We start from the raw sequence: 57,671 nt of genomic DNA, 5'->3' as shown, positions 1-57,671 counted from the left end.
TCCTTTTCTTAAAAAAATGTATGTTTCTTTAAGTTCTGCTTATTCTGCCAACAGACAATTTGCTAATTCGAAATTTATGGTTGATATTCTGGGTGTGACCTCTTCTTTTGGAAATCTCAAAGGAAGCGTAAGTCGCAGAAGCTCATCAAACAGAAAAAGTTGAATTTCCTGGAGGTGGTTTTGGAGCATAGGCGTAGATTTGCCTTTAGGGGTTTCGATTCATTATGAATAGTGGTTTTGTATTCAGATTTCGTCATTCTATTTCTTTTTTTTGTTGCCTGCTTATAATACAAAAGATGGCTTTAATCTCCTTTAAGGAGATCGTTCCTATCATTTTCTAAACTATCAATTGAATGTTTCGCTAGGATTTATGATAGTAGAATAATCAATAAAAATTATAAAAGGATACCTATTTAAGGTATCCTTTTATAAATAAAAACCTAAATTTATATTTAAGTCTATTGGGGCCCGGTGGGCATCGAACCCACGACCCACCGATTATGAGTCGGTTGCTCTAACCGTCTGAGCTACAGGCCCAATACCTCATTATTATATACTATTTTTTTTATTTTTTCAAGCAAAAAAAGAATTTTTATAATATTTGTCATTTTATTTGAAATTGTGCTATACTATTTAAAAAAAGGAAATAGTAAGATGTCGGAAAAATCTATCGTATTTGTTGTCGAAGGTATGCACTGTACTGCTTGTGCTAGCAGGCTGGAAAAACAACTTTCTCAAGAAAAAGGGATTAATTCTATTAATGTTAATTTTGCTTCTGGAACAGCAGTCGTACAGTTTAATGATCAAATGATTTCTCGGGATACTATTGTCAATCAGGCTAATAGGATGGGATTTCATCTTTTTCCTGATTTCGAATACCAATCATTGGATGCATCGCTTCAGCCGTTGTTATTCAAAGTATTGTTGTCATGGTTTTTTACAGTTCTGTCTGTTTTGCTTATGTATGCTCCTCATTTTTTTAATCTGCACTTTTCTAAAATGATGCATTCTGCTATTGGGTTTACTATTGCTGGGTTTACGATTTTGATTCCTGGTATGGGTATTTTAAAAGCAGCAGTTTCTTCGCTCAAGACAGCCACTTTGGGAATGGATGTGTTGATCAGTTTGGGAGCGCTTACGGCTTGGATTAGTTCGCTGCTGCCGCTATTGGGATTAGATATTGCTGACTATTCGATGACTGCTACGATGTTGATAACTGTTAATATGACGGGACGCTTGCTGGAGACGTTTGCGCGCGGTAAAGCTTCGGGCGCTGTTGCTGCTTTAGCTAATTTTGGTGCTAAAACCGCTTTCAAGCAGATTTCTCCAACGGAAGTTGTTGAAGTTCCAATTTCGCAGCTGAAAGTGGGAGATCTTGTCCAGGTTAAGGCAGGAGAAAAAATTCCTGTCGACGGTATGATTATGTCTGGAAATACAAGCACTGATGAAAGCTTTCTTACTGGGGAATCACTGCCGGTAGAAAAACGTCCTAATGATTTTGTTTTTGGAGCATCTTTAAATCTGGAAGGCTTTATTGTGGTTCGTGTAGAAAAATTAGCAGATCAATCTTTTTTAGCGCAGACTATTAAATTAATTCAAGAGGCTCAGGGAACAAAAATTCCTATTCAAATCCTTGCCGATAAAATTACTGGTATTTTTGTTCCTATTATTTTGATGCTTTCTTTTCTGGCATTTGCTATATGGTTTGCATTTCCAGAAGCGATTCCTGGACTTTTGGAAAATTTAGGTATAGAATATCATTCAAATGGACGTTTAGCAGCAGCAATTTCTGCAGCTATTGCGGTTTTGGTGATTGCATGCCCTTGTGCACTTGGGCTTGCGACTCCAATGGCATTAGTCAATGGTTCTGCTTTGGGAGCGCGGAAAGGTATTTTGATCAGACGAGGAGCGGCAATCCAGCAATTGAATGATATTCAAATCCTAGCTCTTGACAAAACCGGTACGCTCACAGAGGGTAGGCCGAAAGTAATGTCTGTTTTTTCAGCATCGGCAATAGAAAAAGAAATTATCAGTATCTTATCAGGGTTGGAAAAGCAGTCAGAACATCCGTTAGCATATGCTATTAGCGCCTACGCAAAGGAAAACAATATTATGCCTGCCCTATTCGAAACGTCCCGAACATCTCCTGGGCAAGGTATTTTCGGAACATATCAAGACATGGACTGGTTTGCGGGCTCGCTTAAAGCTACCATAGAACAAGGTATCGAAATTCCGGCTATACTTGTTCAGTCCGTAGATCTTGCTCGTGAAAAAGGTGAAACATTAGTTTGCTTGTCCGATATGACCCAAAAAAAATGCGAAGCAATTGTAAGTTTTGCCGATAAATTAAAACAGAGTACTGCTACTGCTATTTCTGAGCTTAAAAATATGAAACTGAAAATTATGATGATTACAGGAGATCATAAAAGTGCAGCTGCCGCTATTGCAGAAGAGTTAGATATTCATTCTGTTATTGATGAGGCCTCTCCTAAATTGAAACTTGAGACAATTCAATCAATGCAAAATCAGGATTATAAAGTATGTTTTGTAGGAGACGGCATTAATGATGCTGCTGCTTTGGAAGCTGCGGATGTTGGTGTTGCTATAGGTACAGGAACTGATATTGCTGCTGAAGCCGGAGATATTATTTTAGTTTCCGGGACTTTGGTATCATTAGTTTCTTGTTTTCGGTTAGCACAAGCTACTTTTACAAAGATCAAGCAGAATCTTTTTTGGGCATTTTTTTATAATGTGATTGCGATACCACTGGCATTTTTAGGATTGCTGCATCCTGTTGTGGCAGAAGTAGCAATGAGTTTCAGCTCCTTAACAGTGATTATAAATTCTGTTTTGCTTTCACGCCAGAAAATTTAAATAAACCTAAAATAAACTTGAAAAAATAAAAAAAATAGTATATAATGACTCTTGAATTAATCCCTTTTGGTGAGTATCCAAAAGAAAAATCAATAAAAGGATGTTAGAATGAAAACTGCAAACTTGCGTACTGAATATACAAAAGCACCAGAAATTTCACGCAAATGGTTTGTTATTGATGCTAAAGGTCAAAGTTTAGGTCGTATTGCCTCAGAAGCTGCATTCATTTTACAGGGTAAGCATAAACCCTCTTATACTCCTCATCTTGATGATGGAGATTTTGTGGTTGTAATAAATGCTTATGATTTTATTTTGACAGGCAGAAAAGCTTCTACTAAAGTTTATAGGCATCATACAGGATTTCCTGGTGGATTAAAAGAGGTAAAACATTCGCTTATGATGCAAAAAAAACCATGGTTTCCTCTGGAAAAAGCTGTAAAAGCGATGCTACCAAAAAATAAGTTAGCACGCCGTATGATTAAAAAACTTATTTTAGTAGAAGGATCTGAATTTAAAAATTCTCATAGCAATATGATTATACAATATAAGATTTAAGAGGGAAATATGCCAATAAGACAAAAAGATAACAAAGTATACGCTACAGGTCGTCGTAAAACTAGCGTTGCTAGAGTTTTCATCACTCCTAATGGAACAGGAAATTTTACCGTTAATAAAAAATCACCTCAAAATTATTTTCCAGTATTTTTTAGAAATCAAATATTTGAGATATTTCAACTTACTAATACTGTAGATCAATTAGATATTTATTGTACTGTTAAAGGTGGTGGCGTTAATGGACAAGCAGAAGCTGTACGTCATGGATTAGCTAGGGCATTAAATTTATTAGATCGTGATAAATTTCGACCTATTCTTAAAGCTCATGGATTTTTAACTCGTGATGATAGAATGGTGGAAAGGAAAAAATATGGATTAAGAAAGTCTCGTAAAAAAGAACAGTATTCGAAACGTTAAAAACTATAAATACATTGTTATTTTTAATGATTTTGGAATTATTGATTGCATATGATATTGTCTTCTTCCGATCTTCTTACCGGCTGTAATTATAGCTGGTAATGATTCTTCTATTGGTCAAATTAATTATAAAAGATTGCCCAAAACATTTGATCCTTTTAGGGTAAATAATTTTTATTTTGAGAAAAATGTTATCTTGACTCTATAGTTGATTATGATTTGATAGGTGTAGAATTGTTACCCCAATAATGTTATAATAAAATGCATCTTCAGCAAAATGACGAATATCAGTTTTTAAATTTCTGTGTCAGAGATGGATGGAATAAATATAAAGAATCAAATTTTAAAGAAGTATTTTCTACAGTAGAATTAATAAACAGTTTATTCTATTTATTTCCTCACATTTTAGAAGTAATACAATATCATCAATATTACTACGGTATACACTGTACTGCTGGATATTTGTTCTTTATGCAGCAGCATATCTTGGTTACAAGAATATTTAGATTACAGGGATAGATTTTTATCAAGATTCTGTTGCTTATCCTTTTTAATTAGGCCAAAATTATTTGACAATAAGGGAACAATATTTTAATATTTCTAAAGAAAAATCTTTAAAATGCAATACTGATACATATTCTATAAAATTAGAGCCTAAAATATTATCAGTGATCAATGGACTTCCTGGTGTTAAATTATATTCTGTTAGTGATGAGAATTACATTAATCAATTTGTTTCTTTAGCCCCTGAGAATAATAGTGTATCTTATACCCCCCCCCCCCCCAATCAAAAACCACTAGATTCATAGAAAGATTGGATTCCTTTATCTTATCAAGAGATTTTTATAAGCTTGATAAGCGAGAAAATGTTTTTTTCACAAGATAAAGAGAATATTTATAGCAATATGTCCTCCTATAATTTTATTATTTAATTAAATGAGAAAAAATAATTTTTTTAATGCCTAGAAACGAAACTGGTTTAAATTCTAATATATTAAAATTTAGTGTCTTATATAAAAACTTCGGAACGTATGAACTTCTAAATATTACTAATATTATTATAGAAGGATTGATTTTCAATATTCAATGTTATTTTATCTTTATTGGGTAAAGGAATAATATTCATTTTTTGCTCATACATTAGTTCATTCAAAGTACTATATAATTTAGTATTTCTGTTAAATATCTGATAAATTAGTATTTTTTATTGGGTTTATTGTTAACTTATAATTTTTAATAATGTCTTCTATTAATATCGTATTTGAAAAAACATAATAGAGTGATAAACTGTATTTTCTCACTTTTTTCAATTCCTGATTTTTATTATAAAAATTAATAAACAAACGATAAATTAGTTTATTTTATGTGGTAACAGAAAAAATTCAGTATGATTATCTCTAAATAAGAATTTAAACTTTTAGAAAAAAGAAATGAAATAGAATTTTTAGGAAAACAGTTAGATATTTAACAATTAAAGATAAAATATTCAAAATAATTATATGAGAGCCTTTCTATGACATTCTCGTATTTGTAATTTTAGTTTTGTGAAGAATAAATCACGTTTATATAGAGGATTTAAAGACCATTCGCTATGTGTGGGTGAAATAGTGAGATTTTTAATTAAGCCAAAGTAAACACCATATCTAAAAGTCTCTTTTAGAATAGCTTCCGGATTGGAATGTCCTTGTATAACCAGTAATTTTACTGCTTCTTTATGAGAAATACTGTACTTAAAAGCTGGAATTGTACAATATCCACAGCAATAATGTTGTCGGTTTAATTCATAAAGTTGATGCAGGCTTCGAGAGAGGGTAATATTCTGATCAATTCCGTAATGTTTCAAGCAATGATCGAGCATATAATTGCTTTCCTTTGGATAATATTTTATAATAATTATTGTGCGTAGTTTTTGTTTTTTTGTCAAAATTTTAGAATGTAATTTTCAGGAGCACTTATGAAGTTGCTTAGAGAAGCTTGTGTCGAAAACTTCGATCAAGGATATCATGCTTTCCAGGAAGGGGCGGATCGTATAGAATTATGTGATAACTTAGCTGTTGGAGGTACTACACCTTCATATGCCACAATAGCATCTGCTCGAGAGTTTATTTTTATTCCTTCAGCGGTTATTATCAGAGCGCGTGGTGGAAATTTCGAGTATTCTGATATTGAAAAAAATATTATGCTTCAAGATGCTCAAGTGGCTCATGATTTGGGAATTGCTGGACTAGTTGTTGGAGCGCTTAAGAATTCTGAACTTGATATTGAATTTCTGCAGCAATGCCGTGATATTGCTAAGAATTGTGAAATTGTATGTCATATGGCGTTTGATGATACCAAAAATCTCAGTGAAAGTTTAAGTACTTTAATAAAGCTTGGTTATGATAGAGTCCTCACAAAAGGAGGATCCGGTAAGGCATCGGAAAATATTCCTGTACTTAAGCAGCTTGTCCAGCAAGCTGGTAATAAAATAACTATCCTTGTTGGAGGTGGCGTTGCCAAAGATAATTATCTTGATTTAGCGCGTGAAACAGGAGCAATTGAGTTTCACGGTAGGAAAATTATATAAAATCCCCCCTCGTAGCAAGGGGGGTAAGAGCTTGGAGAAAACAAGGAGGTGACAATAGTGTGTGTTAGGAGGCACTATTGTCTAAGAATCAAGTTTTAATTCCAACAGCCGTTTAAAAGTTATTATTTTTGAGGTGAAAAAGCAAATTATTCCATGAGTTTTTTTTGATAACGTCTATGCAATTGATATTGCGAAAATCTATGAGCTTCATCGCGTACTCTTTGCAGTACATGCAGAGCTACAGAATTTTTTGGAAGGATAATACTTTGTTTTTTGCCAGGAAGAAAAATTTCTTCTTCTTTCTTGGCCAGTGCGAGAATATCCACATTTGTAATTGATAACTCTTTCAATGCTTCAAGGCCTGCGTTAAGCTGCCCGTTACCGCCATCAACTACTAGGAGCTGCGGTAATGATTTATTTTCTTCAAGCAGCTGTTTCAATCTACGTGAAATGATTTCTTTCATTGCGATATAATCATCTTGTTGATTGCGTGCTTTAATATTAAAAAATCTATATTGTTTTTTATCAGGTTCACCTGCCTTAAAGTGCACCGAAACTCCACTAGCCAGCATGCCGTCCCATTTTGCAATGTCGAAACCTTCTATCGATCCTGGCATATTTTTAAGATTCAGTTCCTTTTGCAGTAAATGCAATGCTTCCAGCATATCAGGTTCGGAAAGCTGTTGTTCTAAGTGAATAGTAGCATTTTTTTCTGCTAGCTTGAGCAGTGTATTTTCATGGTCGTTTTCGGGAGGCCGAACGGTTAATGATATTTCATTTTCTGCAAACCATTCGGTCAATTGCTGAGCTGCCTCTGTGAAATCCTTGTTAACAATAATTCCGTAGGGAGTGACTTCTTCTTCGGAATATCTATTAGCGATGAATTCTTCAAGAATCAACGATGGATCATTCAAAACAATATTTTTATTGAGCGTATGTGCTGTAAATCCTAACTTTCCTGTTAATTTACCGTTCCTGATCAGCGAAACCGTAATACTATAATGTCCGTTTTTGCTGCTGATACCTATAATATCCAAATTGCCGCCATCACTGAGATAAATATGTTGTTTTTCATCCAAAGCATAAATAGCATCAAGCTGCTCTTTGTAAATTTGAGCTTTTTCAAATAATAATTCCCGGGCAGCATTTTTCATTTTTTCTTGAAGCGACTCAATCAAGTCCTGCTTGTTTCCCGATAAGAATTTCAATGCTCCTTCAAAGGATTCCAAATATTCTTTTTCATCAATTTTGTTGATACATGGTGCCGAACACCGTCCAATGTGGTATTCCATACATTCTTTTTTGGGTAGAGTTCGGCATGTCCGAAGTTTGAAAATTTTTTGAAGAACTTCTAAATTAGTTCTTACAGCGCCGGCACTAGTGTACGGACCGAAATATAAATTTCCGTCGTCGATGTGTGATCGTGTCATAATCAAGCGTGGAAATTTTTCCTTTATCATAGCTTTGATATAAGGATAGAATTTTCCGTCTTTGAAGTTGATATTGAAACGTGGCATGTGTTTTTTGATCAATGTAGCTTCTAACAATAAGGCTTCACGTTCGTTCTCAACTACAATAATATCAATCAGTTTGATTTGTTCGACTAGTAAAAAAGTTTTCAAATAAATAGGTTTCTTCGAAAAATACGAAGATACGCGTTTATTAAGATTTTTCGCCTTTCCTATGTATAAAATATCACCTTGTGCGTTTTTGTAGATATAAACCCCCGGAAGTTCGGGAATGTTGGCACGTTCGTAGGGTGTGAATACCCCGAAGACTTCTTTTGTGATTGTTTGTGAATTTTTCATGGCTGAAACCTTGCCGCTTTAAATTTTTTGTCGATAACATACTATTATAGACTTTTTTATCGAAAAAGTTTAATTTTCCATAAAGATAATCATTTGGAGAACATTATGAAAATTCTGCATACTGCCGATCTCCATCTCAAAGATGTCGAACAGTTGAATGTTGTGCGAACCATACTAAGGACGGCTCAAGAAAACCGTGCAGAGCTTGTTATTATTGCTGGCGATATGTTTGATGCTGCGGCTCATGGACGCAGCCTCGAAGCGGCATTACTGCCTTTGTGGCAAAGTTTTTCTGGAACTGTGTTGGTTGTCCCGGGCAATCATGACTGGAAATTTCTTCAAAACCGTCGGGAACTTGCTGAAAATGTAATTATTGCCGCACAAGTCCCATATTCAGTATGCGAGTTGGAAGGGATTTATTTTGTCTGTGTACCTTATCAAGAAGAAAAATCTCTATCTGATATTGCCGTGCCTTATTTTGAACCGGCTGTTCTTATCACGCATGGAACATACGGCTCTTCTGACAGTAAAGATTATTTTCCTATTCTTGCATCGGATCTGGCAGGACGGTATCGTTATACGGCATTAGGCCATTATCATACTTGGTTTGATAAATGGATCGACGGTTCTGCTGTAGTGAATCCAGGAGCTCCCCGGCAGACCCGGAAAAGTGATAAAGGGCCTCGTTATGTGTCTCTGATTGATACAGATACATGGCAGGTGGAACGTATTATTTTGCCGGTTTCTTTTATCGAGCAAAAAACTGTAGCTATTTCCGTGATTGACAGTGAGCGTGATATTGCGGAAAAGTTATACAGGGCTTGCGTTATGCTTATTGATTATCCTTGGGCAGAAATCGAACTGAAAGTGACAGGTTCATTGATTTTTTCGAAATATTCATTGTCGCAGCGTGTGAATCGTTGGATTAGTGATTTAGAACTCAATCAAATTGATGTTGGTCGAATTACATGGGATTTGGCCGGGCTCAAACAAATCTCTAAAGAAATTATGTATTCATCATTTGCTAGATCGATGATCGAAAAAATATCCACGGAATTTCCTCAGGAACTCAACTTACTGGCCCCGTTTCTTCTCGAAAGGCTCCAAAGCGAAAATGAACGATTAGTTGATTAATTAAGATTTTATTTTTTAGGGTTGTTAAAAATGATTTTTTTTGCTATAATTGTATAGAGACAAAAACAAGGAGTTTTTATATGAGTTTAGTTGGAAAACCTGCACCCGATTTTACTGCTACGGCAGCCCTCAATCAGGAGGAAAAAGAAATTCAACTTTCTGATTACAAAGGCAAGTTGATTTTATTCTTTTTTTATCCTTTCGATTTCACATATGTTTGTCCGACGGAAATCCGAGCATTCAGCGATAAACTCGATGAATTCAAAAAGCGAGGCGTTGAAGTTATTGGCTGTTCGGTGGATTCGGTACATTCGCATAAAGCATGGTTGCGTACCCCTAGAGAGAAGGGTGGTATCGAACATGTTGCCTATCCGATTGTTGCGGATATTACCAAATCTATTGCCCGAGATTACGGAGTGCTGATGGAAGATAAGGGTTATGCTTTACGCGGATCTTTTTTGATTGATAAAGATTTTATTGTACGCATGGAACAAGTCTATGATGGTCCTTTAGGACGCTCGGTTGAGGAAACCTTACGTGTTATTGATGCTTGGATATTTTTTGAGAAAAATGGCGAAGTCTGCCCTGCCGATTGGCATCCTGGTGACGAGGCTATGGCTACTTCTGCGGCAGGAATTACAAATTTCTTTGGCAAAAAACATTAAAATTTTATAGTTCATGGTTAGTTAGGAAGCTTTGAACTAACATAATTTAGGAGAATATTATGGACTTAAATTTGAATTTATCTTCTTTCAAAGTTTCCAAAAACATGCTCGATCCTCAAATTGTATATGACGTTATTATCATTGGCGGTGGTCCTGCTGGTTTGAATGCGGCATTATATGCATCGCGCAAAAAAATGTTTACAGCAATTATTACGGAAGATATTGGTGGTCAAATTACTCAAAGTACGTCAATAGAAAATTGGTTGGGTACGAAACAGCAAAAGTCTGATGTTTTAGTTAATATGTTTTATGAGCATGTCTTGGAATATCACCCTGTGATTGCAAAAAATACTAAAGTAGTGTCAATGGATGTTCATGATGAAATAAAAAAAGTGTCCTGTTCTGATGGTAATATCTATCAGGCTCTATCAATTATTATAGCATCAGGCAAATCACCTCGCAAACTCGGTGTATCTAAAGAATCTGAATTGACAGGTAAAGGAGTTGCTTATTGTACCACTTGTGATGGTCCGGCGTTTGCCGGGAAAAAAGTCGCTGTTGTCGGCGGGGGTAATTCAGGTGTGGAAGCAGCTTTGGATATGCTTGGCTATGCGAATGAAGTAGTAATTATTCAAGACATTGATCGTTTAAGTGCTGATCCTGTATTAGTTGACAGGATTATTGCTGATCCACGTATTTCTGTTGAGTATCAAGCTAAAGTGTTAGCCTTTGAAGGTGATTCGATTTTATCAGGTATTAAAATTTTGGATAAAGTTTCTCAGGAAGAGAAAATAATTCTGGTTGACGGTGTTTTTATTGAGATTGGATTAGTACCTTCTAGCAGTTTTGCTCCTGAAAGTTTGAAAAATCCTCAAGGCGAAATTATTATTGATGCTTTTTGTGCAACGAATATTCCTGGGATTTTTGCTTGTGGTGATGTTAGTATTGTGCCTTTCAAACAGGTGGTTATTGCAGCAGGAGAGGGTGCAAAAGCTGCATTATCGGCTTTTAGTTATGTTTTAAATAAAAAATAAGGAGCATTTTATGGCTGTGTTTGATCAGGAAACTACCGAACAATTAACCGGCATTCTCAGTGATATGGTTGATCCAGTTCATATTGTTTTCTTTAAAGGCAATAATGAAAAAAGTAAAGAAACAGAATCGTTTTTGAAAGAATTTGTTGAATTTTCGCCTAAGCTTCATCTTGAAATCAACAATATCGAAGGCCCTGAAGCAAAAAATTGGAATGTAAAAGTTTCCCCGGTATTATGGGTTACAACACCCGATTACAGCTTGAAAGGAGTGGGGTTTTACGGCACACCCGGCGGTTATGAAATTAATTCGTTTCTTATGTCTATTTTAGAAGTTTCAGGTAAAGTAGAGTCATTAACTCCCCAATACAAAGAAATTGTTGATGCGATCAATAAGCCGATAGAGATATATGTTTATGTTTCGCTGACTTGTCCTCAATGTCCCCAAGCTGTAATGAATGCGCATCGTTTGGCTGTTGAAAATTCTTATATTCATGCTTACATGGTGGAAGGACCTGCTTTTAAAGAATATGCTGAAAAGTATGGTGTTCAAGCGTTTCCTCATATAATTATTGGAGAAAAACAAGCCGAATTAATCGGTGAAAATGCTAAAGATATGAATCAGTTAATCTTAGCACTTAAAGAATTCTAATATTTTTCATTGAAAATCCTCTTTTATTAGTAAAAGAGGATTTTTTTGTTTAACAAATTTTTGCATAATTCCATGATATTTTTTATAATATACAGACTATTGTGGAAATGAAATATGATAAGAAAAAGTTTAGTTTTGAAGTTGTGTGAAGGATTCACAATGCAACGTTGGAATGACCAACTGCGACCTGCAGAATTAGTAGAGATTGATAAACAAGCCCATAAAATTAGTTTGGCATATTTCTTAGCTAGAGCTGTAGAACAAGAAGAATCTATAAACATGTCAAACCTTATAGAATCAGCTATTTTTGAGTACTTTGAAAGAATTGTTATCTCGGATATTAAACCTCCGGTTTTTCATAAGATCAAAGCAGATAGCGAACAATACAAAGCATTAAAGCTTTTTGTAAAACAAACAATGATTCCTTATATGAAAGGTCTGCCGGATATTTTTATCCATAGATTTTCTGCTTGGTGCGATCAAGAACAGCAAGATTCCCTAGAAAATAAAATTTTAGAAATTGCTCATGCCGATGCTACTTTATGGGAATTTAATTTGCTTCGCCATGCTAATCCTGATGGTTTTGGAATGGACGAAATCGATAAAGATATGGATATTCTCCGCAGAAAACATGCTGATCTACATCAATATTTGCGTTCCAAGCTTGAAACAAAACATATCCGCCAAGAGGAATCTGATTCTTTGTTTGCTAATGAAAATTATTCTTCGTATAGTCAATTGGTTAAGATGTTTGGTCAGATGCGTTTTCAGGTGCGTTGGGCTCAGTTGCACCGCGCCCCTAAAACAACAGTATTAGGTCATTCGTTTTATGTAGCTTTACTTACTTACTTATTTTCGATTATGACAGATGCTTGCAAAAAAAGAATTTATAATAATTTCTGGACTGCTGTTTTCCACGATCTACCGGAAGTTTTCACGCGCGATATTATTTCTCCGGTAAAAAGTAATGTTTCCGGCTTAGGTAGCCTAATTAAGCAAATAGAGGAAGAAGAAATCGAAAAAAAATTTACAAATCTTATTCCAGAACATTTAAGACCGGAACTTTTCTATTTTATTAAGGATGAATTTGCCGACTGTACTTTCGATGCTAATACAAATACAGTGGTTACTTATGCTGGCGGAATTCCTGTCGAATATAATCATAAGGAATTTAATCCTCGCGACGGTTCGTTAGTGCGTTTTGCGGATCAGTTTGCTGCTTTTATGGAGGCTGACCTTGCTCTTAAAAATGGTGCTATGGATCCCGATTTTACGACAGCAAAACAAAGAATTATCGATAAGTACGATAATATCAAAATTGTTGGTTTAGATCTCAAAGCATTTTTGTTGGATTTCAGATGAGGGGCATATATGGAATTTAATCGTGAGAATCTGGCTTCTTTAAGGGAGGAAGATATTGCCATTTGGGGTGAATATGCTGATAATATTAAGTATTCCGACCCGGAATTTGCTGAGAATATTTATCAAAAAATACTCTCTTTGGATGAAGAGCATACGACTGCTTTGTCGATTTATGCGGATTTTCTTCATGAAAATGGACGTTTCCGTGAAACGAAATTAATTTACACTAGATTATTACAGCTCGAGCCAGAAAATTCCAATTTATTTTTTAGGTTTGGTGCTTTTTGTGTGGAAACGGGAGAATTTGATCTTGCTGAAAAATATTTTATGCGTTTTTTTGAATCTGATGCTTTGGCTGCTGAGCGTTTGATGGATAAAGCAAATGAACTCTCAGAACAGGAAAAATTTCGTGCTGCCGAATGGTACTATCGATTTATGCTGCGGCAGATTCCTGATGATCCTTTTATTTTCAATAATTATGCTCTTTTGTTGGCCGATTTGGGGCGCTTTGTCGAAGCTGAAGAGTTTTTTAAAAAAGCTATTCAATCCGAAGAAAACTATATGGGAGCTTGTTTCAATTATGCTAATATGCTTTTTATGCTGGAGCGTATCGACGAAGCTGAATGGTATTATGATAAGTGTTTAGCCAACGATCCTGAAGATCTGCCTGTTCTTAATAATTATGGCTCACTTTTGATCCGTAAAGCAGAATTCCACAAAGCTGAGATGATTTTAAAGCGCATTTTAGGTATTAATCCTGCTGATTCTATAGCTCTGCAAAATTATGCCAATCTGCTCATGCGCGATGGCCGCTATGACGAAGCTCTCCATTGTGCAAATATTTGGATAACTTCTTATCCTGACTTTGCTCCGGCTTATTTTCAATATGCAACGATTTTAGTTGAAGCAAACCTGTTGAATGAGGCGGTTGATATGCTCAGAAAGGTTCTTGAATTGGATCCCCAACATGCTGAGGCATTAGCGTTATTGGCGGTCAGTTTGTCAGAATTGGGAGAGATCGAAGAAAGTGAACAGCTTTTCAAACAAGGATTGGTTTCGCATAGTGGCGATCCGATTTTACGATTCCACTATGCGGCCATGCTTTTTGATAATGAGCGCTACGAAGATGCCGAACGTTGGGCTAAAGCGCTTTCCGAGAGTGATCCTGAAAACGGTGAAGCACTCTGCCTTTTAGGCAATATTATGCATGCTCAGGGTAAAGTTTATGCAGCTCGGGATTTGTTTGAGCGTTCTCTTAAAAAGGATCCATCTAATCCGGAAGTATGGCTTCAAGCGGCTATTTTTTATCATGCGATACGTGATTATAAAGAGTCGGAAGATTGTTTCAGTAAGGCATTGCAGCTTTCACCGAATGACAAGAGAATTTTAGATGAAAAAATACGCTGTAATGATGAGAAAAAATCGTGAATCCGGAACTTGCTAAAACAGTAGGTGACTGGTTTGAAAAAAATCAACGGGCGATGCCTTGGCGTGAAAATCCGACAGCTTATCGTGTCTGGGTGTCAGAAGTTATGCTCCAGCAAACTACTGTGGCGACAGTTCATGGATATTTTTCGCGTTTTATGGAACGGTATCCTCAGCTTAGTGATCTTGCTTTAGCTGATGAGCATGATATTTTAGTTTTGTGGGCAGGATTAGGCTATTACGGCCGGGCAAAGAATTTGCTAAAAACGGCTCGTATTCTCAAAGAAGAAAAAAATTTCCCTCATAATTTCGAATTGCTGAAAAAGTTACCTGGAATTGGCGATTATACGGCAGGTGCTATTGCATCTATTGCGTTTAATTTACCCGTACCGCTTATTGACACTAATGTTGACAGAGTATTGGGCCGATTTTTTGCACTGAAAAGGAGTGAAAAATTTTTCTTGAAAAATATTCATGCTCAAGCAGAATTTTTGGTAAATCAGGTATCGAAATACGGAATTCCTCCTAAAATCTGGAATCAGGCTCTTATGGAAATAGGAGCATTGTTGTGCACGGCAAAAAAAACCTTGTGTTCGGAATGTCCTTTACGTGGATTTTGTAAAGCACAAAATTTATCGCCTTTAGATTTTCCCGGAGCAAAACCTAAACCACAGATCAATATTAAACATGAATCTGTTACTATTTTAGAAAAAGATAATCAAGTTGTTTTAGAAAAGATAGTCTCGGGCAACAGGAGGAGAGGATTATATGATCTGCCCCATCAATCTACAGGTAAGAAAATATGGGAATTTTCTTACAGGATATGCAATGATAAAGTGTATAGAACAGTCTATAAAAAACAATTAGCTGGAGAATTGAATAATAATTGGATACTTGTAAATATTAGTGATCTTGATTTATATCCTTTGATATCGCCAGCAAAAAAAATAATTAATAAAATATATTATGTTACTGTAAAAAATAATTGACAAAATGAAATTTATAATATAAAATATTAGAATTCAAGTTATTTGTGGAGGCAACTGTGTCAACTAATATCCGTTTGATGAGAATCGGGCGAAAAAAAGCTCCATACTACCGAGTAGTAGTAGCTCATTCAAGGAATCCTCGTGGTGGGTCCTATATTGAAAATCTTGGTACTTATAGACCTGTCGAACAACAAGATCAGATTAAAATTAATGTTGAACGTTATGATTCTTGGATTCAAAAAGGAGCAATTGCAACCCCTATTGTAAAAAAAATTGTTGCAAAAGTTAAACGTACTCTTTAATAGGAATTGTAAACAGTGAATGATGCACAAGAATTTATCGAAATAGGTATTCTTTTAAAGCCGTTTGGAATTAAAGGTGCTATAAAAATACATTTTTATATAGATAATCCATCTGATTTAAAAAATGTAAAAGAATTTTATATTTATCAGAAAAATACAGTTATTAATTATAGACCTTTATATTTTCAATCTATCCATTTTGATAAAAATGGGCAATTTGCGAAAGTCTTTTTTGAAGGTATTTTTGATAGAACATCGGCTGAACAATATCGTTTAATGCCTATTTTTATTAAAAAGGAAAATCTTCCTTCTTTGGATACTAATGAATATTTTATTCAAGATCTTTTAGATCTAAAAGTGAAATTTCAGAATGATGAAATAGGTTTTATATCAAATATAATCTCTGCTGGTGATAGAGATATTTTTATTATACAATTGAACAATAAAAAACAACATATTGCTGTACCATTTATTGGTCATTACATTAATAATATAGACTTAGCACAACATGTAGTAAATGTGTCTAATATAGATGAGTTGTTTTAAATAATGCTAAAAAAAATTACTATTTTAACAGTTTTTCCTGAAATGGTATCTCAAGCACTAAAATTTGGTGTTTTGAAACGGCTAGATAAGTCTATTTGCATAGATATACTAGATATTTATAAATTAACAAATTATAAACGTATAGATGATTATTGTGTTTCATATGGTCCAGGCATGTTATTTCGTCCTGATGCTGCTGCACAAGCTATTGATTCAGTCCGAGAAAATAATCATTCTTATATAATACATATGTCTCCCAGAGGACAATTATTAACAATGGGGAAAATAAAAGAATTAATTAGTAAACCTCATTTAGTAATTTTTGTCAGTCGTTATGAAGGAGTTGATGAACGTTTATTACAAACTCGTATAAATGAGGAAATATCAATAGGTGATTATGTTTTAAGTGGAGGCGAATTGCCAGCTTTGGTTTTAGTTGATGCTATATCTAGGATGTCAGAGGAAGTTCTTCAAAGTTCGGCACTAGAAGAGGAAAGTTTTAATGATGGATTATTAGAATATCCACATTATACCAAACCTAAAACATTTGAAGGCTATTTGATACCTGATTGGCTTTTAACTGGTAATCACAAAATAATTAAGGAAAAAAGATGGGCTCAAAGATTAGTTGTAACTTGGGCACGTCGACCTGATTTATTAAGAGAATATAATATTTTCTCTAATAATATCTCTTCTAAAAATCCATTAACTAGAATAAAAAAACAGAATCATCTTTTCAAAAAACGTATAAATATGTTTGAAAAGGCCATACAGGAGTATCAAAATGACCAACGAATCAGAAAATATAATAAATGAAGAATCTACTGATAATATATCAACTGATGTCAATCAAACTCAAAAACAAATAGTTAAAATTAAAAATACAATGCATGATATCGAAAAAATGTTGTTAGAAGAACAAAATAATAGTAATAAATTTCCTAATTTTAGAGTGGGTGATACTATTAAAGTAAGCGTGCGTATAAAAGAAGGAACTAAAGAAAGAATTCAAATTTATGAAGGTGTTGTGATTTGTTTTAAGCATGGAATGAATAGAAAAACATTTATGGTTCGGCGTGTTACTTCTGGTATCTCGATTGAGCGTGTGTTTTCTTTTCATTCACCTTATTTAGCATCAATTGAGATTGTCCGTAAGGCTAAAGTTCGTCGGGCTAAGTTATATTTCTTGAGAGGACGCTTTGGTAAAGCTGCTCGTCTTAAAGAATTGGCTTTAAAAAAAGGAGAAAATAAATTAATAAAATAAATCTTTTGAAAGATTTATTTTATAATAGATAATGTATGAATGATCTTCTTTTATATGAACGGAAATGTTACCAATTAGGATTTCCATTAGTAGTTGGAGTAGATGAAGCTGGAAGAGGGCCTTTAGCTGGACCTTTAGTAGTTGCTGGTGTTTTATTCCATTATGGTTTTTTTATTGAAGGTGTGACGGATTCGAAAAAAATTTCTGCTAAAAAACGTCAAAAATTAGAAATAATCATTAAAAATGAAGCATTGGCTTATGCTGTAGAAATTATACCTCTAGAAGTAATCAAGCAAAAAAATATTTATCAGGCATCAAAATGGGGTATGATACAATGTTTTACAAAAATCCAAAAGAAAATTGAAGTCCAAGCTCTATTAACTGATGCTATGAGAATCTCAGAAAAAGAATTGCCAAAAGTTTATGTAGAATCAATTATTAAGGGAGATCAAAAATCTTTCCATATAGCTGCTGCTTCTATTCTTGCAAAAATGGAACGAGATCGCATTATGGAAACTTTACATGAGGAATATCCTATATATAATTGGTGTAAGAACAAAGGATATCCTACTTTAGAACATAAAAATGCTATTAAAAATTATGGCATTAGTCCTTATCATAGAACAAATTTCAAATTATTTTAACTATTGTTTTGTGCCTATATTTTTTCTAGTACGAGAAGTATTTTCCCAATCAATAGAATTTTTATCAAAATTTGTAGCCCATATTTCCATTAACTTTTTAGTATTTGTATTATATGTTAATCCAGCATATTGTACATCGTCAAGTAAATAAACAGCATTAGTTGATGAGAGTGCTTCTTGAAAAGTATAAATAATATTATTATGAATGATACGTCCATTTGCGGATACTTTAACAGTTTTTGTTTTGTCAGAATCTAAAGTATACTTACCTTTGATGTTTTCCAGGAATTCTTTTTTATTAGCTACAGTACAAGCATTGAGAAAAATCAAAACAATTAAAAATTTTTTCATATTTTCACCATTATCTTTTATATTATATTTTTGATTCAATATTAAAAATCCCCTTTTACAAAAGGGGATTTTTAAATTATTCATGACTATGAGGTTTTGAGTGATGTAGGTCTAAAGTTTTTTGAGAGAATGTCAGACGTCCGTCTTTAACATGAACATCTACTTGGTCGCCATAATGCACCGTACCTCCGATAAGCGATGATGCGAGAGGATTTAGCAATAAATTTTTCAATACGCGCTTGATAGGTCGAGCACCAAATTCAGGTTCGTAAGCTTCTTCAGCAAGAAATTCTTTAGCATCATCACCTACTTGTAGCAAGATGCCTTTGTCTATAAGATTTTTCTTGATAAGATCAACCTGCAGCTCAACAATGTCCAACATGTCATGTTTCTGCAAGCGATGAAATACAGCAATATCGTCAATGCGGTTTAGGAATTCAGGACGGAAAATTTTTTTAAGTTCTTCTTTAAGCTGCTTATCTAAATCCTCTTCTGAACCTGTCCATTCTGCAATCATCGGAGAACCAATATTAGAAGTCATAACTAATACTGTTTGGTCAAAAGAAACAGTTCTGCCTTGCCCGTCCGTGAGACGTCCATCATCCAGCACTTGAAGTAAAATATCAAATACAGCCGGATTGGCTTTTTCAATTTCGTCGAGCAAAATAATGGAATAAGGATGACGTCGTATAGCTTCGGTGAGCTGTCCGCCTTCATCATAGCCGACATATCCAGGAGGCGCTCCGATCAGACGCTGTACTGAAAATTTTTCCATATATTCGCTCATATCAATACGTACGATGTTTTTTTCATCATCAAATAAAAATTCTGCTAATGCTTTAGCTAGCTCTGTTTTTCCAACTCCCGTGGGTCCTAAAAACAGAAACGAACCGATAGGTTTACCTTCTCCTGAAAGTCCAGCACGAGCCCGGCGGATTGCATCAGAAACGGCTTTTATAGCGTTTTCCTGGCTGACAACACGTGCCCCCAAGTGCCGCTCCAAATGCATAAGGCGTTCTTTTTCGCTTTCCATCATTCTGCTTACAGGGATACCGGTTCTTGCAGAAACTACTTTTGCAATATCTTCCGGAGTAATTTCCTCTCTAATAAGTGCACTACCATCGTCCATTTTGTTGATTTTTTGCTCTAATGCTGCCAATGCTTCTTCTTTTTTAGGCAACGTGCCGTAACGAATTTCGGCTACTTTTTCGAATTTGGCTTCGCGCTCATAACGGGCTTCCTCAACTTTCAATGCATCAATTTCGCTTTTTAATTCTCTGATACCCATGACGGCTGATTTTTCATTTTCCCACTTTGCCCGCAATCCTGTCATTTCTGTTTTGGCTTCTTCGAGTTCTTTTTCTAGATTGTTCAAGCGTTCTTTAGATTTCTGGTCTTTTTCTTTCATCAAGGCACTTTTTTCGATCTCAAATTTGGTAATTTTTCTCTGTAAAGAATCGATCGCCTGAGGTTCTGATTCCAGCTCTGTACGAACTTTTGCTGCAGCTTCGTCCATCAAATCAATAGCTTTATCAGGCAGTTTTCTGTCAGGAAGATAGCGGACAGATAATTTTACTGCATCCACAATAGCATTATCCGTAATACGTATCCCATGGTGGATTTCATAACGGTCTTTAATACCGCGCAGGATAGCAATTGCATCCTCAATGCTTGGCTCTTCGACCATCACTGTTTGGAAACGGCGTTCTAAGGCTTTGTCTTTTTCAATAAATTTTCTATACTCATCGTAAGTTGTTGCTCCAATAACACGGATTTCGCCCCGAGCTAGTGCTGGCTTAAGTAGATTTCCTGCATCTCCTGAACTATCTCCTCCTGCACCCATACCGACCATGAGATGAATCTCATCGATAAATAGAATAATACTGTTATCAGCATTTTCGAGCTCTTGAATTACCGATTTAAGGCGTTCTTCGAATTCGCCGCGATACTTTGCTCCAGCGATAAGCGAACCCGGATCTAAAGACAGGATTTTTTTTCCGCGTAATGATTCTGGAACGTCGCCTTGAACGATCCGTTTTGCTATGCCTTCAACAACAGCAGTTTTTCCGACACCGGCCTCACCGATGAGTACGGGATTGTTTTTCGTACGTCGTGATAAAATTTGAATAGAGCGTCTGATCTCTTCATCTCGACCAATTACAGGATCAATTTTACCTTTTGCTGCAAGAGTTGTCAGATCTTTTGTATATTTTTTGAGAGCATCGCCTTGATCTTCGTGTTGGGAATTGTTTTTCTGATTTTTTTTGAGCAATTTAACGGCATCAGCAATGCGTTCGTAAGTGAGATTTAGTTCCTTAAAATACATATTCCAAGGTTCCCGAGCAATTTTACACACAGCCATCAAAACGTGCTCAACAGCCACAAATTGAGATCCTGATTTTTCAGCAATTTCTTCTGCTGTCAGTAGAATTTTATTGGCTTCGGGTGAAATTCTTACTTCTGTTTGATCTCCGGTGGGAAGTTTTGCGATTTCTTTTTCAGCTAGATCTTCAATTGCTTTTGCTGGCACTTCTAGATACGATGCAATCCGTCGAGCAAAACCTTCTTTGTCTTTGAACAGGGCATATATCAAATGCGGTATTTCGATAGTCGGATTTCCTTTTTTTTGAGCTTCGTTGTAGGCAGTCTGTAGCATTTCCTGAACTTTGATAGTATAATTTGATTGACTCATAAATATTCCCCTTTTTTTGTTTTTCTTCTATAATATCATAAAGTAGCAATTTTTATACCAAAAAGTCAATGCAAAAGAGGAAATATTATGATAGAAAATCATCCGTTGGAACCGTTTATTGTAGAAGATGCAGTGGTGTTGATGTTAGGCAGCTTTCCGCCAAAGCGTGAAAAATGGAGTATGGAATTTTATTATCCGAATTTCATTAATGATATGTGGCGTATTTTTGGTTTGGGGTTTTTTGAAGACAAAAATTATTTTTTGAAAGATGCACGTCATTTTGACAAGGAAAAAATTCAGCAATTTCTTTGTGAAAAAAAAATTGCAGTTGCCGATGCGGCTCAAAGTGTTTTTAGAAAAAAAAATAATGCGTCCGATAGTGATCTGCAGATCAAATGCATTTTGGATTTCAATAAAATTCTGCAACAGTTGCCTAAGTGCCAATATTTGATGACTACTGGAGAAAAATCTGCTCAAATATGTTCTAATTTTTTTAATATTTCTACACCTAAAGTCAATAAAAATATATCATTTACTTATATGTGCCGATCTTTTTATTTGTATCGTTTACCTTCGAGTTCTCGGGCATATCCTCTAGCTTTGGAGAAAAAAGCAGCTGCTTACCGTAATGTATTCACAGAAATAGGGCTAATAGGACCGGCGTGAGATAATTTTCCATTGATTATCTTTTTTTTCGAGCATATAATCAACGTAAATTATGTTTTCTTTATTAAAATTTTTGTCGCTTAAAACAATATATTTCGGCAAATTTTCCATCGGGGTCAAGGTGACCCAGCGTGTTGGTACAATACTAATCTCGCGGCCGTTATTGGTGAGATATTTTTCGTTCTCAATAGACCATGATTTCAATAATTTATATTCTGAAAGGATAGCATCACGTTTTCTGGGATTTGCTTTGATAGTTTCGAGAAGAGCTTGTGTGTTGCGCAATTCTGCATTTCCAGTAACGTCGATCAACTTTTCAATTTCTCCGTTAGTCAGCGCTGTCAAGGCAAAAGTAACTATTTCTTTAGGTCCGCGCGTCTGAGCACTTAAACCAAGCGGGTATAATAACAATAATGACAAATATTTTTTCATTATTTCCTCCAACGGTCTGATATAAAATATCATCGGTTTTTGTCAAAAAAAATTAACAGATACATCGTAAATAATTTGACATAATAAAAGGAGTTTGTTATAATTTTCTTTGTTATGTCAAGAATAAGTTTGGGAGTTTTCCATGAAAAAGGATATACTGATAGGAGTAAGTGCTGGAATAGGAGGATTTATATTAGGAGCATTATTGTTATTTTTTATTTATTCCCCTGGTAAAAGTGCTAAATCGAATATCTCTTTGGAGCTTCCTTCGATTAAGGAATTAAATGATAAATATTTAGCAAAAGTAGAACGATATGGTATTTCTTATGATGAATTTACCAATTCTCTAGAACTGGTTCAAAAAACATTACCTCCTGCTCAATTAGCACAGCTTAAAGCAAATGAAAGTGCTTTCAAAGCAGAAATATTAGAAACGTTAATTAATCAATATGTTGTTGTTGCGACAGCGATAGAAGAAGGGTTTTTAGAGAATGAAGAGAATTATAAGCAATTCCAAAATGCTTTGCATCAAGCCTTATCACAGCTTTATATTTCAAAAAACCTTCCTACAGATAAAAATGCTTTTGCTCCCTCTAATCCAGAAATTGATCAGGCGTATCAGCAATTTGGCAGCGAATTACGGGCAAGAGGATTTAATGCACAACAATCACGTGAATTTATTATTAATCAGCTTTCTCAGCAAAAACAACAACGTTGGATGGTTGATTTTATTTCAAAAATAAAAGAAGGTTTCAGAATAGAACGGAATAATAAATTAATTGAAAAAGAAGGAATCGATCCCATAGGATTACAAACACCACTTCAACAGCAATAATTTACTAGAGCCCTACTATACGGAGCTTTTATTTTTAAGCATAAATAAATAATGCCATTCTTCCGGTGAAATAGCATCAGGTCTCGATTTTAAATATTTATTATATGATAAAATAGAGTCTTTCCAAATACTTCTTACTAAATTATTTTCTAATGTTTTGCGTTTTGCATGAAAGCATATTTTTATAAATTCATGAAATTCTTTTTGATTCAGAGAAATATTTTTCTTTTTAATGGAGACAACTGAGGAATCAATTTTCGGTTCTGGAAAAAAATTTCCTCGGCCTACCATGAATAATGGCTTAATTTCTAAAAAAGTCTGCGCGATTACGGATAACGGACCATATTCAGGAGTACCAGGATCAGCCTCCATGCGGTTGACAAATTCCTTTTGGAGCATCAACACACCTGTATCAAAACATTTATTTTCTGTAAAAATTTTCAAAACTTCTCCAGAAATGCAATAAGGTAAATTTGAAACAAAAATATAAGAATCAGAACTTTTCAATTCGTAATTTAAAACATCTTCATGAAGATGTTTTAAATTGGGATGACAAAAATTCTCTTGTACTAAATGGTATATACCTTTGTCAATTTCTAAAGATATTGTTTTTCCTAAATCTGCTAAAATAACTGTCAATGCCCCTAAACCAGTTCCTACCTCAAAATAAGCTTGATTTTTTTCTAATGAAGGAAGCTGTTGTACAATTTTTTCTGCAATATGCCTGTTAATGAGATAATTTTGTCCTCTGTTCTTTGAAAGAAAAAGATTTTTTGATGCTAGTAGTGTTTTGATATTCTGGATACCAAAAGGATCATAATTCATAATATAATTTATTTCCTTTTCTGCAAATATGCAAATTTAATTATTGTAATATATTTTTTATAAAATTGCTAAATTTTATTTTAATCAATCCGACAATGAAATATAATATAGAAATTGTTTATAGAATAATTTCTGGTGGAGAGTTGTATGAAAAATGTTCTGTTTTCTGTGATTTTCAACATAATGCTTATGAACGCCGCTTTTGCGCAGGTAGAAATTACGTGGATAGCTGAACCTGGCAATGAATATAAATATGGAGAAACGTGTACTTTTTTTATTGATTCGGTAAATGAAGAGCTGCCTCAAGAATACAAAGATACTATGCAAGATCGAGCTGGTATTTGGTTTGGTGATAAACAACCTTATGCTCCTACGATGATTCGATTTTTATCCCAGTTGCCTGTTGAGGAAAAAATTCAAATAAAAAATATTGTACAAAAATATCAGCTCCAAATGCAGAAATTGGAGTTAGATATGCGCCCCACAATACAAATGCTGCAAAATAGTATTAGCATGTATCGTCTGAATTTGACTCGTTTAACAATTCTTCCTGAAATAGATGTTTCTACTAATACAAATGAAGTAGTAGAAGTATTTACCAATGGTAGAGATGCTCAAGGTAACTTTGTTGATCTTAGAAAATTTTCTGATTTTTATACTGCTGCTTCGAAAACCAATGCGGTTAAGCCTAAAGAAGCTTTAGGAGACATGGACGCTGCTGAAACATTGGCAGAAATTGAGATTCAAAAAACTCAGTTACAGAATCTCCAATCTTTATATGATCGTGTTTATCAGATTGTGAGGAAAGATATGCATAAAGACATTATGGATGTTGTTAATGCCTGGATTGCGAAAAATGCTTTTATGACAGAAGAATCTCTTGTTGAACTGTTTTCTGAAGCTGAAAATCAATATGCAATTCCCAAAACGCAATCTGATACTTTATCTTCAACTTTTTAGTTTACTGATGCGTAGGATATGACTATGCAGAAAAATATTTTTTCATTAATGTTGATGTGGAGTTTGATTCCATCAACATTTTATTCGCAAGATTTAATGCAGGCTGTGGAACTTAACGATATACCCAGTGTAATGCTGTTTGTCGAAAACGGTGCTGATATTAATCAGACTGATAGAATGGGATTTACGCCATTGCATATTGCTGCTTGGAATGGATATGCCGAGTTAACGGAATATTTGCTTCAAAAAGGTGCTAATCCTAATGTACTTTCTCAATCAGGGAACACGCCTTTGAAATTTGCTAATCCTGCTATAGCAAAACTTCTGCTTCGATACGGCGCGTTTACAAATAATACGGCGCCACCTGTTCCGGAATTACGTTATACTCCTAATATTTACATTGAATCTTCATCTCCACGTCCTCGCGTTATTAACCGTGTGGTTTCGAATTTTATTGCGGGTTCATCTTACCCGGAAAAATCATACAATATTCTGAAAAAATTGAGTCTTGAAGAAAGTTTGCAAGTACATAACTGGGATAAAGATGGTAATAACAGCTTGCACAGGGCTGCACAAACTGGTAATCTCGAACGTGTCAAATTGCTGATCAAGAGCGGCATTGATCCTAACAGCCGTAACAATAACGGAGATACGCCTTTACGTTTTGCGGCAGAAAATGGCCACTTAGAAGTGATTAAATATTTGGTCGAGCAAGAAGGGGTAGACATTAATACCAGAAATAACAGCGGGACATCACCGTTGATGGTAGCCAGTTTGAATAATGATCCGAAAATTGTGAATTATTTGACTCATTTTGGTGCAAATGTCAATGCTACAGCTACGGCCTTTGCCCGGCGGATCCGAGAGGGAGAAGGTGAGGTTGATACTATAGTTGAAGGATGGACACCTTTGATGGCTGCGGCACAAATGGGTGATAACAAAACAATTCAGGCACTCTTAGATGCTAATGCTGATCTTAATGCTACGGATAATGATAATTGGAATGCATTAATGTATGCTGTGCAGAGCGGGCATTTGGATACGGTACGATATTTGGTCAAATCTGGAATTGATTTGAATGTAGAATCGACATTTAATCAGACTGCATTAAGTATAGCAGTGGATGAGGGAAATCAACCGATGATTGATTTTCTGAAAAGTGTGAATGCAAAAGATTCATCAGAACCACTTTTAAAACTTAACGAAACAGTCATTGAAATTCTTCCTACAGACGAAGAATTGTCGGTATATGAAGACGCTGTTACTGCTAAGTAAGCTGCTGGAACTAACGAAAATAAAAAAGGAGAATCTGAACCTAATACAAAAAAATTAAAAAAATAGTAAAATGTTGAGAAGTAAAAAAATTATTTATTTTTTCTTCTTAGTTGTTCCTCTATATGCTGATGAATCTTTATCTTTATTTGATGCTATTGTTCGTGGAGAAGTAGCTTTAGCAAACTATATGATTAAAAAAAGAGCAGATGTTAATGTGACTAATGAAGATGGAATGACACCTTTGCATTTTGTATGGGATTTTTCGTTAGCGAAAACTCTTATTATAAATGGTGCAAAGATCAATGCTAGAAATAATCAGGGCAGTTCACCATTACATTGGGCTGTATCGCGAAATTTAGTGAATATTGCGCGGCTGCTTATCGAATACGGTGCTGATATGAATATGGCCGATGTTAATGGTCAAACTCCGTTGCATTTTGCTGCTCGGAATGGTAATAATGTTTTGATTTTATTGCTGATTAAGAATGGAGCTGATGTGAATGCCACAGATAAATTAGGTTCGACTCCTTTGTTGACAGCATTATCTTTTGGCCATCAAAAGTCTTCACGATTTTTGACGATGGCTGGTGCCAGTGAAATTTCGAATGCGGAAGCTCTTGCACCATCATCTTTTGCGTCACTCACTCGCAATCCGGAAGTAGTTCAAATTCTTGAAACAAAGCGGTTAGAACCACTGATCAGGGCCATTTTTATTGAAAACTTTGCCGAAGCTGAAAAATTGATTCGAAGCGGTGCTGATGTTAATATTTCAGACATTAACGGCAATACGGCATTACATTGGGCATTTACAAAAAAGAATCGTTATTTGTCTAAGCTTTTATTAGATAAAGGTGCTGATATTTCTAGTTTTAATCATAATGGTCAGACTCCTTTAGATGTTTTGAAAGCTTTGAAAGAGCCATCATTTGAAAAGTATATCCATACACTCATCAGCAATAAAACGAAACTAGTTAAGATGGAAATTGTTGAAACTAAAGAGGAATACGGAGAATAAAAAAACTTGACAAAATATATTTTTTCTTTTAAAATATTTTAAAATATGCGGCTGTCGTATAGTGGTAATACCTCAGCCTTCCAAGCTGATGCCGAGAGTTCGATTCTCTCCAGCCGCTTGTAAAACTCCGGTATAACTGGAGTTTTTCTTTAAAATATTTTTCTCAAGAGATCTTAAATCTATAAATAAATTTCATATTGATTAAAAAATTTCGAGCTCCAGTAGAACTTATCTTATCTAAAGAGCAGAATATAAAAAATAATAGATTTGATATAGAATAACATAGCAGTAATTAATTTTGATTTTAGAATTAATAGAGATTTCGTCTTAAATATATAAAATTTATAATTCTTCAATATAACTAGTTCTGTTTTACTGAGTATTTTCTTCTTGATTTTTTTTTACAAATTTAATATAATATATATTGATTATAAGAAGGTTCAGTGATGATTGTTTTAGGAGTGGAAAGTTCTTGTGATGAATGTGCCATTGCGTTAGTTGAGAAGGGAAAAAATATTCTTAGTCATAAAGTTTTTTCCCAAGCAGAACTACATGCCCCTTACTTTGGAGTTGTTCCGGAAATTGCATCGCGTAATCATCTGGTAAAGATTTTGCCCTTGCTTGACCAAGCCCTAGAAGGAAATTCTCTATCACAAATCGGTGCTGTTGCTGCTAGTACAGGTCCGGGGTTGATTGGCTCTTTAGTTGTGGGTTCACTTACAGCACAAGCAATAGCTTATTATCTGGATAAACCTTTTATTCCTGTGGATCATATAGAAGCTCATCTTTATACTCCCCATATGGTGCATGATATTGTATTTCCGTATGTTGCGTTGGTATGTTCTGGGGGTCATACACTGCTTTATAAAGTGGATTCTTTCTTTAATTATACCCTTTTAGGTTCAACGATTGATGATGCGGTAGGCGAAGCGTTCGATAAGGTGGCAAAAATGCTGGAATTAGGATATCCGGGTGGGCCGATTATTCAACAATATGCAGAGTCCGGCAATGAAAATTTTTGGAAACTACCTATTGGCGTTAATACAGTAGAAGATAAGTATAATTTTAGCTACAGCGGCTTAAAAACGGCAGTTTATTATCGTCTCAAAGAGCTCCAACAACCTTTTCCCATTGAAGATATTTGTGCTTCGTTTCAAAAAGCTGCGGTTGATAGTTTGATGAAAAAAGTAGAAAATGCTCTGAATGATACGGGAATATCACGGCTGATTACAGTTGGTGGAGTTGCAGCAAATTCAAGACTTAGGAATGGCTTAGACTCTTTAACCAAATCAGGAGTTACGGTTTATCATACCCCTATAGAATTATGCGGAGATAATGCCGCTATGGTAGCGGGTCGGGCTTTTGTTGATTTTAATAGCGGTTATCAACAAAAGTCCAAATCTTGTTATGCACGAAAAACTCAGATTACAAAAGGAAAACGAATATGAATTCAAAAAAGGATTTGTCTGTCTTGTTTATTGTTCAAGCAGGTATGCGTTTTGGGATTGGTCATTTGGCAAGAGCATTATATATTGCTCGCTTTTATAAAAATTCTTTTTTATTGGTGTTGACAGATTTAAAAGAATCAATATCATTATCAACTCTAATGCAAGATATACCTCATCAGATCTGTTATCAGTACGATAAAAGTATGTTTGACTCTGTCTTGCATGATAAAATTATGGATCTTATTGTTGTTGATTGTGATAAAGCCAGCAATCACTTAGTTCGCTTGGTAAATGGGCTGGGAAAATCTACTGTTGTTTTTGATAATGTATCTTTTGGTTCTAATGCTGAAGTTTTTATTGCTCCATTGCCTTCTTATGAGGTTAAATCAGCTAATTTTGCTGAATTATATCATACGCCGATTGATAGAGAATATTTTTTGGAAGTTCAAGAAATTTCTCATGTTCAAAATGTTTTGATTACTTTAGGGGGAAGTGATCCTCATAACAATGCATTGAAAATTATTAATGCATTAAAAGATCAGCCTTACAAAATTACTGTGATTGTTGGCCCTTTAAGCCAATACAGATACTTGGAAGAGCAAGAAAATATAGAAGTTGTGAAGCATTCGAAAAATATTTTTCCTTATATAGAGCAAAATGATTTGATATTTTGTGGTCCTGGGCTTACTATGCTAGAAGCAATGGCTGCTAAAAAATATGTTGTTGCTGTTGCTCATACCTATAAGCAATATAAAGATTTAAAAACTCTTCATGGCATTACAGTATTAAACGGTAGCTTTTTTCTGACAGCTCAAGGTATACGGAACACTTTAGATAAAGCTATTATGAGTAAATTCAGTCTGCCAGCTGATTTTGATTTCGAGGCATGGTGGCTTGAATTAACTAATAATATTGCTAACAGGCCGGCTTCTTGTCCTCTATGTGGATCTTCCTATAAAAAATCTTTATATAGAAGCTCCGATTAGGACCGTTTTATTTGTCGTTCATGTGGTAGTATTTATTTGTATCAATTACAGGACCATACTGACGAAGTTAATATGGATACAATTATTGCATCAAGTTCAGAGCATGATAAAAAAAGTTATAAAGAAGCTGTGCTTAATCTTAGAGAAGACAGTAATAGAAGAATCCAGCTTATCAAAAAATTGCTGCCGGTTTTGAGTTATCAATACTCATACAGGCTGCTTGATATTGGTTCGGAACATGGTGTATTTGTTCAAGAAGCAGCTCATAACGGATTTTCCGCTCAAGGCATAGAGTTGTCAATTTTTGCTCGCCGTTATTCTAAGGATAATTATAATATTGATATCCTAGATTCTATGGATAAAATTTATGAAACTGAGCCTATTTATAATGTAGTCACAATATGGAAAAAACTTGAGCAATTATCAGAGCCTTTGCTTTATCTAAAAAAAATAAAAGAACTTTTACCTGTTGGAGGAGTGTTGGTATTTCGGGTACCGATGGTTGGTAAAAAAAGGAATTTTGACGGATTTTTTCGAATCACCGTAAAAGGTGGTAAAAAATTAGCAGAACGTGCTGGATTTGCTGTTGTATATTCTATCAAAAGCTCTGTGCAATCAACACAAAATGAAGAATTAATAGAGTTTTATTGTGTTAAATATGGAAAATAATGTGATTCATCCTATATCTTTTGGCGAGATATATAGTTTAAATAATATATTTTTAGCTCCATTGGCAGGCTATTCACACAAGCCCATGAGAATGTTTGCACGAAAATTTGGAGCAGGATATGCTGTGACGGAAATGGTGAGTGTTGAGGGAGTGTTACGGGATTCTGAAAAGACGTTTAGATATGCTGATATTTCAGATGCACCGAATCTTACATCTATTCAGCTTTTTGGCAGTGGCGATCCTAAAACATTTCATCAAGCGGCTGTTGTTGTTAAGAAGCGTTTCAATGCGCGGTCAATCAATATTAATTTTGGCTGTCCGGCACCCAAGGTAATGAAAAACGGTGCGGGTTCGCGCTTGTTACAGAAACCGCAAAAAATGGTTGATGTGATTAATGCTGTAAAAGATGCAGGGCTTGCCGTGGAAGCGAAAATTCGTGCAGGTTTTGATCAAGATAATCTAGATGATATCATTGATAGCCTGGACCGTTCGGATGTTGATGTTATTATGTTGCACTGCCGATTGACCAGAGATAAATTTCTGCACGGCACTGCCGATTGGAAACGTTTTCATCGTGCGCGGCAGGCTACTCGTAAGCTTTTAATTGCGAATGGGGATATTAAGTCTCCTGAAGATGCTTATAAAATACTGACAGAGTATAAAATGGATGGAGTCATGATAGGGCGTGCAGCAATTGGGAGGCCTTATATTTTCCGTCAAATCATTGATTTATGCTGTAAAGGAACTTACTTGAAACTTTCTGTAAAACAGCAGTTAGAATTACTTGTCGATTATGCTGAACTTTGGTGTGCCGAATCGAAAACTGATTCTATTATCCCAATAAGAGGTGCATTAATGAGCGGGCTAACAGAATTCGAAGGTGCTGCCAAACTACGGTCGCTTATTGCACAAAGCCGGAATCTCGCTGATCTCGACGGCGCCATAAAAACAATAAAAGATAAATTTATTCTTCATTCTTCATGAAGTAAAAGGACTAAATTATGAAAGAGACTTTTTCCTTAATATGTAAGGGTATGTTAGTGGGTATTGCTAATATTATTCCAGGAGTTTCTGGGGGGACGATGAGTTTTGTGTTGGGTATTTATCCTCAACTTACAGAAGCTATTGGTTATTTTTTTATCAGACCTCAAAAAAGAAAAGAATATTCTTTATTTTTATTGAAATTAGGTATTGGGATAGTTTTAGGATTTCTGCTATTTGCTAAATTAATCATATGGCTGCTTGGTGTTAAGCTTCCTGAAGGTAATCTACTTCCTTATAGCTATGTGCCTACATTTGGATTTTTTTTAGGCTTGATTCTCGGGTCTGTATTTGTACTGTTTAAGATGCAACCAGATAGTAAATTTTCTTTTAAGCGCTTGGGATTGGTATTTTTTGGTTTTTTTTCCCTTTTATTAATTAATTCTCTGAGAAATCTGAAAGGTATAACTGGGTTGGAAGAAACAATTATTAAAGATTTTGGCATTTTTAAAATTACAATGCTTCCGATAGCACGTGCCCTATGGTTGTTTTTAGTAGGTATTCTTGCCGCTGTAACTATGATTGTACCCGGAATATCAGGATCTGCATTGTTAGTTGCTCTAGGAGAATATGGACCCATTTTATCCTATGTCGGAGAACGATCAATTACCCCTATTGCAGTGATAGGAGTAGGTTTTGCAATTGGAATCTGGGGAGCAACCCTTTTAATAGCAAAATTGCTTCAAAAATATCCGGGAGCTACATTCTATTTTATTTTAGGACTTGTTATAGCATCATGCTGGCAAATAGTAGTTAATATAATCAGTGCTCATGCTCCTGTTAGTGCTTTGCTGATCAGCATTATTACTGTGATTGTAGGTTTTGCATTAGCACTTCAAAGTAGTAGATTACGATCATCCTAAGAACATTTGTTTTGTTTTTGCAGGTTGCGTAAAATTTTATCCCTTAGTGAAAATTCACAACCGCAATAATCTTGACAGTATATACAATTGTCTTTACTGATCTCTTTAGCAATTTTAAAGCCATTGTTTTTTTTGAAATTGCTTACAATATAAGTAATTCCCGTTTCATGCTCCAAATTTTGGCCGATTGAATTTACTCGTTTCTCATCTTTATAGGGGCTGAGCGTCAACGAACTAGCAACAGCTTCAAAACCGTGATCTTTTGCATATAAAAACGCATTTTTCAAGCGCATAGCATAACAAATAGTACATCGTTCGCCTTTTTCAGGTTCATGCTCCAACCCCCGGACTTCTTCACGCCACTCTTTTTTGTTATATTCTCCTATGATGAATTCTGTATTAATAATTTCAGCATATCGTCGAGCTTGTTCGGCTCGTTTTAGATACTCCTCATATGGATGAATATTGGGATTATAAAAATATATCGCTATGTGATCAAACTCAGGTTTATATTCGAGTACTTTTTCCCAAGGCAGATTACCGCGTAAAACCTCAACACATGTTGTAACACAAGGTGCACAGCACGTTTGCAGCAGTATTTTTTTCATAAAAGCTCCTTATATGGTAATGAATTTAATATGACTGTGCCTCAATCCTATATGATGGAAAATGTCCGGTCTCCGAATGTGAAGATCACTATCAATGATGCGTTCCACTAAGTTAATGTGGTTGCTGTTTTCGCTGAGATGTAGAAACATAACATGTTTCGTAGAAATGCAGGCTGCTTCTGTAATGAATTTTTGAGCCTGATCGTTGGATAAATGTCCAGAACCTCCAGAAATACGTTCTTTTAAATACTTAGGATAACGGCATTGAGCAAGCATATAGGGGTCATAATTTGATTCAATACCGATAAAATCGGCATTATGAGCTTTATTAAGAATTTTATCGTCGTAGGAACCGATATCAGATGCATAGAAAAGACGTTTGCCGTGCTTATGAATGACAAAACCCAAGCACATATCTGCATCATGTTTAACCTCAAATGCTTCGACGTCAAAATCGCCAAAGTGTATCATGTCGTTGGGCTTGATAATGTGAAAATCTTTAAGATTAATACCGGATTTTTTTTTGGATTCAATCGTTAGGTATACCGGCAAACGATAATAACTTGCAATCCGTTTTAAATGCCGAACATGATCTTCATGTTCGTGTGTTAGAAGAATACCACATAATTTCTGTGTGTTTGCTTGAAGCAGCTTTAATGTGTTCTTAATTTTGGGCAACGAAAGCCCTGCATCGATTAGTAATGCTTGATTGTCAGTCTCTATATAAAAAGAATTGGCTTTGCTTCCGCTTATCAGTGATGCGCAGCGCATAAAATATCCTTAAAAATTTTCTTATATTATTCCATATTTTTTTATTATTCGCAAGATTAAAAGAATAACACTTGATAAAATATAACAAAATTGTTACAATGTTATTATTGAAAAAATTAGGTAAATAATGCCAAAACTATTTTTTCTCAATTTTTTTCTCAATTGTGTATTCAAAAGTGTTGTATTAGGACTAGTTGTTCCCTTGATGCTTCTTTTATCAGGAGCTCCGTGGGACGTATTACCTGTAACTTTTGTTATTATATTTCTCACTATACTGCCATGGATTATATGGATGCAATACCTTATAACTACTTCTGTAGCGCTGCAGAAAAAATTTGCTTTTTTCAAAATATTTGGATTGATATGTTTTAGTGTTGTTTTTCTTATGATATTGCTTCCTTATGTTCCCTCTCCGCAATATGTTAATTTTAACAGAATAGCTCCCAAAACACTTTTATCAAAAGAATCGGCAGTAATTACAAAATTTGGCAGTTTATATTTAGATTCTCATGAATTTTTACCCAACCCTGCAAGAGCGCTTTGGGTTGGCAGTAATAATTTAGCTTTTGTACACATCGAAACAAATAATATTTCTCTTATTTTGACTCAAGCTTATACATTGGATCAGCATGGATACAGCATTCAAAATGCTGCTCTCAAAATTCCTTTCATAGAGCAGAGAAATGTTCTTCCTAATTCCGGATATGGTAAGAAAATTTTTTTATGGTGGCTGGAAAAAACTATGCTGTTTCCATGGGAAATTAATCAGCTTTCCCAAAAACTTGGTATATTCAATAATAAGATTGATCGATTTTTCCAAACACAAGACGTTTCGCTGAAAACAGAAAAACCAAACAGCCTCCTTGCCTTAGATTCTGCATCAAAATCTCTCAATAATAAAAGTTTTCAATTTACAAAAAACCAAAATAAGATACATTATTTGATTTTATTTTTATATTTATGTGTTTTGTTTTTAGCAGGTTCTATTGTTTGTATTTTATTATCATTAGGCCAAACACTATTAAATATAGTCGCTCTTAATATATTGGCTGCTTTAATGGGAACATTTTATATTTCTCGTTTTCTTTCTTTTGTTCATGTATCTTTGGAATTATTATCTTTTTTACCTTTATGGGGTGGTCTTTTTATTATGATATTATTAGAAATGCTTATTTTGTATATTATCTCGTTATTGGGGGGAAAAATAAAAGGATATTCTCATGATTAGAATAGTGTTAAGTCTGGTTCTTTTATTGGGAATTAATAGTTTTATTTTTGTTCACAAGTATATGACTTCGGGGGTTGAGACAGCTTTAGAATATATGTTGTCACAATTTATTTTAATGTCGGGAGTTTGTTTTTTAATTATTTGGCCGCTTAATTTGTCAAAAAAGAGCCATTCTTCAAGTTTGTCTATTATATTTTATATAGTTCTTATTTGGATAATTCATCTTTCTGTTCGAGAAGTTTTTGTCCCAAAAACAGACACTAATAATCTCAAACATGGCCTCGTTATTCAAACAAGTATTGGTACATTTTCTTTTGGGGCGGTCCAAAAAGAAGATAAATACTATATAATTAATAATGCTGCATTTTTTTTGGACAAATTTATTATTTATGCACCTTTTGCGGAAGTTTCTCAAAATATGCTATCTATGCAGCAGGGTAGTTGCTTTATATGGAGTAATAACACCGCTTCCGATCCTAAAACACTGACAAATACTCTTACAATACCGTTGCCTTTTGATATGGATCGGTTTTATCGCTCATGGAACCTTGATTCTTCAGGATATACACCGATTTTATATTTGTTGGCGGATAAGGATATTTTATTTAATCCTTATATGAAACCTTTCAGAAAAAAATGGCTTTTAGCTTTGCTTGGTTATGCAGTGGATTTGATATTCTTAATGCTGGTTGGGGCATTTAGTGTAGCGTATACGAATAAGCTCGACTGGCATGGCATAAAATTTGTTGGTTGTATGGCTTTTTATGCAGTTCTTATTCCGTCGGTTGTGGTTTTGTATGATTATCTTATACTGTTATCAAACATCATGGTTAATGTATGGTTGTAGGAGGTTTTTATGGAAAAGGATATTTGGAAAAAAGCGCATGTGTGGGCTGAAAGCGACGATTTCGACAAAACCACCAGGCATGAAATTCAAACGCTTATCGATGAGAAAAATGAAAAAGAACTTCAAGACCGGTTTTGGAAAGATCTCGAATTCGGTACAGGCGGTTTGAGGGGCATTTTAGGTGCCGGTAGCAATCGTATGAATGTCTATAATATCCGTAAAGTTACTCAAGGCTTAGCCAATTATATTATCCTACAAAACGGAGCATATCAGGGAGTTGTTATTGGACGGGATTCACGAAATGGTTCATTGGAATTTGCCCAGGAAGCAGCATCTGTATTGGTTGCCAACGGCATTCGAGTATATTTTTTCCGTGACATATGCCCGACTCCTGTGGCATCATTTACGATCCTTCAAGTGGGTGCTAAAGCTGGGATTATGAATACGGCTTCCCATAACCCTAGAGAATATAATGGTTATAAAGTGTTTTGGGACGATGGAGCCCAATTAGTGCCTCCTCATGATGAATTAGTGATGCAGGAGATTAAAAGAATTACGGAACTTTCTGCTGTCAAACGTATGGATTTTGCAGAAGCCGAAAAAAGTTCTTTATTTGAGTACTGTGACAGTTATTTTGATCATTATATTCAAGCAGCAAAAATGTTTATCCGTGATTCGGAATTATGCCGTTCAACGGATCTTAAAGTTTTATATTCACCGTTGCATGGAGCCGGTTATAAAATTGTTCCACAACTGATGAATGTCATAGGGTTCCAGCATTTTGAAGTTTTTCAAGTTCAAGCCCAGCCAGACGGTAACTTCCCGTCTGCTCCTTACCCTAACCCAGAAAATCCACAAGCCATGCAGCCAGGTATCAAACATGCTGAAGGAAAAAAAAGTGATCTTTTTATTGCTACGGATCCCGATGCCGATCGTATAGGAGTGGCATGTAAGTCTCAACATAATAATTATCTGCTTTTGAATGGCAATCAAATAGGTGCGCTGATTTTGGATTATCTTGTACGTTATCTTATTCCGCAAAACAGTTTTGTTGTTAGTACTATTGTTTCTTCGCCGCTTATTAGTAAAATTGCGCGTGCTCATGGTGTTGAATATATAGAATGCTTAACTGGATTTCGTTGGATTTCAGCAAAAATGCAAGAACTTCGTGCTCAAGGTAAAAATTTTCTTTTTGGCATGGAAGAAAGCCATGGTTATAATATTTCTTCTCTTGTGCATGATAAGGATGGAGTTTCGGCGACCGCAATTTTTGCAGAACTTGCTGCTTTTCATAAGCACCAGCATGTTGGTTTGGATCAGGCTCTCTTTGAAATAGCCAAAAAATACGGTTATTTCAAAGATTCTCAAGAGTCGCTGTCATTTCCAGGGGCTGAGGGTGTATTAACCATGCAGAAAATGATGGATGAGTTCCGGGCAAAACCGTTCGCAGAAATTAACAGTATAAAAGTCGAAAAATATGCGGATTTTGAGACTGGAATTATTAAAGATGCTCAAAATAAGCCTGTTGGCTGGACAAATCTACCTAAATCCAATGTATTTGTATTTTATTTGGAAAATAATGCTCGTATTGTGGCTCGTCCTTCGGGAACAGAGCCGAAAATTAAATTTTATTTCTCAACGGAGCATTCTGTCAATTGCGAACATTGTGTCCAGCAAGCTGATACCGAACATCAAGCACTTAAGGAAACGTTTCTTTCGATGATCCACAGTTAAATATTAACGGTTTTCAAAATAATGACGATAATTTCTACAGTTCTTAAAAGAGGAATTTATGGAACTTTTTATTAATGATACTCCTGTAGGTATCAACCCAGAAAAAAATGATACAGTCGATACACTGCTTTGGACTGTAGAAAAACAGTTAGAATCTGATCTTATTATTGCTTCTGTAGTTATTGATGGCAAATATGTTGCGCGTGATGATCCCAATGTTTTGAATTTGTTGGTCTCTGATATCAATAAGATAGAATTAACCATAGCAACACGTATTGAAATTGGTGTTGCTTTGCTAGATGATGCAAAAAATTTCATTACGATTAGTTCCCAAGAGTTGAAAAATGGTTCTTTTTCTAAAAAGAATGAAATTATGCAGTCTTTTGCTTGGATTATTGAAAGTTTGGATGCTTTACGCTCGGCGTTGGCGTTTCCTCCTGCGGATTTAACGATTCTGAGAGCTGCTATAGCTGATGCTCTTCGTTTTTTAGACAGAGAAATATCTTTGGAAGAAGCTTTGGCGCTAGCGGAAATTCTTGAGAAAATGCCTGAACATTTTACATTATTACAGAAAAAATTATTGAATCAAGAAGAATTTGTGAGGGAAAATGTTATTATGCAGCTGCAATCAACGAAAAATATTCTTCCTGATTTGGCTACTTATTTTCAAACAGGAAAAGACTTACAGGCCTTAGCCGAGTTGGGAACGGTGATTGATACATTAGAAATGTTTGCTCGTTATTCTGCATCGCAGCCGGCCGATCTTCAAGCAGAAACATTTGCTGTTGCTCTTAAAGATCTTTCGTCACAGTTGTTGGAAGCATTTGAAAATAAAGATTATATACTTATTGCTGATCTTCTTGAGTATGATTTGGCCGAACAAATCGATGCTATTTTAGAAGCGCATCAATAACATCAGGAGGATATTTTGAGCTTGCATGAATTAACCAGTTCTACAAAAGTTTTAGAAACATTAGCAGCTATGATTCATCAGGAAAGTGGGATTATTTTTACACCTTCCCATATGAAGGTGCTGGATCAACGGGTTCAATCGACTTTAAAAGAAAAAAAATGTTCTGATATCGAGTTGCTTGAGCTGCTCAAAAATAATAAAAATGAACTTCATGCTTTTATCGGACATGTAACCACAAATCATACTCAGTTTTTTCGTAGTATTGGTCAGTATGAGCTTTTAGGCACAATGATTCTTCCGGAGCTAGTACAGAAAAATAAATTAACGAAGACAATAAAATTATGGAGCGCTGCATCTTCTTCTGGAGAAGAGGCATATACATGTGCTATGTACATTCAGTATTATTTTGATACACATGGTCTTTCTGACTGGTATTTGGAGATTTTTGCTACCGATATTGATCAGACCAGTATTAAATTAGGAGAAAATGCAGAATATCCTTTTGATGCTTTGAGGCATGTGCCCCAAGAATATCATCAATATCTGGATATTGATTCCGGTAGGCTAGATGAATTTGGGTTTGTTGAAGGTGCAAAATTTTCCATTAAACCAGCGATACGAAATTTAGTAAGTTTTCAAGAGCACAATCTATTAGATTCTGCTCCTTATCGTGATATTGATATTATTTTTTGCAGGAATGTGCTGATTTATTTCGATGAGAAGACGCAGCACAAAGTTGTATCGCATCTCGAAAAAGCTTTAGCATCAAAAGGATATTTTTTTGTCAGCCCTTCAGAAACTTTGAACGGTATAACAGGAAATTTAGAGATAAAGATTTTTCCAAAAGGCATTTATTATATAAAAAAGGATTGATATGACTAAAGGTCAAATTCTAATTATCGATGATTCAGCTTTGGTTCGCAGTTACCTTGCGAAAATGTTGCTTAATGTTCCTGATATGGAGCTTTGTGATGTGGCCTCTAATGGTAAAATAGGGTTTCAAAAAATTCTTGCCCGTAAGCCAGATGTTGTTATTTTAGATTTGGAAATGGATCATGGAGACGGGTTGTATGTTTTGCAGAATATTCAAGACCAACTTCAGCCTCAAGACCGTCCTTTTGTGTTGATTTACAGTGCCCGTGCAAAACATGATGATCCTTTGTTCCGAAAAGCTATAGAATTTGGATTTTCTGATTTCATTATTAAAGTGCAGGGAAATCCTGAAGATATTCTTTCGGAACTCCGTAAGGCTTTTTTTGATAAGCTTCGTGCGGCTATACAAGCAAAGAAAAATAGAACTATGAGATCCCCCATAAACTCGATTCTTAAGGATGAATATGATATCACTGTTCCCCATGGTTTGAATGCACTGCCTCTCATACTTGAACGAAAAAAGATCAATCCTAAAATTTTAATTATTGGAGCTTCTACTGGCGGTCCGTTATCAGTCAGTAAAATTATGCAGGAAATAACTTCTATCAAAGTGCCTGTGGTTGTTATTCAGCACATGCCTGAAGGGTTTACTAAATCATTTGCTGAAGAATTGGGGCGTATTAGTGGTTTGCCAGCGCATGAACTTGCGCATAACATGTCGCTTGAGAAGGGGCATATTTATGTTTTTCCAGGAGGTATGCACGGTAGGTTAACTGCTTTTGGGAATTTATTTGTTTTTTATGCAGACAGACAGGATTATATAGCACATCCGTTTAAGCCTTCTGTGAATTTGGCGATTGAAAACCTTGTCAAATCGATAAACGGGCATGCAATTTTTGCAGTGCTCAGCGGCATGGGAAAAGACGGCGGCTTAGCGGCTAAGTTTCTTCACGACAAGGGCTCACTAGTAATTGCTCAGGATAAGGAATCAAGTGTCGTTTGGGGGATGCCTGGTGCTGTTGTTAAGGAAAATGCTGCTGACATTTTGCTTCCGCAGGATGAATTAGGTAGGGGTATACAAATGATATTAAAAACCTACAATATAGCTTAGAGGGGCTGTTATGGATGAATGGAGAGAGTTAATTAAAGATTTTCTTGAAGAAGCTTATATGTTGATTGAGCATCTTGAAGAGGGATTGCTCAATTTGGAAAAAGACCTTGATGATCAAGCAGGCATTGATACGATTTTTAGAGTGGCTCATACTATTAAAGGAGGTGCCGGTGCGGTTGGGTTTGACGATATTCAAAAACTGACGCATATTATGGAAGATGTATTGGATTTAGTCCGCAATAAAAAATACCGCTTTACGCATGATGATATTTCTTTGCTTTTAAAGGTGCGAGACGAATTAGAATTATTATTAAAAGCCTATGAAAAGGGACAAAATCATCCTTTTGAAAAGACGGCACAATTAATTTCTGCTCTGGAAAGCATTAAGGAAAAAGCACTCAATCCTCAAGGTACTGTTGAAGCTGTGCCTGTTGATGAGAGTAATGATGGTTTTGATGCATTACCTATTGCAGCGCGATTTCAGTTGAATAATGATATTTTAGCAGTACTTCAAGGTGCATTGGAATCAGGTGAAGCGATTATGTTTATTGAGATCCGATTCAACCAAGAATATGAAATGAAAGAAGTCGGCCCTTTTGAAATTTTAAATATTATCAATGGATTTGCTGAACCTATTCTTATGAATCCTGATATAGATACAATTGAAGCCGAATATTTTCCTTATTTGAATGTTGTAATTCCAACAGAAGAATCTGTGGAATTCGTAAAAAACAAGCTTATGATGCCGGATGTTGTATCGCGTGTAGATGCTTATGCTTTAGATGACAACTTCTATCAGCGCCTAGAACAAAGTATGTATGGTGATCAAGAATCCGATCTTTTGTCGGTTCCAGAACCTCCACCTCCTATTGAAAGTAATAATGTGGTTCCTTCTGAGGGCAAATCTGTTGAGGTATCCAAACAAAAAACGGTAGAAGAAGAAAAGAAAAATCCTACGCTTCGAGTGGAAAGTTCACGTATTGATGAGCTTTTGAATATTCTTGGAGAGTTGGTGATTATACGCTCTGGTTTGATGCAGTTCAACAGCGACATGGAAAAATCTATGCAGAATATACGCTTGAGTTTGAGGAATTTTTTATCTTCTTCTAACGAGCTTGAACTGAGTGAGGATGCAATTCAAAATTCTCAGCGAAATGCCCTGCTCCGTGAAAGTTTACAGGATGTTGCTGAGAGTATGGACAACTATGGAGAGTATGTTCAACAACTGTCACGTATTTCGGGTACGTTGCAAAGTCAAATGATGCATTTACGTATGGTGCCGGTACAAACGGTTTTTTCGCGTTTTCCACGACTGGTCCGAGATATTGCCAAGCAGCTGGATAAAAAAATAGATTTAATTATAGAAGGCGGCGAAACCGAAATAGATAAAGGGATGATCGATGATTTATATGATCCGTTGATGCACATGATTAGAAATTCTATGGATCATGGTATTGAACTTCCTCAGCAGCGGCTTGCCAGTGGTAAACCTGACATTGGCACTATTAAACTTTCTGCTTATCAAGAGGGAGATAGCATTTTCATTGAAATATCAGATGACGGCAGAGGTATTGATACAGAAAAAATTAAAGAAAAGGCTATCGATAAGGGGTTGATTTCTAGCGAACAAACTCAAACAATGAGTAAACGTGAAATATTATCTTTGATTTTTGCTCCTGGGTTTTCTACAGCCGAACAAGTATCAAATTTGTCAGGTCGAGGTGTTGGCATGGACGTGGTTCGTAAGAAAATTGAAGAATTAGGCGGGTCTGTGTCAATTTCTACTGATTTAGGAAAAGGCACTACTATGCGAGTTCAACTTCCGTTGACGTTGGCAATTATTCAAGGTCTATTAATTTTGATAGGCGGCGTTCACTATGTTATTCCTGTTGCTGCGGTCGAGGAAACAGTTATTCTCGATGTTAAAGCTCTTCATAAACTCAACAGTTACTATGCCTTGGAGTTCAGGGACAAACTGATTCCTCTTATTGCTTTGCCGAAAGTTCTTTATGGAATTGATATATTCAGATCCGATAAATATCGTTATATTGGTATGACAGAAGATCAAATAAAACAAGAACAAAAAACAACATTTTTTTATCAAGAGAATGCTGCAGGATTTTTAGAACAAGTTCCTGAGCCTCAGAAAATTGATCATATGTCTATATACCCTAATACGCAGGAATATTGTATTATTATTAAATATGCAGATAGGCAAATTGGTATAGTGGTATCTGATATTTTGGGAGAACAAGATATTGTGATAAAGCCATTGGATACTAAATTGATCTCAAGTCCCGGATTGGCAGCTGCAACGATCGTTGGAAACGGAGAAATAGGGTTTATTTTAGATATACCTCAAATTGTTCTTTACTACCTCAAACAGCAACAACAATCCCGGTAAGAAAACGGAGGCTCATAATGGAAAATATATCTGATTCTGATGCTTTAATGCAAAAAGCCGGTCATGAAGTATTATTTAATACGATTACATTTGTGCTGGAAAAACAGATTTACGCGGTGAATATTTTGTATATCAGGGATATTGTGATGGGGAAACTTATTTACCGTATACCTAATTCTGATTCTATACTGCTGGGAGTGACCAACTTGCGTGGCGAAATTATTCCGGTATTTTCATTGAAAGAATTTTTAGGTTTTTCTGAAACAAAGTGTGAAAATTTAGAAAAACAAACAGTGATCCAACCTTCTGAAGATGAGTATCTGATAATTATCAAAATTGAAGGCCGACTGTTTGCTATCGCTGTCGATAAAATTCATAAAAATATCGGTATCACTAGTGATATTTATAATGAGGGTTCCTATATGAAAAAATGGGTAAAACATACTATTTTTCAAGGAGTGATTATTGACGGAGAACATAATATTTTGATGCTTGATATTATTTCATTAATGAATTTGCTTGTTGAAAGAAATAATGAAAAAAATAATTGACTTAATGATGCTTTAACATTATAATTTATAACATGTGGCAGTTACAATTTTTGAAAGGAGGAGCCATGTTGATCGATTATATCAATCCTTTTGTAGAAGCAACTTTTGAAGTAATGAGTGAAATTCTCAATACACCGGTGAAACGAGGGCAATTACAACTCAAAAAGTTGGGTGAAGGCATGAAAGGAATTGCTGTCATTATTGGAGTTACAGGAGTGGTTTCGGGGCGGATAGTCTTTGATATGACAGAAGAAGCTGCTTTGAAATTGTCAGAAAAGCTTAATGATGAATCATTTTCCAGTTTTAATGAGTTAGCGCGTAGTACAATTTCAGAAGTTGGAAACATGGTAACTGCACGTGCTGTTACAAAGTTAGCTAAAGAATCCCGTTCTTTCCATTTTAGTCCTCCTACACTTATTGTTGGATCTAATATTTCTATTTTTGAAAGTGAGGATATAGAGGCATTAATAATTCCCATTGATACTGGCTATGGAATTATTGAAATTAATATTGCTTTTAAAGAATAGTTATGATTAAATTAAATAGGGTGTTATTATGAGGGGTTATTATGAAAGTTATTTTTAGTGAAGATGGGCTTCCTACCGGGCAAACAAAATCTGGTCAGCAAATTGGAGTCTTATGTGTCGACGATTCGCAATTTATCCTTAAGCAAATCTCACAAATTTTAGGGTCTCGTAATTTTAATATTGTAGATACAGCGCTCAATGGAGCAGAAGCTCTTATAAAATACAAAGAAAGACAATCTGAGGTTCAATTAATTACTTTAGATATTACTATGCCTGAAATGGATGGATTAACTACTCTTAAAAAACTACGAGAAATGAATCCAAATGTTAATGTGATTATGGTTACAGCCTTGGGTACTGCTGAAACTGTGAAAGAAGCAATAAAATTAGGTGCTAAAGGCTATATTGTAAAACCTTTAAATAGAGAAAAAGTATTAGAAAGAATCGGTAAAATTTTCAGTTAATCTTTTATAAAAACTAAAGAATGCTTCTTTAGTTTTTTTTTATTCTGTGTTATAATATCCCAAAGAGGATATTATGAGAGCTGTTTTATACATACTATTGATACTGCCTAATATAATGTATTCAAGTATATTTATTGATTTTTCTGGTAAAAATTCTTATATTGTTAAAGAATTATTAGCCCAACAGTTATCTAATGTCAATATAGTTATATCATATAATGATCAGCAAGATGTTTCAGATTCAAATTTTACTAAAATATGGGAAATTAGTAGATTACAAAAAAATAATATATATATGCTTATAGATCTGGGCTTGCTATATCAACATTCTTTGATTAATAATTCAAAAAATAAAAAAATATTGCAAAAATTCCTCAATGAAATTTCTTTACAAAATCGTTTGGGATTATTAATTGATATGCATCGAGTTCCTGAATTTTGTCAAGAGTTTTATCAACAAGTAATCAGAAAAACTGTCAAAAAAGTTGTTTTTATCAATACCCTAGATAATAAAAAGTATAATAATCAGAAATTTTGGGATCAATTAAAAAATGATTTTTCTATAGAAAAATTTGATCCTGATATTTTATATTCATTTTATATAAAAAAAGAATATAATAAGAATTTAGGTTTATTATTTCTATTATCATTATATAAAAAAAATGTTTTTGTTCAGGGACAGATTTTTGATAATAAATATGCTTTAGATTTAATAAAAATAGTCTCACAACCAAAATTAAAGTATTATGCTTACAAAATATCTGATACATCTTTTTTAATTTTGACTCCTTTTAATGCATTTGGTATCAATTTATCATCTAATATAGAAGTAATGTCTTTTCAGCATAACATGAAACCAGCATACCGGAAAAGTATTTTTGGTGCTATGCCTGTTTGGGAATATCCTCCGCAGATGCTCGTTTTTCCTGATAGTATAGCAGTATGGAGGTTAAGATGAAGTATATAATGGTATTATTTTTAGGACTTTCAGCCTGCAGTAATTATGCTGAGATTGACAAGTTATATACTCAAGGGGAATTTGAACAAGCTTATAATCTTTTAAAAAATAAAAATATTAATACCCAGAAATATAGAGAATATGAATTGAAATTAGTCATGCAGATTGTGATGAGTGGTAATAAAGATTTTTTACCTTTATTAGATGCGCTTTTATTGCAGTCTCCTCCCGAACAAATGTATGCTTGGCAAGACCTAGCACGAGCATGGATACGTTTTATATCGGCTCAAAATCAGGAAGATTTTCGAGCAGTGCTAGAAATTCTTCCTGATTTTGTGTTCAAAGATCAATCGTTTGAACGTATTCGATTGGCTATGCAGGCCCATGCATTAACAAAGTTGGGAAGATATCAAGAAGTTATTTTTAATTTTGAGGGTAAAAAAAATATAATGCAAAAAAATTCAGAATTATTATATTTACAGGGTAATGCCTATCAATATTTGGGTGATGATCAAAAAGCATTAAATAGCTTTAATGAAGTGTCCAAATTGTCACAGAATGTTACACTTAAAGCTTTAGCAAATTTCAAAATGGCTGAGATTTATGAACACAATAACAATCGCATACAAGCTCAGAAAAATTATTTAGCATCATGGCAATTACAGCCGTATAATGCTGAGTTAAATTTCCGTTTGGGAAAATTGTTAAGTCAACAAGAATACGAAGGGTTGCATCAACGTTTCTACAGAGCAGCTCTCCGATTAGACGAAAATAATGCAGAAGCTTGGTATTATTTGAATCTGCAATAGTATGAGGCTATGTATGAAATATTTTTTATTAGTATTTTTAATAGGAACTGCGTGTACGCAAAATTTTTTGTCTTATGTAAAACAAACACAACCTTTGCCTTTAGTGGATAAAGAACAAATTTTGTCTGAATCAGGATTGATTTTTCCTACAATAGATAAAAAAATAATGAGCACAAATAATAATCAATACAGAAATGTTGAATTATTACCTAATAATAAAAAACCTTTTGCTATTATACAGAATACAAAGGAAATTCCTAAAAATTCAAAATTTATTATTAGAGTTGATATAAAAAATTATCTTCTTGCGATCCCTTATTACTCTAGTCCTAAAATAATTTATAATGCAGATGATAGTATGCCTAATCAGGGAGAATTTCATTTTATTGCAGCTGATGAACCTGGAATAATAAGGATTAGAATTTATGATCAATATGGTATTGTATTTAAAGAAGAAGTTTGGAATATTGAGATTCAGCCTTAATGGTAACTTTTTAGAATCATAATAAGCTTATTTATATACATTTTCTTATAATCTTAGTATTATTTTAATTTGAAATTATTGAGATATAAGCATATTTCTCGGGTAATCTTTCTCCGAATTCAGTAATTAAAATATTTCCTAATTTTACTTTGGGAAGGGTTATTTTGTCAGCTTCATTATTTTATATTTTTTAATAATTTTAAAATATTCTTTTTTTTGCTTTGAGTATAGGCGATACTTGTATGAGTTGTCCTGTTAGGAAAATATACGTGAAGAATTGACAAAATTCTACAGGAATTGCTGTAAAACATAGGACTTACAGCAATTCCAATGCAGGCCGACCAAGATAATGCTCAAAATAATAATGGAAACGATGCATTTAGCATGGTAGGAATCTGGGGGTAGCTATACCAGTTTTTAGATGTGATGAAAATATACCTAACAAAGAATAAAAATAACGGTTTCAACCCGGGTTCAAGCCAGTTGACGGTTTTAATCGTAAATTTCCAAGTTTTCTGCCTTAGCATAGAATGATACAGTTGTTGGTGCTAGGAGTGAGCATAATAATAAAAGATCTCAACAGAAAACATGGAACAGACAACCAATACCATTGGGGAATTGTTATTCTTTTGATTTTTAATAAGATAAAAGTCAATAAAAGCACAGGGAATACTGCAATTGCTTGTTCATGACTGGCACCTGTGTAGAATGCAATCAAACAAAAAATGAGGATATTAATGTTTGTTTCATTTTTGAAAATGTTCAGATAATACTGGATAAATAAAATCATAAGAATAGCAGTAATATAATAAGTACATAATGGAGTAAGATCATAACCGAAAGACATCATAAAAGTAACAAAGGGAAATAAAGCATTAATAAATGTAAATAAAGAAAAGAGAAAAAGTATTTTATTTTGTTACATTGATATATTTCCGGTTCTATAACCCTTAAACTGACATAGAATAAATAAAAATAAGGATGGTTTTGAAGGTATAGAAATAAGGGTATCCTAGTTGTAGGGTATAATGCATTGAGATATGAGTTAAAAAATTTCTTTCCACTGAAGAATCCAAGGATTTCGTGGTACTGCATACTCAAATTCATGGAGAAAATGCACGGGAGACAGTAGACAAGAAAAAAAATAAGTGAAAATTAATGAAAAAATTACTATTCGTTTTACTCTAAAATAAGCATAAAAGCTTCCTAATTATTAATAAAAACAATCCTCGGGAGCCTTTTAAAGTCAAAAAACTCATCGTTTGCCTCCCCTTATGAGCTTTTGGAACGTCCTCCATTCATTCCACGGAACGTACAAGCCACTATGAGCGATATATACTATTCAAGTGCGTGAATGAATGATACGTTTTAGAGCGATAGAGAGTCCATAAACCTCGATAAAGGGAAATTTTTTTATTATAATTAATGCTATTAATATTGTCAAGAATTACTAGAGAAAAATAATAAGAAGCTTATATTTAGCGAAAATAACTTTATTTAGGCACTATTGTTAATTAATATTTTGAAATATAAAATTTGGTAAACTTGACAATATCTTGATAAGAAGATATACTTAAATTATAGAAAAATAGGAGAAAATAATGATTATGAACTATAAAGAACTGGGTTTTGTAAATACTCGTGTAATGTTTGAAGTAGCTGTTAAAGATCAGTTTGCTGTTCCTGCTTTTAATTTCAATAATATGGAGCAGTTGCAAGCTATTGTTATGGCATGTGTAGAAACTCAATCGCCCGTTATTTTACAAGTATCTAAAGGTGCACGTGCTTATGCAAATGAGGTATTATTATCATGGATGGGACGTGGAGCTGTCGAGATGATGAAAGCTTATGCTAAAAAATTGGGGGTAGGAGAAATTCCAATGGCTTTGCACTTAGATCATGGAGATTCTTATGAAACATGTGTTTCTTGTATCGAAAGCGGTTTTTCTTCTGTTATGATTGATGGTTCCCACCTTCCTTACGAAGAAAACGTTGCACTTTCTAGAAAAGTAGCAGATTATGCTCATCAACATAATGTGACCGTTGAGGGGGAATTAGGTGTATTAGCAGGTGTCGAAGATGAAGTATCATCTGATGAACATGTGTATACTCAGCCGGATGAGGTTCAAGATTTTGTTTCGAAAACAGGTGTTGATTCATTGGCTATTGCTATTGGTACGTCTCATGGAGCTTATAAATTCAAACCAGGTCAAAAACCAGAAATTCGTATGGATATTTTGGCGGAAATTGAAAAAAAGATTCCTGGATTTCCTATTGTATTACATGGTTCTTCTTCAGTTCCTCAAGAAGCAGTTGCTTTGATCAATAAATATGGCGGTAAAATTAAAGATTCAATCGGTATCCCTGAAGAACAACTTTGGAAAGCTGCACATTCTGCAGTATGCAAAGTAAATATTGATTCGGATTCTCGTCTAGTAATGACTGCTTATATCAGAAAAGAATTTGCAGAACATCCGGAAGAATTTGATCCTCGAAAATATTTAGGTCCAGCTCGTGAAGCAATGAAGGAACTTTATAAGCATAAAACTGAAAAAGTCTTGAATTCTGGAGGAAAAGCACCTATTATTATGGAAGCATTAAATAAAACTAAATAGTCTCCGAATTCGGAGACTATTCTGATTGTAAAGCTCTTGTTTTTGCTAATATATCTGCTCTTTCATTATATATATGGCCTATATGTGCACAAATTTTAACCCATGTGATTTCAATATCGTATGTTAATAATTGTTGTATATAAAATTTAGCAATGTGGCTTTGAGCTTTCCATTTTTTTGTTGCCCACATTTCTAATCCTTGATAATCATAGAAAATAGTAATAGAGGGAATATTATTTTCTTTAGCAAAATTTAAAGCAGCTAATACTGCTTGAACTTCTCCTGCTATTTGCCGTGTTCCTTCTTCTGAAAAAATATCTGCTAAACCTGAATCTTCTTTGATAACATTGCCATTCTCTACTAATACCAATCCCCATGCTGTATGTTCGTTAATGTAAGTGCCATCAACGTATGCACATAAGCCGATGATATTTTGTTCTTGAGGGTAATTATATTGGTGCCATAATAAGCTAATTATTTCTTTGGATGGTTCGGGAAGTTCATGGGTACCTAATGAAAAACTATTTTTCGAAGGTTTATGATATAGAATGATAGTACCATAAGCAGTTTTGATTTTAACATGATAATCTCGAAAAGATTCTTCATTTAAGGTGCTCTTGATATTTTGAGAATTCAAAAAATCAATTAATTTCTGACTTTCGATATATAGTTCTTGTTTGCTTTTCGTCATGGGTTTCTTCCAATTTGACAAAACTTATTCTCTTCTTTACAATAAGAAAAAATTTGGAGAAAAATATGTCTGTCAACCATTATTTTGATATTAAAGATATTATGGCACTGCTTCCACATCGTTTTCCTATGCTTTTAGTGGATAGAATCTTAGAAGTTAATGAGGAAGATGGTAAAGGTCTCAAGAATGTGACCATCAATGAAAATTTTTTTAATGGTCATTTTCCTGATGCCCCTGTTATGCCTGGAGTACTAATCGTTGAAGGAATGGCTCAATGTGCAGGTTTTATTGCTCTTACCCAACTCAAAAACCGTTATCCTTTGTTAGATACTGCAGGGATTTTAATGTTTTTTATAAGCATTGACGGTGTGAAGTTTAGACGTCCTGTACTCCCGGGTGATCAGTTGGAATATCATGTTTTGATCACTAAAAGACGGGAGAGTATTTCTACTGACGGAAAAACTTTTTCTCGAGTAGTTAATAGTATGGATACCAAAGCTTTTGTCAATAACGAATTATCTTGTGAGTGTTCTATGAGTGCAATGATGACTCCTAGGAACTATGCTCCTGCTTAATTATAGGGATAATATACTATCAATGCTGTGTATTTTAAAATCTTTATTGATTTTGCGTACTAACCCTCGAATAATGCTGCTTTGATTGACTTCTATCCCTTCATTGTATCCTTTGTCATATAACATAGTAACTATTTTTACCCATTGTACAGGTTTTTTTATTTGGAGTGCTAATAGTTCTTTTGCTTGGTTTGTTATATAAAATTCTGCAGTGACATCGGAAGCTACAGGGCATATTCCTTCTTTTATAGTGAAGTTGGAGATAAATTCTTTAAAATTATATGCTGCATCATCCATAAGCCGAGAATGAAATGCACCGCTGACGGCTAATGGCACTATTTTGGATGCACCTAACTCCAAAGCTTTTTCTGATGCTGCTTGTACCCCTTCTTTTAGGCCAGAAATAACAATTTGACCGGGAGCATTGAAATTAACAGGTTCTACGTAAGCAGTTTTGGAAATTTCTTGGCAAATATCGACAACTTGTTGATCATTTAATCCTAATATTGCAGTCATGCTGCCTTTTTGTTCTGGATCACAAGCAGCCATAAGTTCTCCACGTTTTCTGACGATTTTTAAGGTATCTTCAAAAGAGAGCATTTCTGCAGCCAATAATGCTGAAAATTCGCCCAATGAATGACCTGCTGCTACAGTAGGAATATATCCTTTTTCTTTTAAAATCTTAGTTAAAATATATTGATAAGTAATAATAGCAGGTTGTGCATTTTTCGTGTCTGTAAGCTCTGATTCAGGGCCCTGAAAGCAAAGTTTTTTGAGGTCGAAACCTAAAGTATCATTGGCTTGTTCGAATATGGATCCAGCAACAGAATAATAAGTCATCAGATTGGTGCCCATACCTATGAATTGACTACCTTGGCCTGGATAAAAAAATACCATAAGATTCCTCCTTAATGCTGCGCTCTATTATATATTATTTTGTTTGTTTATTCAAGTATTTGCATATATCATTACAAGTGGTTATATAGATTCCTCAATGCAGGGGCTTTTTTAGTAAAAAATTTGATACTGCGTTTCAGAATTCCAGCACTATAGGCTAAAAAATACCGTAATTTATGATATATATTATTTTTGATACATATGTTTTCTCGAGACAAAATGGTTTGTCTGTTTGTCATGCAGGCACCGCAATGGATCACCAAACTATATTTTCCGATAGAATCTGGAAAATCGTTCCCCATAAGAAAATCAATTTCAGGCATAAAACCAAGCAAGTTGTTAAGAGCGTTCGGTATTTTGAAACGGCCTATATCTTCACAGCTGATATTGTGAGAACAACTTTCCGCGATAGCAATGCGATGATGTGGTTTCAGAGACGATAAAGCTAGAATCCCTTCTACAAAATGCGAAAGATTGCCTTTGTAGCGTGCAAACAAAATAGAAAAACTAGTCAAAGCAATGTGTTCAGGAACTATTTGATTGATATGAGAAAAAGCTTGAGAGTCTGTGATGACCAAATCAACAGCAAAATTCAGACGCTCTAGACATAATAATTCTGTATCGCGTACTACTGTGATTTTGAATCCATGATCCAAAGCGTCTCGTATTACTTGGACCTGAGGATTAATAATGCGGCCTTTTGGAGCTTTGCTGTCAATTGGAATTACAAGCATTATTCTTGATCCGTATGGTAAGCAGTCCCCAATTAATGTTTGTTCCTCTTTTTCTGTGTTGATATATTCTGTTAATGTTTCAATGAAGTTTGCTAAAGATTGTTTATCATATTGAATAATCACAGCAAGATCGGTACTTTCTATAGCTTTTAGTGTAGCACCTATTCGTGCATCGCCTAAGCTGCTGGCATCACCGAATCTTGCTGTATCAATAAAAACAACTGACCCTGCATCTAATAATTCAAAATTTTTCCGTACAGGATCTGTAGTAGTACCAGGTTGAGAACTAACGATAGAAATATTTTGTCCAATAATAGCGTTCATTAATGAAGACTTACCACTATTTGTATGGCCTAGAAAACTAATATGAATTCTTTCACCGCGTGGAGTTTTAGAGTTTTTCATTTAGTGGGCAATTAAATTAATAATCGGGATACTTTTTTCTAACAAGCCGTTGTCTATTAAAAATTGCTGTGTTTCTTCTAAATCTTTGATGTCACTTTCTTTTATTTCAGGATCAAAATTGTACCAAGGTAACATAGATATTACTTCATCTTCTGATAAACCAACTTCGTTTGCTGTTAATGAAATAGCTTCAGGCATATTTTGCCTCATAAAATCGATACTTTCGCGATGAATTTCCAGGAATTTTTGAATTATATCAGGGTGTTTTCTGACAATATCACCTCGGACTGCTATGACAGTAGATCCTTCAAGTAAATTTTCGCCATTCATGATTTCGCGAGCTCCTTGTTTTTCGGCTGCTAGAGTTGCTGCTCCACCTAATAGAGCTGCATCTATATCACCGCTAAGCATACTATTTAATGCTTCTGGGATGCCCATGGAGACGAATTCTATATCGCTTAAAGTCATATTTTCTTTTTGGAGGCCTGCTATCAGCAATTGATGTAGAATCGTCCCTTTTGGACCGCCGATTTTTTTCCCTTTAAGATCCTTAATTGATCTTACTGCTGAATTTTTTGTTTGCAGCATATAAGCTTTAGGTGCTCTTCCGAACATTCCGATAACTTTAATATCGGCACCATTTGCTGCAGCAAGAATGGCAGATGTACCCCCCAAAACGGTTGCAAAATCAACAGAACCAGCAGCCATTGCTTCTGTTTGCTGAGCTCCTGAATTGATTTCTGCATAGTTTACAATGATATTTTTTTCTTTGAATCCATCTACAAACATATTTTTTTTATAAGCAATAATAGCTGGTGTATTTAAGGGCGATTTTACATAAGTAAGAGTCAATTTCGAAAGAGGAGTGTTTCCGCTGCAGCCTACTACAAACAAAAATGCTCCTATAATTTTGAAAATTTTACACATAATACCTCTCCTTTATATGATTTTGTTTAAAATTATTTTTTTTAATTCAGAAGATGCTATAGAAGAATTTCGCTCAGCATGAGTTAAATTATTTTCTATTGTTTGCTTTACTCTGCCTTGGCTGAGAATAATAATTTTATCAGCCAGAAATACTGCTTCATCAATATTGTGCGTGATAAATATAATTCCTACTTGTTCCAGTGTAGCGATATACAATAATTTTTTTTGCATATCATGGCGAGTAAAATAATCTAAAGCAGCAAATGGTTCATCCATCAATAGAATATTTGGTTTATAATGTAAAGCACGACCTAAAGCTACTTTTTGTGCCATTCCTCCAGAAATTTGGTGGGGATATAAGTCTTTAAAAGATGTTAATTCTAATATTTCCAATAGTTTATTGCAATATTCATAATCCTTTTCCCCGAAAAACATAATATTTTCTGCAACGGTGAGCCAAGGAAATAATCTTGTTTCCTGAAATACAGTTGCTGTTTTGGTATAGTGGGGGATAACTAAGTGTCCAGAAGTAGGTGTTGTAAGTTTGTTAATAATACGTAGTAGGGTTGTTTTTCCGCTACCGCTTTTCCCAACAATTGTAGTAATTTGGTTGGTAGGGATGCTGATCGATAGATTATTGAGTGCATAAAAATCATGATTGTCAACCTTGAAAACTTTAGTGATATTAGTAAGATCTATATTCGACATATTTTGTATCCTGTGGAACTCCGTGCGGTAAAAGACCTAACAGCCATGAAAAAAGGTTATCAATTGCTGCACCAATGAATCCTAAACTAAAAATACCAACAATAATCACGGGTGATTGGGATAGTTCCCGTGCATCTAAAATCATATAACCTAATCCCGCACTAGCAGCGATCATTTCAGCTCCAATCAATGAACGCCATGCATAAGTAAGTCCAAGCTGTAATCCCATGATAATGGAAGGTAGTACTGACGGAATAATAATACGCTTAAGAATTTCGTTATTGGACATATTTATAGATTTGCCGACTTCAATTAGTTTAGGGTCGCAATAAGTAATACTATTCAGCGTATTAAAAAAAATGGGTAGAAAACTAACAAGGAATACAACAACAATTTTAGAAATTTCGCCAATCCCAAACCATAAAATAAGCAATGAAATTATAGCTACTGGAGGTATATGTCTCAAAAATTCTAATATTAATTTGCTGTAGATATAAAATGTAGGATAAAAATAAAAAATTAAGACACAACTAAAACTGACGGAAACTGCTAATATAAATCCTATGAAAACCCTGTATAAACTGATTATTATGTGCTTCAATAATTGGCCGTTAAGGCACATCTTGAAAAAGGCAGATAATACGGCAGAAGGTGAAGGTAATAAATAACTATTAAACCATGATAATTCTGAACCTATCTGCCATATTAATATTAAAATTACAGGTATTAATATTTGTTTGTATATATTTTTTATCATCTTGACATTCCTGTTCTATTCTAACAAATTTTTAGTAGAAATATCAAGATGATAATGGAGATTATTTTGAAACAACTAATTGTTGATCATGTCTATCGATAATTAAAGCAATGGCACCATCGCCTGTAACATTTAACGCTGTCCCAAAGCTATCTTGAGCAATGTATAAAGCGATCATCAAACTGAGCATTTCAGGCGAAAATCCCAACATTGATTCGAGAATTCCAAGGGATGCCATCACAGCGCCTCCTGGAATACCTGGAGCTGCAACAACCATTAATCCTAACATCATAATAAATCCTGCCATTGATGAAAAAGGAATTTCGGTTCCTTGAAGTTTCAATATTGCCATAGCGCAAGTAGTTAAAGTAATAGCACTGCCAGATAGGTGTATATTAGCACATAACGGTGCAGTGAATTCAGCAATATTGTTGCGAATGCCGTTTTGTTTCATTTGCTGAATAGTAATGGGAATAGTAGCAGCGGATGATTGTGTACCTAATGCCGCGAAATAGGCAGGTAGCATATTTTTGATGCATTCTAAGGGATTTTTTTTCGCATAGATACCTGCAACAGCATACTGAATCATCAAAGCTGTAAAGTGCAATGCAATAACTAGTAAGAAAACTTTTCCGAAAGTTCCCATGATGGTAAATAACTGACCTGATTGTGTCATTGTTGCAAAGATTCCGACAATATGAATAGGCAATAGAGGAATAATGACTTTAGTGATGAAATTTTCGATGATTACAAAAAAATCATAAGTACTTTTTTTGAGTACAGAAGAGTCATTCATTTTTGAGAGTCCGACACCCAAAATAAAAGCCAGCACCAAGGATGATGTTACTGAAAGAACTGGAGGCATATCAATAGTAAAATATGCGGAAAGAGAACTGTGTGGATCCAGTACTCCTATACTCATGTTGGATAGGATATAAGGAAAAACATTAGAATTGACAAAAAATGCTAAAAATCCAGCAAAAATGGAGGAAACATAAGCTAACATGATAGTAGCAAAAAGAATTTTTCCAGAATTTCCACCTAATTGTGCAATTCCATTGGTAATAAATGCAAGAATCAACAGAGGAACAGTAAATTTGAGAAGATTACCGAAAATGGAAGAAAATGTCGCGAAAATACGAATAAGAACTTCATTTCCAGTAAATCCTATTGCGATACCTGCTAAAATGCCTAAAATAATATGCAAAAGTAACCCTAAGTTATTTTTTTTCTTCATCATTTCCTCCTCGGGAAATTTATTTATTCTTTATTATAGGATGTATTATCATGAATGTAAAATCTTTTTTCTAAATATGCTGAAAAATATAAAAAAGTACTTTTATTGTTATTTTTTTGTGGTTATGTTATAATCATCTTTCTAGAATGCAGGTATTTTTATGCAAAAAACGTTTTTTGGTCGACTTTGCAACGGCACGGATGTATATTGTTATACTTTGAAAAATCAGTATATAACAGCAAAAATTCTCAATTATGGTGCGATTATTAAGGAACTATTGATTAGAGAAAGAAATACTGTTTTAGGTTACAATACCTTAGCGGAATATGAAACAGATTCATACTATCTTGGTGCTGTTATAGGACGTGTTGCTGGAAGAATTTCAGATGGCCAGTTAATCGTTTCGGATCAGACATATCAACTTGAGCAAAATAATGGTAATAATCATCTTCATGGCGGGAATCAAGGATTTCATAAAAAAGTTTGGAGTGTGTTGGAATATTCGTCAGATAAAATCAGCTTGACTTATCATTCGTTGCATATGGAAGAAAATTATCCTGGCAATGTTGATATAGTTATTGAGTACAGGCTTGAAGGTACAACTTTTATTTTGGAATATCAAGCCCAATCTGATAGAGAAACCGTAATAAATTTAACAAATCATTCTTATTTTAATCTTGGTGATAGGCTTGAAGATATTTCCCAGCACTTTCTTCAAATTAACGCTGAGCAATTTTACATCCTTGATGCTAATTATATTCCTAAAGAACTATCTTTTGTTAACGACACCCCTTTTGATTTTCGAAAATTACATAGGATTCAGGAAAGATTATCTCAACCTCATGAACAATTGTCATTTGCAAGAGGCTATGATCATTTATTTGTTCTGCAAGAAATTGAACCTCAAGTTATTTTGTTGTCTCCCGATCAAAATCTTATGCTTTGTGCCTCGACAAATCAAAAATACATGATTTTTTATACAGGAAACTTTCTAGGGACTGATAATACTTCATTTATATGCCGACAAGGTCTATGCTTAGAAATGCAGTCTATTAATCAATTTGGTCTTATATCTATAAATCCTGCTGTACTTTATCATCACATTACAAAATGGAATTTCCAAAGTAGATAATATGTTTTATATTGACAAAATTTTAATAATCATGTAAAATGATACTCTGTGGAGAGGTGGCTGAGTGGTCGAAAGCGGCGGTCTTGAAAACCGTTGTACAGCAATGTACCGGGGGTTCGAATCCCTCTCTCTCCGAACATAAGTTCTAAGTAGTTGATATATAACGATTTAGAACTTTTATTTTACCCCTACACTTCCTGAAAATCGGGACATCTTGCCCGTTCAAAGAATTTGAATGAGACTGTTGAGAACATTTTTCTGAGAAATTGCACCTGAAAATTTCATAGATTCTCAAAACATACTTTCCCCGGTTCCATAGTAGGAACCGAATTTTGATAACTCTCTCTGTAAACTTAACTTATATTATACATTTCAATAAAATATCCGTAAATTTGAAACGGAATAGATGTTAGGGTTG

At 34.5% G+C, this 57,671-nt stretch carries 60 protein-coding genes and 3 tRNA genes (1 of these 63 running past the window's edge); 47 read left to right on the top strand and 16 right to left on the bottom strand.

Annotated elements, in window-relative coordinates:
* Positions 1-163, top strand: partial view of a hypothetical protein gene (locus BM018_RS00310; protein WP_143280354.1) — the 3' portion only. The gene continues 53 nt to the left of window position 1, outside the view; the window shows 163 of its 216 coding nt (coding positions 54-216); its start codon lies off the left edge, out of view; its stop codon occupies positions 161-163.
* 300 nt (positions 164-463) lie between these two features.
* On the opposite strand, the gene BM018_RS00305 is transcribed toward BM018_RS00310, so the two are convergent.
* A tRNA-Ile gene (locus tag BM018_RS00305) sits at positions 464-537 on the bottom strand.
* A 117-nt stretch (positions 538-654) separates the two neighbouring features.
* Here BM018_RS00305 and BM018_RS00300 point away from each other — a divergent pair.
* From BM018_RS00300 to BM018_RS00275, 6 genes are all read left to right on the top strand, one after another.
* Entirely contained in the window at positions 655-2,874 is a 2,220-nt protein-coding gene (locus tag BM018_RS00300) for a heavy metal translocating P-type ATPase (protein ID WP_092316981.1), read from the top strand.
* Positions 2,875-2,997: 123 nt separating this feature from the next.
* The gene (rplM, locus tag BM018_RS00295) at positions 2,998-3,429 is read left to right on the top strand and encodes a 50S ribosomal protein L13 (RefSeq protein ID WP_234945086.1); all 432 of its coding nucleotides are present in this window, start codon (positions 2,998-3,000) and stop codon (positions 3,427-3,429) included.
* A 9-nt stretch (positions 3,430-3,438) separates the two neighbouring features.
* Positions 3,439-3,846 carry a 30S ribosomal protein S9 gene (gene rpsI, locus BM018_RS00290; RefSeq protein WP_092316975.1) on the top strand — a complete coding sequence of 136 codons (408 nt, stop codon included), beginning with the start codon at positions 3,439-3,441 and terminating at the stop codon, positions 3,844-3,846.
* A gap of 70 nt (positions 3,847-3,916) precedes the next feature.
* Complete coding sequence (locus BM018_RS08240) at positions 3,917-4,054, top strand: alpha-2,3-sialyltransferase (protein WP_092318173.1); 138 nt, start codon at positions 3,917-3,919, stop codon at positions 4,052-4,054.
* Between the two features lie 361 nt (positions 4,055-4,415).
* Positions 4,416-4,655 (top strand): hypothetical protein, encoded by a 240-nt coding sequence (locus tag BM018_RS07525; RefSeq protein ID WP_143280353.1) that lies wholly within the window; start codon positions 4,416-4,418, stop codon positions 4,653-4,655.
* Between the two features lie 1,145 nt (positions 4,656-5,800).
* A complete protein-coding gene (locus tag BM018_RS00275; protein WP_092316969.1) occupies positions 5,801-6,412 on the top strand; it encodes a copper homeostasis protein CutC in 612 nt (203 codons plus the stop codon).
* A 146-nt stretch (positions 6,413-6,558) separates the two neighbouring features.
* On the opposite strand, the gene uvrC is transcribed toward BM018_RS00275, so the two are convergent.
* Entirely contained in the window at positions 6,559-8,220 is a 1,662-nt protein-coding gene (gene uvrC / locus BM018_RS00270; protein WP_092316966.1) for an excinuclease ABC subunit UvrC, read from the bottom strand.
* Between the two features lie 105 nt (positions 8,221-8,325).
* Here uvrC and BM018_RS00265 point away from each other — a divergent pair, with 105 nt between their 5' ends.
* The 12 genes from BM018_RS00265 to BM018_RS00210 all read left to right on the top strand — a co-directional run bounded on the left by BM018_RS00265 (position 8,326) and on the right by BM018_RS00210 (position 18,234).
* Positions 8,326-9,354 carry a metallophosphoesterase family protein gene (locus BM018_RS00265; protein WP_092316963.1) on the top strand — a complete coding sequence of 343 codons (1,029 nt, stop codon included), beginning with the start codon at positions 8,326-8,328 and terminating at the stop codon, positions 9,352-9,354.
* Positions 9,355-9,434: 80 nt separating this feature from the next.
* Positions 9,435-10,019: a peroxiredoxin gene (locus BM018_RS00260; RefSeq protein WP_092316960.1), complete on the top strand. Its 585-nt coding sequence runs from the start codon at positions 9,435-9,437 to the stop codon at positions 10,017-10,019.
* A gap of 59 nt (positions 10,020-10,078) precedes the next feature.
* A complete protein-coding gene (locus tag BM018_RS00255; protein ID WP_092316956.1) occupies positions 10,079-11,053 on the top strand; it encodes an NAD(P)/FAD-dependent oxidoreductase in 975 nt (324 codons plus the stop codon).
* A gap of 10 nt (positions 11,054-11,063) precedes the next feature.
* The gene (locus tag BM018_RS00250; protein ID WP_092316953.1) at positions 11,064-11,702 is read left to right on the top strand and encodes a thioredoxin family protein; all 639 of its coding nucleotides are present in this window, start codon (positions 11,064-11,066) and stop codon (positions 11,700-11,702) included.
* A gap of 114 nt (positions 11,703-11,816) precedes the next feature.
* On the top strand, positions 11,817-13,064 hold the full coding sequence (locus tag BM018_RS00245) for a YfbR-like 5'-deoxynucleotidase (RefSeq protein ID WP_092316950.1): 1,248 nt from the start codon (positions 11,817-11,819) through the stop codon (positions 13,062-13,064).
* Between the two features lie 9 nt (positions 13,065-13,073).
* Complete coding sequence (locus tag BM018_RS00240) at positions 13,074-14,492, top strand: tetratricopeptide repeat protein (RefSeq protein ID WP_092316947.1); 1,419 nt, start codon at positions 13,074-13,076, stop codon at positions 14,490-14,492.
* Positions 14,489-15,478 carry an A/G-specific adenine glycosylase gene (locus BM018_RS00235; RefSeq protein WP_092316944.1) on the top strand — a complete coding sequence of 330 codons (990 nt, stop codon included), beginning with the start codon at positions 14,489-14,491 and terminating at the stop codon, positions 15,476-15,478. Before BM018_RS00240 ends, BM018_RS00235 begins: the two co-directional genes overlap by 4 nt.
* A gap of 56 nt (positions 15,479-15,534) precedes the next feature.
* The gene (gene rpsP / locus BM018_RS00230; protein WP_092316941.1) at positions 15,535-15,780 is read left to right on the top strand and encodes a 30S ribosomal protein S16; all 246 of its coding nucleotides are present in this window, start codon (positions 15,535-15,537) and stop codon (positions 15,778-15,780) included.
* A gap of 15 nt (positions 15,781-15,795) precedes the next feature.
* Entirely contained in the window at positions 15,796-16,326 is a 531-nt protein-coding gene (gene rimM, locus BM018_RS00225; protein WP_092316938.1) for a ribosome maturation factor RimM, read from the top strand.
* A 3-nt stretch (positions 16,327-16,329) separates the two neighbouring features.
* The gene (gene trmD / locus BM018_RS00220; RefSeq protein WP_092316935.1) at positions 16,330-17,142 is read left to right on the top strand and encodes a tRNA (guanosine(37)-N1)-methyltransferase TrmD; all 813 of its coding nucleotides are present in this window, start codon (positions 16,330-16,332) and stop codon (positions 17,140-17,142) included.
* Between the two features lie 70 nt (positions 17,143-17,212).
* The gene (rplS, locus tag BM018_RS00215; protein ID WP_092318170.1) at positions 17,213-17,590 is read left to right on the top strand and encodes a 50S ribosomal protein L19; all 378 of its coding nucleotides are present in this window, start codon (positions 17,213-17,215) and stop codon (positions 17,588-17,590) included.
* 35 nt (positions 17,591-17,625) lie between these two features.
* Complete coding sequence (locus BM018_RS00210) at positions 17,626-18,234, top strand: ribonuclease HII (protein WP_092316932.1); 609 nt, start codon at positions 17,626-17,628, stop codon at positions 18,232-18,234.
* Here the strand turns inward: BM018_RS00210 and BM018_RS00205 are convergent, their stop codons facing one another.
* Complete coding sequence (locus BM018_RS00205) at positions 18,235-18,585, bottom strand: hypothetical protein (protein ID WP_143280351.1); 351 nt, start codon at positions 18,583-18,585, stop codon at positions 18,235-18,237. It abuts the gene before it with no gap.
* A 76-nt stretch (positions 18,586-18,661) separates the two neighbouring features.
* The gene (locus tag BM018_RS00200; protein ID WP_092316925.1) at positions 18,662-21,277 is read right to left on the bottom strand and encodes an ATP-dependent Clp protease ATP-binding subunit; all 2,616 of its coding nucleotides are present in this window, start codon (positions 21,275-21,277) and stop codon (positions 18,662-18,664) included.
* A gap of 87 nt (positions 21,278-21,364) precedes the next feature.
* Between BM018_RS00200 and BM018_RS00195 the strand changes: the two genes are divergently transcribed.
* Positions 21,365-21,943, top strand: coding sequence for a uracil-DNA glycosylase family protein (locus BM018_RS00195; protein ID WP_092316922.1), 579 nt, complete (start codon positions 21,365-21,367; stop codon positions 21,941-21,943).
* Here BM018_RS00195 and BM018_RS00190 read toward each other — a convergent pair.
* The gene (locus tag BM018_RS00190; protein ID WP_092316919.1) at positions 21,926-22,375 is read right to left on the bottom strand and encodes a hypothetical protein; all 450 of its coding nucleotides are present in this window, start codon (positions 22,373-22,375) and stop codon (positions 21,926-21,928) included. The two genes, BM018_RS00195 and BM018_RS00190, sit on opposite strands and share 18 nt — an antisense overlap.
* Positions 22,376-22,517: 142 nt before the next feature.
* Here BM018_RS00190 and BM018_RS00185 point away from each other — a divergent pair, with 142 nt between their 5' ends.
* Positions 22,518-23,210, top strand: coding sequence for a hypothetical protein (locus tag BM018_RS00185; protein ID WP_092316916.1), 693 nt, complete (start codon positions 22,518-22,520; stop codon positions 23,208-23,210).
* Between the two features lie 15 nt (positions 23,211-23,225).
* On the opposite strand, the gene rsmA is transcribed toward BM018_RS00185, so the two are convergent.
* Entirely contained in the window at positions 23,226-24,035 is an 810-nt protein-coding gene (rsmA, locus tag BM018_RS00180) for a 16S rRNA (adenine(1518)-N(6)/adenine(1519)-N(6))-dimethyltransferase RsmA (RefSeq protein WP_092316913.1), read from the bottom strand.
* A 147-nt stretch (positions 24,036-24,182) separates the two neighbouring features.
* On the opposite strand from rsmA, the gene BM018_RS00175 reads away from it, so the two are divergent.
* The 9 genes from BM018_RS00175 (at position 24,183) to BM018_RS00135 (ending at position 32,293) form a co-directional block, all read left to right on the top strand.
* Positions 24,183-24,995, top strand: coding sequence for a hypothetical protein (locus tag BM018_RS00175; protein ID WP_092316910.1), 813 nt, complete (start codon positions 24,183-24,185; stop codon positions 24,993-24,995).
* A gap of 24 nt (positions 24,996-25,019) precedes the next feature.
* On the top strand, positions 25,020-26,270 hold the full coding sequence (locus BM018_RS00170; protein ID WP_159428098.1) for an ankyrin repeat domain-containing protein: 1,251 nt from the start codon (positions 25,020-25,022) through the stop codon (positions 26,268-26,270).
* Positions 26,271-26,340: 70 nt separating this feature from the next.
* Positions 26,341-27,285, top strand: coding sequence for an ankyrin repeat domain-containing protein (locus tag BM018_RS00165; RefSeq protein WP_092316904.1), 945 nt, complete (start codon positions 26,341-26,343; stop codon positions 27,283-27,285).
* 47 nt (positions 27,286-27,332) lie between these two features.
* Positions 27,333-27,403 (top strand) — tRNA-Gly (locus tag BM018_RS00160).
* 328 nt (positions 27,404-27,731) lie between these two features.
* Complete coding sequence (gene tsaD / locus BM018_RS00155) at positions 27,732-28,733, top strand: tRNA (adenosine(37)-N6)-threonylcarbamoyltransferase complex transferase subunit TsaD (protein WP_092316900.1); 1,002 nt, start codon at positions 27,732-27,734, stop codon at positions 28,731-28,733.
* Positions 28,730-29,719: a hypothetical protein gene (locus tag BM018_RS00150; protein ID WP_092316896.1), complete on the top strand. Its 990-nt coding sequence runs from the start codon at positions 28,730-28,732 to the stop codon at positions 29,717-29,719. Before tsaD ends, BM018_RS00150 begins: the two co-directional genes overlap by 4 nt.
* Positions 29,720-29,791: 72 nt before the next feature.
* The gene (locus tag BM018_RS00145; RefSeq protein ID WP_092316893.1) at positions 29,792-30,388 is read left to right on the top strand and encodes a methyltransferase domain-containing protein; all 597 of its coding nucleotides are present in this window, start codon (positions 29,792-29,794) and stop codon (positions 30,386-30,388) included.
* A 1-nt stretch (position 30,389) separates the two neighbouring features.
* The gene (locus BM018_RS00140) at positions 30,390-31,373 is read left to right on the top strand and encodes a tRNA dihydrouridine synthase (RefSeq protein ID WP_159428097.1); all 984 of its coding nucleotides are present in this window, start codon (positions 30,390-30,392) and stop codon (positions 31,371-31,373) included.
* A 17-nt stretch (positions 31,374-31,390) separates the two neighbouring features.
* Positions 31,391-32,293, top strand: coding sequence for a DUF368 domain-containing protein (locus BM018_RS00135; protein WP_092316888.1), 903 nt, complete (start codon positions 31,391-31,393; stop codon positions 32,291-32,293).
* Here BM018_RS00135 and BM018_RS00130 read toward each other — a convergent pair.
* Together BM018_RS00130 and BM018_RS00125 are read right to left on the bottom strand one after the other, a co-directional pair.
* The gene (locus tag BM018_RS00130) at positions 32,290-32,901 is read right to left on the bottom strand and encodes an epoxyqueuosine reductase QueH (RefSeq protein WP_092316885.1); all 612 of its coding nucleotides are present in this window, start codon (positions 32,899-32,901) and stop codon (positions 32,290-32,292) included. The genes BM018_RS00135 and BM018_RS00130 overlap by 4 nt on opposite strands.
* Before the next feature lie 9 nt (positions 32,902-32,910).
* Positions 32,911-33,672 carry an MBL fold metallo-hydrolase gene (locus BM018_RS00125; RefSeq protein WP_092316882.1) on the bottom strand — a complete coding sequence of 254 codons (762 nt, stop codon included), beginning with the start codon at positions 33,670-33,672 and terminating at the stop codon, positions 32,911-32,913.
* A gap of 127 nt (positions 33,673-33,799) precedes the next feature.
* Between BM018_RS00125 and BM018_RS00120 the strand changes: the two genes are divergently transcribed.
* From BM018_RS00120 to BM018_RS00060, 13 genes are all read left to right on the top strand, one after another.
* Positions 33,800-34,900, top strand: coding sequence for a hypothetical protein (locus BM018_RS00120; RefSeq protein WP_092316879.1), 1,101 nt, complete (start codon positions 33,800-33,802; stop codon positions 34,898-34,900).
* Positions 34,893-35,747, top strand: a complete 855-nt coding sequence (locus tag BM018_RS00115) for a hypothetical protein (RefSeq protein WP_092316876.1) — start codon at positions 34,893-34,895, stop codon at positions 35,745-35,747. The genes BM018_RS00120 and BM018_RS00115 overlap by 8 nt, the downstream gene beginning before the upstream one ends.
* A gap of 9 nt (positions 35,748-35,756) precedes the next feature.
* Complete coding sequence (locus BM018_RS00110; RefSeq protein WP_092316873.1) at positions 35,757-37,481, top strand: phospho-sugar mutase; 1,725 nt, start codon at positions 35,757-35,759, stop codon at positions 37,479-37,481.
* A 58-nt stretch (positions 37,482-37,539) separates the two neighbouring features.
* A complete protein-coding gene (locus tag BM018_RS00105; RefSeq protein WP_092316869.1) occupies positions 37,540-38,394 on the top strand; it encodes a hypothetical protein in 855 nt (284 codons plus the stop codon).
* Positions 38,395-38,409: 15 nt separating this feature from the next.
* Positions 38,410-39,267, top strand: a complete 858-nt coding sequence (locus tag BM018_RS00100) for a CheR family methyltransferase (RefSeq protein WP_092316866.1) — start codon at positions 38,410-38,412, stop codon at positions 39,265-39,267.
* A gap of 1 nt (position 39,268) precedes the next feature.
* Positions 39,269-40,378: a chemotaxis protein CheB gene (locus BM018_RS00095; protein WP_092316863.1), complete on the top strand. Its 1,110-nt coding sequence runs from the start codon at positions 39,269-39,271 to the stop codon at positions 40,376-40,378.
* Between the two features lie 10 nt (positions 40,379-40,388).
* The gene (locus tag BM018_RS00090; protein ID WP_092316860.1) at positions 40,389-42,782 is read left to right on the top strand and encodes an ATP-binding protein; all 2,394 of its coding nucleotides are present in this window, start codon (positions 40,389-40,391) and stop codon (positions 42,780-42,782) included.
* 17 nt (positions 42,783-42,799) lie between these two features.
* On the top strand, positions 42,800-43,333 hold the full coding sequence (locus BM018_RS00085) for a chemotaxis protein CheW (RefSeq protein WP_092316857.1): 534 nt from the start codon (positions 42,800-42,802) through the stop codon (positions 43,331-43,333).
* Positions 43,334-43,398: 65 nt separating this feature from the next.
* The gene (locus BM018_RS00080) at positions 43,399-43,860 is read left to right on the top strand and encodes a chemotaxis protein CheX (RefSeq protein ID WP_159428096.1); all 462 of its coding nucleotides are present in this window, start codon (positions 43,399-43,401) and stop codon (positions 43,858-43,860) included.
* A 41-nt stretch (positions 43,861-43,901) separates the two neighbouring features.
* On the top strand, positions 43,902-44,324 hold the full coding sequence (locus BM018_RS00075; protein ID WP_092316849.1) for a response regulator: 423 nt from the start codon (positions 43,902-43,904) through the stop codon (positions 44,322-44,324).
* Positions 44,325-44,397: 73 nt separating this feature from the next.
* Positions 44,398-45,282, top strand: a complete 885-nt coding sequence (locus BM018_RS00070; RefSeq protein WP_092316846.1) for a hypothetical protein — start codon at positions 44,398-44,400, stop codon at positions 45,280-45,282.
* Complete coding sequence (locus tag BM018_RS00065) at positions 45,279-46,091, top strand: tetratricopeptide repeat protein (protein WP_092316843.1); 813 nt, start codon at positions 45,279-45,281, stop codon at positions 46,089-46,091. The genes BM018_RS00070 and BM018_RS00065 overlap by 4 nt, the downstream gene beginning before the upstream one ends.
* A gap of 13 nt (positions 46,092-46,104) precedes the next feature.
* Entirely contained in the window at positions 46,105-46,575 is a 471-nt protein-coding gene (locus BM018_RS00060; protein ID WP_092316840.1) for a hypothetical protein, read from the top strand.
* Between the two features lie 520 nt (positions 46,576-47,095).
* On the opposite strand, the gene BM018_RS07520 is transcribed toward BM018_RS00060, so the two are convergent.
* Positions 47,096-47,425 carry a DUF6056 family protein gene (locus BM018_RS07520; RefSeq protein WP_143280348.1) on the bottom strand — a complete coding sequence of 110 codons (330 nt, stop codon included), beginning with the start codon at positions 47,423-47,425 and terminating at the stop codon, positions 47,096-47,098.
* A gap of 751 nt (positions 47,426-48,176) precedes the next feature.
* Between BM018_RS07520 and BM018_RS00055 the strand changes: the two genes are divergently transcribed.
* Positions 48,177-49,190 (top strand): class II fructose-bisphosphate aldolase, encoded by a 1,014-nt coding sequence (locus BM018_RS00055; protein WP_092316836.1) that lies wholly within the window; start codon positions 48,177-48,179, stop codon positions 49,188-49,190.
* 16 nt (positions 49,191-49,206) lie between these two features.
* On the opposite strand, the gene BM018_RS00050 is transcribed toward BM018_RS00055, so the two are convergent.
* The gene (locus BM018_RS00050; RefSeq protein ID WP_092316834.1) at positions 49,207-49,881 is read right to left on the bottom strand and encodes an RNase H family protein; all 675 of its coding nucleotides are present in this window, start codon (positions 49,879-49,881) and stop codon (positions 49,207-49,209) included.
* A 65-nt stretch (positions 49,882-49,946) separates the two neighbouring features.
* On the opposite strand from BM018_RS00050, the gene fabZ reads away from it, so the two are divergent.
* Positions 49,947-50,456, top strand: a complete 510-nt coding sequence (gene fabZ, locus BM018_RS00045; protein ID WP_092316831.1) for a 3-hydroxyacyl-ACP dehydratase FabZ — start codon at positions 49,947-49,949, stop codon at positions 50,454-50,456.
* On the opposite strand, the gene fabD is transcribed toward fabZ, so the two are convergent.
* The 6 genes from fabD to BM018_RS00015 form a co-directional block, all read right to left on the bottom strand.
* Positions 50,457-51,353, bottom strand: a complete 897-nt coding sequence (gene fabD / locus BM018_RS00040; RefSeq protein WP_092316828.1) for an ACP S-malonyltransferase — start codon at positions 51,351-51,353, stop codon at positions 50,457-50,459.
* A gap of 71 nt (positions 51,354-51,424) precedes the next feature.
* Positions 51,425-52,492, bottom strand: a complete 1,068-nt coding sequence (locus BM018_RS00035; protein WP_092316825.1) for a GTPase — start codon at positions 52,490-52,492, stop codon at positions 51,425-51,427.
* On the bottom strand, positions 52,493-53,419 hold the full coding sequence (locus BM018_RS00030; RefSeq protein ID WP_092316823.1) for an ABC transporter substrate-binding protein: 927 nt from the start codon (positions 53,417-53,419) through the stop codon (positions 52,493-52,495).
* Positions 53,420-53,431: 12 nt separating this feature from the next.
* A complete protein-coding gene (locus BM018_RS00025) occupies positions 53,432-54,127 on the bottom strand; it encodes an ABC transporter ATP-binding protein (protein ID WP_092316820.1) in 696 nt (231 codons plus the stop codon).
* Positions 54,105-54,884: an ABC transporter permease gene (locus BM018_RS00020; RefSeq protein WP_092316817.1), complete on the bottom strand. Its 780-nt coding sequence runs from the start codon at positions 54,882-54,884 to the stop codon at positions 54,105-54,107. Before BM018_RS00020 ends, BM018_RS00025 begins: the two co-directional genes overlap by 23 nt.
* Positions 54,885-54,945: 61 nt before the next feature.
* Entirely contained in the window at positions 54,946-56,121 is a 1,176-nt protein-coding gene (locus tag BM018_RS00015; protein ID WP_092316814.1) for a dicarboxylate/amino acid:cation symporter, read from the bottom strand.
* Positions 56,122-56,281: 160 nt separating this feature from the next.
* On the opposite strand from BM018_RS00015, the gene BM018_RS00010 reads away from it, so the two are divergent.
* Together BM018_RS00010 and BM018_RS00005 are read left to right on the top strand one after the other, a co-directional pair.
* Complete coding sequence (locus BM018_RS00010; RefSeq protein ID WP_092316811.1) at positions 56,282-57,253, top strand: aldose epimerase family protein; 972 nt, start codon at positions 56,282-56,284, stop codon at positions 57,251-57,253.
* A 50-nt stretch (positions 57,254-57,303) separates the two neighbouring features.
* Positions 57,304-57,388, top strand: a tRNA-Ser gene (locus tag BM018_RS00005).
* The last annotated feature ends 283 nt before the right edge of the window (positions 57,389-57,671 follow it).

Origin of the sequence: Brevinema andersonii (assembly GCF_900112165.1) — a bacterium.
GTDB classification, from domain to species: Bacteria; Spirochaetota; Brevinematia; order Brevinematales; family Brevinemataceae; genus Brevinema; species Brevinema andersonii.
Note: the sequence above shows the minus strand (reverse complement) of the source record. Positions and strands in the feature narration are given on the sequence as shown.

What these genes read in the sequence shown, in the direction of transcription:
- BM018_RS00300 (WP_092316981.1), top strand. Translation starts at nt 655, where the DNA reads ATGTCGGAAAAATCTATCGTATTTGTTGTCGAAGGTATGCACTGTACT.
- rpsI (WP_092316975.1), top strand. Translation starts at nt 3,439, where the DNA reads ATGCCAATAAGACAAAAAGATAACAAAGTATACGCTACAGGTCGTCGT.
- BM018_RS00275 (WP_092316969.1), top strand. Translation starts at nt 5,801, where the DNA reads ATGAAGTTGCTTAGAGAAGCTTGTGTCGAAAACTTCGATCAAGGATAT.
- uvrC (WP_092316966.1), bottom strand. Translation starts at nt 8,220, where the DNA reads ATGAAAAATTCACAAACAATCACAAAAGAAGTCTTCGGGGTATTCACA.
- BM018_RS00265 (WP_092316963.1), top strand. Translation starts at nt 8,326, where the DNA reads ATGAAAATTCTGCATACTGCCGATCTCCATCTCAAAGATGTCGAACAG.
- BM018_RS00260 (WP_092316960.1), top strand. Translation starts at nt 9,435, where the DNA reads ATGAGTTTAGTTGGAAAACCTGCACCCGATTTTACTGCTACGGCAGCC.
- BM018_RS00255 (WP_092316956.1), top strand. Translation starts at nt 10,079, where the DNA reads ATGGACTTAAATTTGAATTTATCTTCTTTCAAAGTTTCCAAAAACATG.
- BM018_RS00250 (WP_092316953.1), top strand. Translation starts at nt 11,064, where the DNA reads ATGGCTGTGTTTGATCAGGAAACTACCGAACAATTAACCGGCATTCTC.
- BM018_RS00245 (WP_092316950.1), top strand. Translation starts at nt 11,817, where the DNA reads ATGATAAGAAAAAGTTTAGTTTTGAAGTTGTGTGAAGGATTCACAATG.
- BM018_RS00240 (WP_092316947.1), top strand. Translation starts at nt 13,074, where the DNA reads ATGGAATTTAATCGTGAGAATCTGGCTTCTTTAAGGGAGGAAGATATT.
- trmD (WP_092316935.1), top strand. Translation starts at nt 16,330, where the DNA reads ATGCTAAAAAAAATTACTATTTTAACAGTTTTTCCTGAAATGGTATCT.
- rplS (WP_092318170.1), top strand. Translation starts at nt 17,213, where the DNA reads ATGCATGATATCGAAAAAATGTTGTTAGAAGAACAAAATAATAGTAAT.
- BM018_RS00210 (WP_092316932.1), top strand. Translation starts at nt 17,626, where the DNA reads ATGAATGATCTTCTTTTATATGAACGGAAATGTTACCAATTAGGATTT.
- BM018_RS00205 (WP_143280351.1), bottom strand. Translation starts at nt 18,585, where the DNA reads ATGAAAAAATTTTTAATTGTTTTGATTTTTCTCAATGCTTGTACTGTA.
- BM018_RS00200 (WP_092316925.1), bottom strand. Translation starts at nt 21,277, where the DNA reads ATGAGTCAATCAAATTATACTATCAAAGTTCAGGAAATGCTACAGACT.
- BM018_RS00195 (WP_092316922.1), top strand. Translation starts at nt 21,365, where the DNA reads ATGATAGAAAATCATCCGTTGGAACCGTTTATTGTAGAAGATGCAGTG.
- BM018_RS00190 (WP_092316919.1), bottom strand. Translation starts at nt 22,375, where the DNA reads ATGAAAAAATATTTGTCATTATTGTTATTATACCCGCTTGGTTTAAGT.
- BM018_RS00185 (WP_092316916.1), top strand. Translation starts at nt 22,518, where the DNA reads ATGAAAAAGGATATACTGATAGGAGTAAGTGCTGGAATAGGAGGATTT.
- rsmA (WP_092316913.1), bottom strand. Translation starts at nt 24,035, where the DNA reads ATGAATTATGATCCTTTTGGTATCCAGAATATCAAAACACTACTAGCA.
- BM018_RS00175 (WP_092316910.1), top strand. Translation starts at nt 24,183, where the DNA reads ATGAAAAATGTTCTGTTTTCTGTGATTTTCAACATAATGCTTATGAAC.
- BM018_RS00170 (WP_159428098.1), top strand. Translation starts at nt 25,020, where the DNA reads ATGCAGAAAAATATTTTTTCATTAATGTTGATGTGGAGTTTGATTCCA.
- BM018_RS00165 (WP_092316904.1), top strand. Translation starts at nt 26,341, where the DNA reads ATGTTGAGAAGTAAAAAAATTATTTATTTTTTCTTCTTAGTTGTTCCT.
- tsaD (WP_092316900.1), top strand. Translation starts at nt 27,732, where the DNA reads ATGATTGTTTTAGGAGTGGAAAGTTCTTGTGATGAATGTGCCATTGCG.
- BM018_RS00150 (WP_092316896.1), top strand. Translation starts at nt 28,730, where the DNA reads ATGAATTCAAAAAAGGATTTGTCTGTCTTGTTTATTGTTCAAGCAGGT.
- BM018_RS00145 (WP_092316893.1), top strand. Translation starts at nt 29,792, where the DNA reads ATGGATACAATTATTGCATCAAGTTCAGAGCATGATAAAAAAAGTTAT.
- BM018_RS00135 (WP_092316888.1), top strand. Translation starts at nt 31,391, where the DNA reads ATGAAAGAGACTTTTTCCTTAATATGTAAGGGTATGTTAGTGGGTATT.
- BM018_RS00130 (WP_092316885.1), bottom strand. Translation starts at nt 32,901, where the DNA reads ATGAAAAAAATACTGCTGCAAACGTGCTGTGCACCTTGTGTTACAACA.
- BM018_RS00125 (WP_092316882.1), bottom strand. Translation starts at nt 33,672, where the DNA reads ATGCGCTGCGCATCACTGATAAGCGGAAGCAAAGCCAATTCTTTTTAT.
- BM018_RS00120 (WP_092316879.1), top strand. Translation starts at nt 33,800, where the DNA reads ATGCCAAAACTATTTTTTCTCAATTTTTTTCTCAATTGTGTATTCAAA.
- BM018_RS00115 (WP_092316876.1), top strand. Translation starts at nt 34,893, where the DNA reads ATGATTAGAATAGTGTTAAGTCTGGTTCTTTTATTGGGAATTAATAGT.
- BM018_RS00110 (WP_092316873.1), top strand. Translation starts at nt 35,757, where the DNA reads ATGGAAAAGGATATTTGGAAAAAAGCGCATGTGTGGGCTGAAAGCGAC.
- BM018_RS00105 (WP_092316869.1), top strand. Translation starts at nt 37,540, where the DNA reads ATGGAACTTTTTATTAATGATACTCCTGTAGGTATCAACCCAGAAAAA.
- BM018_RS00095 (WP_092316863.1), top strand. Translation starts at nt 39,269, where the DNA reads ATGACTAAAGGTCAAATTCTAATTATCGATGATTCAGCTTTGGTTCGC.
- BM018_RS00090 (WP_092316860.1), top strand. Translation starts at nt 40,389, where the DNA reads ATGGATGAATGGAGAGAGTTAATTAAAGATTTTCTTGAAGAAGCTTAT.
- BM018_RS00085 (WP_092316857.1), top strand. Translation starts at nt 42,800, where the DNA reads ATGGAAAATATATCTGATTCTGATGCTTTAATGCAAAAAGCCGGTCAT.
- BM018_RS00080 (WP_159428096.1), top strand. Translation starts at nt 43,399, where the DNA reads ATGTTGATCGATTATATCAATCCTTTTGTAGAAGCAACTTTTGAAGTA.
- BM018_RS00075 (WP_092316849.1), top strand. Translation starts at nt 43,902, where the DNA reads ATGAAAGTTATTTTTAGTGAAGATGGGCTTCCTACCGGGCAAACAAAA.
- BM018_RS00070 (WP_092316846.1), top strand. Translation starts at nt 44,398, where the DNA reads ATGAGAGCTGTTTTATACATACTATTGATACTGCCTAATATAATGTAT.
- BM018_RS00065 (WP_092316843.1), top strand. Translation starts at nt 45,279, where the DNA reads ATGAAGTATATAATGGTATTATTTTTAGGACTTTCAGCCTGCAGTAAT.
- BM018_RS00060 (WP_092316840.1), top strand. Translation starts at nt 46,105, where the DNA reads ATGAAATATTTTTTATTAGTATTTTTAATAGGAACTGCGTGTACGCAA.
- BM018_RS07520 (WP_143280348.1), bottom strand. Translation starts at nt 47,425, where the DNA reads ATGATGTCTTTCGGTTATGATCTTACTCCATTATGTACTTATTATATT.
- BM018_RS00055 (WP_092316836.1), top strand. Translation starts at nt 48,177, where the DNA reads ATGATTATGAACTATAAAGAACTGGGTTTTGTAAATACTCGTGTAATG.
- BM018_RS00050 (WP_092316834.1), bottom strand. Translation starts at nt 49,881, where the DNA reads ATGACGAAAAGCAAACAAGAACTATATATCGAAAGTCAGAAATTAATT.
- fabZ (WP_092316831.1), top strand. Translation starts at nt 49,947, where the DNA reads ATGTCTGTCAACCATTATTTTGATATTAAAGATATTATGGCACTGCTT.
- fabD (WP_092316828.1), bottom strand. Translation starts at nt 51,353, where the DNA reads ATGGTATTTTTTTATCCAGGCCAAGGTAGTCAATTCATAGGTATGGGC.
- BM018_RS00035 (WP_092316825.1), bottom strand. Translation starts at nt 52,492, where the DNA reads ATGAAAAACTCTAAAACTCCACGCGGTGAAAGAATTCATATTAGTTTT.
- BM018_RS00030 (WP_092316823.1), bottom strand. Translation starts at nt 53,419, where the DNA reads ATGTGTAAAATTTTCAAAATTATAGGAGCATTTTTGTTTGTAGTAGGC.
- BM018_RS00025 (WP_092316820.1), bottom strand. Translation starts at nt 54,127, where the DNA reads ATGTCGAATATAGATCTTACTAATATCACTAAAGTTTTCAAGGTTGAC.
- BM018_RS00020 (WP_092316817.1), bottom strand. Translation starts at nt 54,884, where the DNA reads ATGATAAAAAATATATACAAACAAATATTAATACCTGTAATTTTAATA.
- BM018_RS00015 (WP_092316814.1), bottom strand. Translation starts at nt 56,121, where the DNA reads ATGAAGAAAAAAAATAACTTAGGGTTACTTTTGCATATTATTTTAGGC.
- BM018_RS00010 (WP_092316811.1), top strand. Translation starts at nt 56,282, where the DNA reads ATGCAAAAAACGTTTTTTGGTCGACTTTGCAACGGCACGGATGTATAT.